Raw genomic sequence first — 54,967 nt, forward strand, 5'->3', positions numbered from 1 at the left:
GTCGTTGCGGTCGTTGCGGTCGTTGCGGTCCCGGTCGAACGGACGCCGGTCGTCACGACGCTCGAAACCACGGCCACCACGGTCGTCACGACGCTCGAAGGAACGGCCACCACGGTCGCCGCCCCGGTCGAAGCCCCGGTCACGGTCGTTGCGGTCGTTGCGGTCGTTGCGGTCCCGGTCGAACGGACGCCGGTCGTCACGACGCTCGAAACCACGGCCACCACGGTCGTCACGACGCTCGTCACGGTCCCGGTCGAAGCTGCGCCGCTCCCGGCGCTCGTACGGCGCCGAGGCCGCCGGGCGCTCCTCGCGCTCGGCCCGCTGCTCGGCGGCGGCAGCGGCCTGCGCCTCGGCGACCGCGAGCTCCTCCGCGGCCGTCGCCTGGGCCTCGGCCACCGCGGCCTCCGGGTCCTCGCCGCGCTCGCGGGCGACCCGGGCGACCAGTCGGTCGGACTCCTCGCGCAGCTCGGCCGCGCGGCGCTGGGCGCGCTCCAGCTGCTTGGTGAGCTGGGCGACCTCGCGCTCGGCCTGCTGCGCGGCGTTGTTCGCGGACTCGGCCTGGACCTCGGTCATGGAGCGGGCGCCGGTGATCTCGGCGACCTCCGGGTCGAAGGCGCCGGCCCCCTGGATGATGTGGCGCGCGGCGTCGACGCCGGCGTCCTCCATCAGCCGGAAGATCTGACGGCGCTGGTGCGGCAGGGACAGGGAGACGACCGTGCCCGTGCGGCCCGCGCGAGCGGTGCGGCCGGCGCGGTGCAGGTAGTCCTTGTGGTCGCCGGCCGGGTCCACGTTCAGGACCAGGTCGATGCCGTCGACGTGGATGCCGCGGGCGGCGACGTCGGTGGCGACCAGGACGTTGACGTAGCCGTCCTTGAAGTCGGCCAGGGTGCGGGTGCGCGCGCCCTGGGTCATGCCGCCGTGCAGCGCGTCGGCCTTCGCGCCCGCCTCGCGCAGCTGCTCGGCGACGCGGTCGGCGCCCAGCTGGGTGCGGACGAAGATGATCGTGCGGCCCTTGCGGGAGGCGATGGCGGCGGTGACCGGTGCCTTGTCCTTGGGCTTCACGATGAGGATGTGGTGGGACATGGTCGTCACCGCGCCCTGGGCCGCGTCCACCTCGTGGGAGACGGGGTTGTTCAGGTAGCGGTCGACGAGGGTCTGGATCTCGTTCTCCATCGTGGCGGAGAAGAGCATGCGCTGGCCGCCGGCCGGGACCTGGTCGAGCAGCTCGGTGACCTCGGGCAGGAAGCCCAGGTCGGACATCTGGTCGGCCTCGTCGAGGACGGCGATCTGGGTGTCCTCCAGCGAGCAGGCGCCGCGGTTGATGATGTCGCGCAGCCGGCCCGGGGTGGCGACGAGGATGTCGACGCCGCGCTCCAGGGCGTAGATCTGGTTGCCCATCGAGGTGCCGCCGCAGACGACCTTCATCTTCAGGCCGAGGACGTCGCCGTACGGCTGGAGGGCGTCGGCGACCTGCATGGCCAGCTCGCGGGTCGGGGTGAGGATGACCGCGCGGGGCTTGTGCTTCTGGGTGCGGCCGCCGGCCAGCGTGGCCAGGGTCGGCAGACCGAAGGAGAGGGTCTTGCCGGAGCCGGTGCGGCCACGGCCGAGGATGTCCTTGCCGGCCAGGGCGTCCGGGATGGTCGCGGCCTGGATCGGGAAGGGGGTCGTCACGCCGTTCTGCGCGAGCTTGCGCACGATGCCCTCGGGGAGGCCGAGGTCGGCGAAGGTGGTCTGGGGGGTGGTGTCAGCGGCCTCGTCGGCCTCGGTGATCTCGTTCGTCTCGTCGACGAGTTCGTTCTCAAGCTCGCTGAGCTCGTTCTCGGACACGACAAACTGATCAGTACTGGACACGGACATGCGAATGCGAAACCTTCCGGAGTCTCGTCGGCACGCGCCCGTCAACTCCGTGATTCGCTCACGACCGCCTCAATGCGGTCCGCCACGGCAAGGGAGAGTACGCGCCACACGGCGCGCTCTGTGATGGCGCCGGGCAAATGGGATCAAACGATCTACCACCATACGCACCCATCCCCCCTGAGGGCAAATCGAGCCTTGAAACCGCAGGTGGGACCCGGTCGCAGCCTCACGCCGGCACACCCGCCGTAGGGGCGGGCTCACGCTGGGCCAGCTGCGATCCGGTGCCCTCGTGCGCCGAGGAGGACGGCTCGGCCGTCGGGGGCTCGGAGGTGGCCGCGGGCGGGGTGGAGGCCGGGGGCTGGGGTGGTGCGGAAGTGACCGGCGGGGCCGGTGGGGCCTTGGTCGGCGCCGGGTCCCCGGGTGCGACCGTCTTCCCGGGCCTGGCGGGCTTGCCGGACGGTGCGGGGGTCGGGGACGCGCCCGCCGCGCCGGACGACGGGGTGGCCGAGGCGCTGGGCGACTCCCCCGGCTTCACCCCGCCGCCCTTGCCGTGCTTGCCGTCGGCCCGCGGGCCTCCGTGTCCCTGGCCGCCGACACCGTCCACCGGACCGCCGTCGGGCGCCTCACCGCCGTGCTGCCCGGCCGAGTGCGAGGGCCGGGCCCGGCCGGCGTCGTCACCCACGTTCACGCAGCCGGCCGCCGCCGCGCTGACGGCCAGCACGGTGACGGCGAGCCGGACGGGTACGTACAAGGGGCGCACGGCGGCCACCTCCGGGGGCAAGGGAAAGGAGTCAACCTCCCCAACTCCCGCCGCCCACAAGAGGACACGCGCCCCGCACGCGCGGCCCGCACTCAGCCGTAACCGAGGGCGTGCAGCCGCGCGTCGTCCATCCCGAAGTGATGGGCGATCTCGTGCACCACGGTCACCTCGGTCTCCGCGACGACGTCCTCGCGCGTCGCGCACATCCGCAGCGTCGGCCCCCGGTAGACCGTGATCCGGTCCGGCAGCACACCCGCGTACCACTCGCCCCGGTCGGTCAGCGGGGTGCCCTCGTACAGGCCGAGCAGCTCGGGGTCGCCGGCGGGCGGTTCGTCCTCCACGAACACCGCCACGTTGTCCATGAGCCGCGTCAGCTCCGGCGGGATCCGGTCGAGCGCCTCGGCGACCAGTTCCTCGAACTCCTCGCGCGTCATCTCCAGCACACGGTCATTGTCCGGTACGAGAGCTTCGTACGAGAGTGGCGCGGCGCCGCACATCCGCAGCCGCACGCCGCATATCCACATCCGTACATGGGCATACGGGACCAATGGCCCGCGTCCCCGTCGCAGCCCTCCGCACGCTGACGAACCGCGTACGCCCGCGCCCCGCCCGCAGGGGCACCCGCACGCTCCCCGCCCCGCGCCCGGACGCACGTCCGGGTCGCCCCTGGCTGAGCGCACTCGGGCTCACCGCCGTCGTGCTCTTCGGCGCCTGGCTGGGCCTGCTGGTCGTCGGCAACGTCCGGGCGCCGGTCGGCCCGATGAACACGACGATGGCGCTGCGCCCCTCGCTGAGCGGCGGCACGAAGATCAACATCTCTCCGCTGGGCGCACTCACCCTGGACAGCCATGTCGCCCCGGTCCGCCTCGACGTCAACGTCGACCAGCTCGACCCGCTGCGCTCCCAGGCCCTGGTCGACCACCCCGAGCGGATCTCCGGCCTCCAGCAGGAGGTCGCCCAGGACGTCGAGCACGGCACGCTGGACCTGGCCGTGCGCTCCTGCGTCGCCGTGGTCGCCGGGGCCACCGCCCTCGGCCTCGCCGTCTACCGCCGCCCGCGCCGGGCCCTCGCGGCCGGCGGACTGGCCCTGGCGCTGCTCGCCGCCTCGGGCGCGTCGGCGTACGCCACCTGGAACCCGAGGTCGGTGCTGGAGCCGAAGTACTCGGGCCTGCTGTCCTCGGCACCGTCCGTGGTCGGCAACGCGCGCAACATCGTCACCGAGTTCGACGTCTACCAGAAGGAACTGGCCCGCCTGGTGACGAACGTGACGAAGCTCTACGACGTCACCTCCACGCTCCCGGCCTACCAGCCGGACCCCTCCACGATCCGCGTCCTGCACGTGTCGGACATCCATCTCAACCCGGCGAGCTGGAAGATCATCGCCTCGCTGGTGGAGCAGTACGACGTGAACGTGATCGTCGACTCCGGCGACACGATGGACCACGGCATCGCGGCCGAGAACGGTTTCCTGGACCCGATCAGGGACCTGGGCGTGCCGTACGTCTGGGTGCGCGGCAACCACGACTCGCGGATCACCCAGCGCTACCTGGAGCGCATGAAGAACGTGCACGTCCTGGACGACGGGCACGCGCAGACGGTCGCGGGACTGCGTTTCGCGGGCATCGGCGATCCGCAGTTCACCCCGGACCGCTCGGCGGTGCCCGGCGGCGACGCGGCCGAGCAGCTGGCCGGCGACCGGCTGGCCGCCGACCTGCGCGACCAGAAGGCCCGGCACACCCCGGTCGACGTCGCCGTCGCCCACGAGCCGGCGGCGGCCCGCGAGACGGACGGCGAGGTGCCGCTGGTGCTGTGCGGCCATCTGCACCACGAGGGGGACGAGATCCTTCCCTACGGCACCCGGCTGCGGATGGAGGGCTCCACGGGCGGCAGCGGGCTGCGCGCGGTCGAGGGCGCGTACCCGGCCCCGATCGAGGCCTCGATCCTCTACTTCGACCGGGACAGCCGCCGTCTGCAGGCCTGGGACGCGATCAGGCTGGGCGGGCTGGGCGAGGCGACGGCCGAGGTCAGCCGCCATCTGGCCACCCCCGTCAAGCCCGGTGCCGCGCCTTCCGCCACGGGCACACCGTCGCCCTCCGCCCCGTCGCCGTAAACCGTTTTGGCGATAGCCCTCGGCATCCCATATGCTTCTCACGTCCCCGACGCGCTGAGAAGCGCCCAGGCGGGCCGATAGCCCTCATCGTCTAGCGGCCTAGGACGCCGCCCTTTCAAGGCGGTAGCACGGGTTCGAATCCCGTTGGGGGCACGCAAGATCGTGTGCGACACTGTTGCACGCACAAGCTTGGTCCTGTGGAGCAGTTTGGAGTGCTCGCCACCCTGTCAAGGTGGAGGCCGCGGGTTCAAATCCCGTCAGGACCGCTGGTGTTTCACGTGAAACACCGTGGCTGGGTAGCTCAGTTGGTACGAGCGATCGCCTGAAAAGCGATAGGTCGCCGGTTCGACCCCGGCCCCAGCCACAACCAGAAGGCCCCGTTCGAAGAACGGGGCCTTCGTCGTCAGGGGATCGGGGAGATGAGCCAGCACCAGTCCGTCGCCATGACCGCGGACAACCAGCTGGAGAGGATCCGGGCGCGGTACGGGCTGCTCGCGATCATCGCCAGCAATCTCGCCATCGTCGTCGTCGCGACCGTGGGTGTGTGGCGGCTCCACGGGGACAAGGCGGTGATCGTCGGCATCCTGACCGCCGCGTTCACCGCGGTGAGCAGCATGACCACGGCCTACCTGGGCATCAAGGCCATCTCCAACACGGCGAAGTCGCTCGCGCAGAGTGCCGCGCAGGCCTCGGCGCCGGCCGCCTCCGCGCCGCCGGCGCAGCGCGGCTCCTGAACAGCGCACGCAAATCATTCGCGTGATTTTCGGCCGGGGTGAGATCCTGGACCGCGTATGTCTACGCATCCCGCCCCCGCCCTCGGCACCCTCGCCCCCCGTCTGACCGAGCTGTCGCTGCGTGACGCGCACCGGCTCGGCCGGCGGCTCGAGGGCGCGCGCAAGATCCGTAAGCCGGAGGCCCGCGCCGCCGTCCTCGCCGAGATCGAGGCGGAGGTCGACAAGGCCGAGGCCCGGATCGGTGAACGGCGTGCCCGTGTGCCCGCCGTCACCTACCCCGAGCAGCTGCCCGTCAGCCAGAAGAAGGACGAGATCGCGGACGCCATCCGTGATCACCAGGTCGTCATCGTCGCCGGTGAGACCGGCTCCGGCAAGACCACGCAGATCCCGAAGATCTGTATGGAGCTGGGCCGGGGCGTCCGCGGCATGATCGGGCACACCCAGCCCCGCCGTATCGCCGCCCGGACCGTCGCCGAACGCGTGGCGGAGGAGCTGCGGACGCCCCTCGGCGAGGCCGTCGGCTGGAAGGTCCGCTTCACCGACCAGGTGAGCCCGGACGCCACCTTCGTCAAGCTGATGACGGACGGCATCCTGCTCGCCGAGATCCAGACCGACCGCGAGCTGCGCGCCTACGACACGATCATCATCGACGAGGCCCACGAGCGGTCCCTCAACATCGACTTCCTGCTCGGGTATCTGGCCCAGCTGCTGCCGAGGCGGCCGGATCTGAAGGTCGTCATCACCTCGGCCACCATCGACCCCGAGCGCTTCTCGCGGCACTTCGGCGACGCGCCGATCATCGAGGTCAGCGGGCGGACGTACCCGGTCGAGGTGCGCTACCGGCCGCTGCTGGAGGACGACTCCGAGGACGCCGACCGGGACCAGATCACCGCGATCTGCGACGCGGTCGAGGAACTCCAGGCCGAGGGCCGGGGCGACATCCTCGTCTTCCTCTCCGGCGAGCGCGAGATCCGGGACACGGCGGACGCGCTGGAGAAGAAGAAGTACAGATTCACGGAGATCCTGCCGCTGTACGCCCGGCTGTCGCACGCCGAGCAGCACCGGGTGTTCCAGCCGCACACCGGGCGCAGGATCGTTCTCGCGACCAACGTCGCCGAGACCTCGCTGACCGTCCCCGGCATCAAGTACGTCATCGACCCCGGCTTCGCCCGGATCAGCCGCTACAGCCATCGCACCAAGGTCCAGCGGCTGCCCATCGAGCCCGTCTCGCAGGCCAGCGCCAACCAGCGCAAGGGCCGCTGCGGCCGTACGTCCGACGGCATCTGCATCCGGCTCTACAGCGAGGACGACTTCCTCGCCCGGCCGGAGTTCACGGACGCCGAGATCCTGCGGACGAACCTGGCCTCCGTCATCCTCCAGATGACCGCCGCGGGCCTCGGCGACATCGAGAAGTTCCCCTTCATCGACCCGCCGGACCACCGCAACATCCGCGACGGCGTCCAGCTGCTCCAGGAGCTGCACGCGCTGGACCCGGCCCAGAAGGACCCCCGCAAGCGGCTCACCGACACCGGCCGCAAGCTGGCCCAGCTGCCGGTCGACCCGCGCCTGGCCCGCATGGTGCTGGAGGCCGACAAGAACGGCTGTGTCCGCGAGGTCATGGTCATCGCCGCCGCGCTGTCCATCCAGGACCCGCGCGAGCGCCCGGCCGACAAGCAGGCCCAGGCAGACCAGCAGCACGCCCGCTTCAAGGACGAGACCAGCGACTTCCTCGCCTATCTGAACCTGTGGCGGTACGTCCGCGAGCAGCAGAAGGAACGCGGCTCCAGCTCCTTCCGGCGCATGTGCAAGCAGGAGTACCTGAACTTCCTGCGCATCCGCGAGTGGCAGGACATCTACCTCCAGTTGCGGACGGTCGCCAAGCAGATGGGCATCCACCTCAACGAGGAGGACGCCCCCGGCGACCGCGTCCACATCTCCCTCCTCGCCGGCCTCCTCTCCCACGTCGGGATGAAGGACGTGAAGGACGGCAACAAGAACGAGTACCTGGGCGCCCGCAGCGCCAAGTTCGCGATCTTCCCGGGCTCGTCGCTGTTCAAGAAGCAGCCGAAGTTCATGATGTCGGCGGAGCTGGTGGAGACCTCCCGGCTCTGGGCCCGGGTCAACGCGAAGATCGAGCCCGAGTGGGTCGAACCGCTCGCGGAGCACCTGCTGAAGCGGACGTACAGCGAACCGCACTGGGAGAAGGACCAGGCGGCCGTGATGGCGTACGAGAAGGTCACGCTGTACGGCGTCCCGATCGTCGCCCAGCGGAAGGTGAACTACGGCCGGATCGACCCGGAGACGAGTCGCGAGCTGTTCATCCGCAACGCTCTCGTGGAGGGCGACTGGCGCACCCACCACAAGTTCTTCGCCGACAACCGCAGGCTCCTCAGCGAGGTCGCCGAGCTGGAGAACCGGGCGCGGCGCCGGGACATCGTGGTCGACGACGACACGCTCTTCGACTTCTACGACCAGCGCGTCCCCGAACACGTCGTGTCGGGCGCCCACTTCGACTCCTGGTGGAAGCACAAGCGGCACGAGCAGCCGGAGTTCCTGGACTTCGAGCGGGAGATGCTCATCCGGGAGTCGGCGGAGGCGGTGACGAAGGCCGACTATCCGGACTCCTGGCGGCAGGGACAACTGAAGTTCCGGGTGACGTACCAGTTCGAACCGGGCGCGGACGCCGACGGCGTCACGGTCCACGTCCCGCTCCAGGTGCTCAACCAGGTCACCGACGAGGGCTTCGACTGGCAGATCCCCGGCCTGCGCGAGGAGGTCGTGACGGAGCTGATCCGCTCCCTGCCGAAGCCGATCCGCCGCAACTACGTGCCCGCCCCGAACTACGCGAGGGCGTTCCTGGAGAGGGCCGTGCCCTTGCAGGAGCCGCTGACCGTGACGATGGCGCGCGAGCTGAAGCGCATGGTCGGCGTCCCCTTCGAGGCGGAGGACTTCGACTGGTCGAAGGTCCCCGAGCATCTGAAGATCACGTTCCGGATCGTCGACGAGCGGCGCCGCAAGCTCGCCGAGGACAAGGACCTGGAGACGCTGAGGCTCCAGCTGAAGCCGAAGGCACGCAAGGCCCTGTCGCAGGCGGCCGCGGCGACCGCGTCCCGCGAGGGCGGGGAGTCCCTGGAGCGCAAGGGGCTGACCGACTGGACGATCGGCACGCTGACCCGGGTCTTCGAGACCCGCCGGGCCGGCCAGCCGGTGAAGGCGTACCCGGCGCTGGTGGACGACGGCGACACGGTGTCCGTACGGCTCTTCGACACGGAGGCCGAGCAGGCGGAGGCCATGTGGCAGGGCACCCGGCGCCTGATCCTGCGGAACATCCCGGTGAACCCGGCGAAGTTCGCCTCGGACAAGCTGACGAACGCCCAGAAGCTCGCCCTGTCGGCGAACCCGCACGGCTCCGTCCAGGCCCTCTTCGACGACTGCGCGACGGCCGCGGCGGACAAGCTGATCGCGGACTTCGGCGGGCCGGTGTGGGACGAGGCGTCGTACCGGAAGCTGTACGACAAGGTCCGCGCGGAGATCGTGGACACGACGGTCCGTACGGTCGCGCAGGTGCAGCAGGTCCTCGCGGCCTGGCAGGCCACCGAACGCCGGCTGAAGGCCGTGCGGAGCACGGCGCTGCTCGCGAACCTGACGGACGTCCGCGGACAGCTGGACGCCCTCGTGAAGCCGGGCTTCGTGACCTGGGCCGGCATACGCCGCCTGCCCGACCTGGTGCGCTACCTGGTGGCCGCGGACCGGCGGCTCCAGCAGATGCCGACGGGCGCCCAGCGGGACACCACGCGCATGGAGAAGGTCCACGAGATGCAGGACGAGTACGCCTGGCTCCTGGAACAGCTCCCGAAGGGCCGCCCCGTCCCGCAGGCCGTCCTGGACATCCGCTGGATGCTGGAGGAGCTGAGGGTCAGCTATTTCGCCCACGCGCTCGGCACCGCGTACCCCGTCTCCGACAAGCGGATCGTGAAGGCGATCGACGCGATCGTGGCGTAGTCGCACGTGTACAGGGGGTGAGTTCGACCAGGCGGCCCCGCCTCCTGTACAGTCTCATCTCGCAGCGCAACGCACTGAGCAAGGCGCCGCGAAACCTGGTCCTGTGGAGCAGTTTGGAGTGCTCGCCACCCTGTCAAGGTGGAGGCCGCGGGTTCAAATCCCGTCAGGACCGCATCAAGGAAGGCCCCCGTCCCGCTCGGACGGGGGCCTTCGGCATGCGGGGGTCCGCGCCCGCGGCGGCAGTCGCGATCAGACGCAGCACATCCCATCAGGAGCGCGCCGCGAAGGGCCCGAGAGGGGCCCTGCTTCTGTTGCGGCCGCCGGTGTCCGTTCCGCCCGTTCCCTTGACGGCGTCACATTCCCTCGGTACCCAGAAGACAGGGCCTGCTTTCCCGCTGTGGCCCCTGGAGGTGGGTATGGGGGCATCGGCCAGGCACGAGACGCGGGCGCTGTTGAGGGCGCATCTGGCGGCCGCGTCGCCCTACCGGCACCTCACCCGCCACTGTCCCGTCTGCCATCACCTCCTGCGGCTGGCGATGGACGCCGGCTCGCGGGGACAGGAGGCCGAGGACGGGGACGTCGCCGACGAGGACATCGACGGTGCCGACGGTGTCGAGGATCTTGAGGGGGTCCGGGACGAAAGTCCTCGGCTCGCGTGACCGACGCCGGTCCCAACACCCCACCGCGCGTGGGACGCTGGAGCACGACGTTCCAATAGCGCACACACGCCATCGGCAACAACTACCCGGGCGTGTGACGGGAGTCACCGCATGAGTTTTCAAAAGGGCGGTACTTACCCCTGACCTACAACAGGTCAATTTAATATGTGCAATTGCACCTGTCCCCGAGGTCCTGCACAGCGGTTCCGACAGCCCTCCCCAGACTCCGACAAGGCCGCTCACAGGACCGCCCCCGGAGCTCCGGCCAGCGCACAAAAAAGATCGCGCTGGACCCGGCGGAGTCCAGCGCGATCTACGACGCACCCTGTGTCGCTGCCAACAACGGTCTGTTCGGCTTGGGCGTGGGGTCTGTTGGGGCAGATCCCGCGTCGCTTGGAGCTACTGTTCCGGGCGCCTCGGCATGTTGGGGGACCTGCCGTTCTGCCCGGTTATGCAGTTGTTCAGGCCTCGCTGCGCTGCTGCGGGATGCCCGCGAGCAGAGCGCGGACCTCGGCCTCGCGGTAGCGGCGGTGCCCGCCGAGCGTACGGATCGAAGTGAGCTTGCCGGCCTTCGCCCACCGCGTGACCGTCTTGGGGTCGACACGGAACATGGTGGCGACCTCAGCCGGGGTCAGCAGCGGCTCGGCATCAGGGGTGCGAGCGGTCATGAGCGGCCTCCTCGGGAGAACCGAACCTTCTCGGTTCTTTCCTCTAAATTCTGCACCTTGACCCGCGTTGCCCGAAATGGTGGACGCGAGTCGAGTCGGTTATAGGACGAACGGCTTGTCCTCGGCACTACAACTACACCATCTGTCCAGCCGCGTCGGCCAAACCGATGGAATTGCCCTCCCAGGTGTTCATCAGCGACGGAAGCCGATGGACCATGCCATAGCGGACAGTCACGCCACTGTGACGATCAGTCACAGGACGATCAGGAGTCACCAGACCCCCCAAAGCGTGCAATGCGGAGAATCCACCCATAATGGAGCACAGTTGGGCGGAAGGAGCCTTCCCCGGGCCCCTTGTCCTATTTTGGCATGAGGAGGGGCAAGAGACGCAAGGGCCCTGTACGTGCGGTCCATCACGCTTCAGTCATCCTTGACACAAACGCCCGGATCGGGACCAACATCCCGTCACCTGGTCAAGTTCGGTAGACCGTATGCCGTTCGGGGGTGTTGTGGAGCGTGACGTGCGTCACCCGTCCGGCTCCTCAGTTCGCGGAGCGCCGGTCCCGTACCGAGCGCCAGCGTTCCACGAGCCGCGCGTACGCCTCGCCGGCCGCCGTCCCGTCGCCCCGGCGCAGCGCCTCGATGCCGTCGGCCACGTCCGCCGCCGAGTGATCGCCCTCCAGCTCCCCCGCCGGCAGGACGTGCACGAGGCCGCCGTAGTCCAGCTCCACCACCGAGCGCGGGTGGAACTCCTCCAGCCAGCGGCCGACGTCCACCAGGCCGTCGATCAGCGGGCCCTCCTCGACGGTGTCCTTCAGCGTGCGCAGCGCCCGCGCCACCCGGCGCCGGGACTGCACCATCGGTGTGCGGTAGCGCAGTAGCGGGGGCACGTCGGCGGTGCCCTTCTCGTAGCGCCGCTCCTCGTCGGAGACCAGCACGAACCAGTTCAGCGGCACCTGCCAGGTCGCCGTGCGGATCCACGGCCGGGCGTCGGGGTTGCGGGCGAGCCAGCGCTCGTAGTCCTGGGCGGCCTGGTGGCGCACCAGGGGCGGCAGCACCGCGTCCAGCACCGGCGCGGGCAGTTCGTCCGCCAGCTCGCCGAGCGCCTGCCAGCCGCGCAGCCGGGTGCGCCAGGGACACACGCAGACCACCCCGTCGACCTCCAGCACGAAGGCGTCGCTGCTCTCGTGCACCGGCACCGCGACCGGCGGCGTGGGCAGCAAGTCGGCGAGGGAGCGCCGCAGTTCGTCCTGGTACGAGGGGCGGTCGGGGCGGCGGGCGTAGCGGGCCCAGTGGCCGCGCTCCGGCTCCGGGAAGGCGCCCAGCGGCTCGTACACGCGCAGGTACGCGGCATAGGGGACGACCACGGAGGACACCTTCGGCACGCCTGCTCCCTCCCCACCGGGCCCGGCTCGAAAACCGCTGCAAAACCACTGCAAATCGTCCCACGGACATGCGTGCACGAGAGGCCCGCGAGAGTGATCCTGAACACTGCGCAGATGGTGGTCGTACCGAAGCTCTACGCTCAGGGCACGGCGCCCCGCCACCTGTACGGGGTTCCGCCCCACTCGCCGCTATGTACACAGGAGTCACCACAGTGACCGACGTAACCGGCGCGTCTGCTGATGTCCTGCACACCCTGTTCCACTCGGACCAGGGCGGCCATGAGCAGGTCGTGCTCTGCCAGGACCGCGCCAGCGGCCTCAAGGCCGTGATCGCCATCCACTCCACCGCCCTGGGTCCGGCCCTCGGCGGGACGCGCTTCTACCCCTACGCCACCGAGGCCGAGGCCGTCGCCGACGCCCTCAACCTCGCGCGCGGCATGTCGTACAAGAACGCCATGGCCGGCCTCGACCACGGCGGGGGCAAGGCCGTGATCATCGGCCACCCGGAGCGCGACAAGACCGAGGAGCTGCTCCTCGCCTACGGCCGCATGGTCGCCTCGCTCGGCGGGCGCTACGTCACCGCGTGCGACGTCGGCACGTACGTCGCCGACATGGACGTCGTGGCCCGTGAGTGCGCCTGGACCACCGGCCGCTCCCCCGAGAACGGCGGCGCCGGCGACTCCTCCGTGCTCACCGCCTTCGGCGTCTACCAGGGCATGCGTGCCTCCGCGCAGCACCTGTGGGGCGACCCCTCGCTGCGCGGCCGCAAGGTCGGCGTCGCCGGCGTCGGCAAGGTCGGCCACCACCTGGTCCAGCACCTGCGGAACGAGGGCGCCGAGGTCGTGATCACGGACGTGCGCGCGGACGCCGTCCAGCGGATCCTCGACCAGTACCCCGAGGGCGTGTCGGCCGTCGCGGACACCGAGGAGCTGATCCGGGCGGAGGGGCTGGACGTCTACGCCCCCTGCGCGCTCGGCGGCGCCCTGAACGACGCCTCCGTCCCCGTGCTCACCGCGAAGGTGGTGTGCGGCGCGGCCAACAACCAGCTCGCGCACCCGGGTGTGGAGAAGGACCTCGCGGACCGCGGGATCCTCTACGCCCCGGACTACGTGGTGAACGCCGGCGGGGTCATCCAGGTCGCCGACGAACTGCACGGGTTCGACTTCGACCGGTGCAAGGCGAAGGCGTCGAAGATCTTCGACACCACGCTGGCCATATTCGCACGTGCGAAGGCTGATGGCATTCCGCCGGCCGCCGCGGCCGACCGTATCGCCGAGCACCGGATGGCCGAGGCCCGCGCGGGACACGTCGCACACTGACTCGTTCGCACACATGAGCGGTACCCGTCGGCGGGAACTTGGAGAGAACTCTCACTTCCCCCGGCGGGTCGTTCCCCGATAAGTGGTTAAAATCGCCACTGACCAGCGAGGACAGGGCGCCTCGAAGGTCCTGTGCACACGCGCGTGGTGCGGGCGACGTACCGTATGGGCGCGGGCTCAGGTACCGTGGAAGCCCTACGGACCGGCCTCTCTACTGAGAGTCCGTTCCAGATCATGAACGCGTGTCAGACTCTGGGGCCGTCGAGCCCCTGTCACCGAGGGGGTCGAGCCATGGGGCGCGGCCGGGCCAAGGCCAAGCAGACAAAGGTCGCCCGCCAGCTGAAGTACAACAGCGGTGGGACTGATCTGTCACGTCTGGCCAGTGAACTGGGCGCATCGACTTCGAGCCAGCCGCCGAACGGCGAGCCGTTCGAGGACGATGAGAACGACGAGGACGATCTCTACTCTCGTTACGCGGACCTCTACGAGGACGACGACGAGGAAGAGGACGACAAGGATCCTCACCAACAGCACCGTCGCGGCGCTTGACCTTGCAGTGACCAGTCCGGTCGGTGGCAGAGCCACCGACCGGTTTCTGTGCTGTCCGCACGGTCACCGCCCGCCGGATCCGGTCAGGATCAGGCGGAGTAGTCCCCGACCAGCTCGGCGCCGGCCGTCCTCGCGCCGCGCTCGGTGATCTCGCCGGCCACCCAGGCGTCGACCCCGCGGTCGGCCAGGGTCGCGAGGGCCACCTCGGTGGACTCCTGCGGGACGATCGCCATCATGCCGACGCCCATGTTGAGGGTCTTCTCCAGCTCCAGGCGTTCGACATTGCCGGTGCGCCCGACGAGGTCGAAGATCGCGCCCGGGGTCCAGGTGGAGCGGTCGACCGTGGCGTGCAGGTGGTCAGGGATCACGCGGGCCAGGTTGGCCGCGAGACCGCCGCCGGTGATGTGCGAGAACGCGTGCACCTCGGTGGTGCGCAGCAGGGCCAGGCAGTCCAGCGAGTAGATCTTCGTGGGCTCCAGCAGCTCCTCGCCGAGGGTGCGGCCGAGCTCGGCGACCTCCGCCTCCAGGGCGAGACCGGCGCGGTCCAGCAGAACGTGGCGGACCAGGGAGTACCCGTTCGAGTGAAGCCCGGAGGACGCCATGGCGATCACCGCGTCACCGGTACGGATGCGATCCGCGCCGAGCAGCCGGTCGGCCTCCACCACACCCGTACCGGCGCCGGCGACGTCGAAGTCGTCCGCGCCCAGCAGCCCCGGGTGTTCGGCCGTCTCGCCGCCCACCAGGGCGCACCCGGCGAGCACACAGCCCTCCGCGATGCCCTTCACGATGGCCGCGACGCGCTCGGGGTGGACCTTGCCGACGCAGATGTAGTCCGTCATGAACAGCGGCTCGGCACCGCACACCACGATGTCGTCCATGACCATGGCGACCAGGTCGTGGCCGATGGTGTCGTAGACGCCCAGCCGGCGCGCGATGTCGACCTTCGTGCCGACGCCGTCCGTGGCGGAGGCGAGCAGGGGGCGCTCGTAGCGCTTGAGGGCGGAGGCGTCGAAGAGGCCGGCGAAGCCGCCGAGGCCGCCGAGGACCTCGGGGCGCTGCGTCTTCTTCACCCACTCCTTCATCAGCTCGACGGCGCGGTCGCCCGCCTCGATGTCGACACCGGCAGCCGCGTAGGAAGCACCGGACTGGCTCTCAGACATTGCCTGGGATCTTTCGGGTTGATGACGGGGCTGATGACGGGCTTACGGACGACGGATCGCGTCGGCCGCGGCCGTGGCGGCGGGCCCGGCGGCCAGCTCGGTCTCCAGGAGCTGCTTGCCGAGCAGCTCGGGGTCCGGCAGCTCCATCGGGTACTCGCCGTCGAAGCAGGCGCGGCACAGGTTCGGCTTGGCGATGGTGGTCGCCTCGATCATGCCGTCGATGGAGATGTACGCGAGCGAGTCGGCGCCGAGGCTGGTGCCGATCTCCTCGATGGTCATCCCGTTGGCGATCAGCTCCGCGCGCGTGGCGAAGTCGATGCCGAAGAAGCAGGGCCACTTCACGGGCGGCGAGGAGATCCGGATGTGGACCTCGGCGGCGCCGGCCTCGCGGAGCATGCGGACCAGGGCGCGCTGGGTGTTGCCGCGCACGATCGAGTCGTCGACGACGACCAGCCGCTTGCCCTTGATGACTTCCTTCAGCGGGTTCAGCTTCAGGCGGATGCCCAGCTGGCGGATGGTCTGCGAGGGCTGGATGAAGGTCCGGCCGACGTAGGCGTTCTTCACCAGGCCGTTGCCGAAGGGGATGCCGGAGGCCTCCGCGTAGCCGACGGCGGCCGGGGTGCCGGACTCCGGGGTCGCTATGACGAGGTCGGCCTCGACGGGCGCTTCCTTGGCGAGCCGGCGTCCCATCTCCACGCGGGAGAGGTACACGTTCCGGCCGGCGATGTCCGTGTCCGGGCGGGCCAGGTACACGTACTCGAAGACACAGCCCTTGGGCTTTGCTTCCGCGAAGCGTGAGGCGCGCAGACCGTTCTCGTCGATGGCGACGAACTCGCCCGGCTCGATCTCCCGCACGAAGCTCGCGCCGGTGATGTCGAGGGCGGCGGTCTCCGAGGCGACCACCCAGCCGCGCTCCAGCCGGCCGAGGACCAGCGGGCGGATGCCCTGCGGGTCGCGGGCGGCGTAGAGGGTGCCCTCGTCCATGAAGACGAGGGAGAAGGCACCGCGCACCTTCGGGAGCACCGCGTGGGCGGCCTCCTCGATGGTCAGCGGCTTGCCGTCCTCGTCGACCTGGGCGGCGAGCAGCGCCGTCAGCAGGTCGGTGTCGTTGGTGGCCGCGACCCGGGTGGAGCGGCTGTTGTTGTCGTTCGGCAGCTCGGCGACCATCTCGGCGAGCTGCGCCGTGTTGACCAGGTTGCCGTTGTGGCCGAGCGCGATGGAGCCGTGCGCGGTGGCACGGAACGTCGGCTGGGCGTTCTCCCACACGGACGCGCCGGTGGTCGAGTAGCGGGCGTGTCCGACCGCGATATGACCCTGGAGCGAACCGAGCGAGGTTTCGTCGAAGACCTGGGAGACGAGGCCCATGTCCTTGAAGACGAGGATCTGGGAGCCGTTGCTGACCGCGATTCCCGCGGATTCCTGACCCCGGTGCTGGAGGGCGTAGAGCCCGAAGTACGTGAGCTTTGCGACCTCTTCGCCCGGAGCCCAGACACCGAAGACGCCGCAAGCGTCCTGGGGGCCCTTCTCGCCGGGAAGCAGATCGTGATTGAGTCGACCGTCACCACGTGGCACGGCACCGAGTGTAGGCGAGGTCGACCACTGGTCCGAATTGGGGATACGCGACCGTAACGGGTCACGGTGCACCTATCGCCTTGTCGGTTTTCTGATTTACGCAGGTCAGCGAGGGAACGTCGGCCGCTTTTGCCGTATGCGCGAGTGAGGTGTCGCACATCATCCGAGGGCGTGACGGCTGAGGCGGATGAGGTCGCCGTTGCCGTCGGTGAGCGTGAGGCTCCCGTCATCGGCCCTGGCGACGAGCGTGCCGGTGGTGAGGGCGCCGGCCAGGGCGCGCTCGAACTCCATGCGGTCCGGGGTGCAGGCCATCCGGGTCGTGCGCAGGCCGCCGAGGGTGATCCGGTCGCCCTGCACGGTGGCCCGGGCGCTGAACCGGTTGCAGCCGAGGTTGCCCGCGGCCCGGCCGTCCGCGTCGATGCGCAGCCGGGCGGCGGCGGGCGCGGACCGGGTCCTGCCGCCGACGGTGAGGGAGTCGACCCGCCAGTCGACCCCGGTGACCGGCTGCCGGGACATCGGCGGCCGAGACTGCCGGGACGTCGGCTGCCGGGAACTCGGCTGCTGAGGGCCCGGCTGCTGGGAACTCACCGCATCACTGTCCGCCTTTCCGGCGCCGCAGGCCACCGTGAGCGGGACGAGCGCGGCGGCGGCGGTCAGGATCATGCGCTGCTTGTACCGGTTCATGGTGATTCGACGCCGGACCGGTCGCGTCGGTTCCGCTACGACATCAGCGGCAGCAGACCCCCGATGTCCGCCCGCTCCCCGCTCGCGCTCACCACGGCCTCCGCCAGGGCGTCCCGCCAGCCCACGCGGCCGGTGGCGAGACGGATCCAGGTCAGTGGGTCGGTCTCCACGACGTTCGGCGGGGTGCCACGGGTGTGCCGCGGGCCCTCGACGCACTGCACGACGGCGTACGGCGGCACGCGCACCTCGGTGGAGGCGCCGGGCGCCTTCGCGGCGAGGGCGTCGGCGAGCAGCCGGGTGGCGGCGGCCAGGGCCTGGCGGTCGTACGGCACGTCCAGGCCGGGCACGGCGGCGTTGAGGTCGTCGGTGTGGACGACGAGTTCGACGGCGCGGGTGACGAGGTAGTCGTCCAGAGACAGCGCGCCCGCGTTGGTCGCGAGCAGCCGGCTGCCGGGGTGTTCGGCGAGCAGCGTGCGCAAGGACGCGTCGACATCGGCGAGATAGGCGTCGAGGTCGGGATGTTCGGCGGCGAGGCCCCTGGTGAACGCGTCGATGGCGGGGGCACTGGCCGCGGTGGCGAAGGGCCACTGCACGACCGTCACGTCCTGCCGGGGCGGGGCCGGGTGGTCGAGGGCGCGGTGCACGGCGGTGGCCGCCATGCCGATGTGCGCGATCAGGTCCCGTACGGTCCACCCGTCGAGCCGGGTGGGCAGGGCGAGTTGCCCGGGGGCGAGACCGCGGGCCGCCTCCCGCACGTGTCCGAGCTGGCCGAGGACGGCGGCGCGGGTCCTGGCGGAGTCGTAGGTGCGGGCGCGCTTCTGGGCGGGAGGCATGGCGGTGAGCCTATGCCGTGCCCGCCCACGATTCATTCACATTCTTTCTAGAGCGTTTTTCTAGAATGACATTTCAGTCGGCTCTAGGCTGGCCGCCATGACACCACGCTTCACCACCACGCCCCGGTTAGTCCGTCGGTCCGTGCTGAAGGCCGGACTGGGCATGGGCATCGCCCTGTCCGGCACGGGACTCGTCACCGCCGCTCCCGCCACGGCCGCTGCCGCCGGGCAGAACGGCACCCCACTGTGCGACAACCCCGGTGACTCGGCGAGCGGGCAGGGACTCGGCTCCGGTGACCTCTGCATCCCGTACCACCGGGAACACGACGACACCTGGGGCTACGTCTTCGGCGACTCGTGGCGCGGCATCCAGCAGACCGGCGAGTACATCGGCTCCCCGGTGATCCTGAACCAGGACCGCTTCGACGCCTCCGGCGCCGCCCCGGTCTCCTTCACCTGGGCCATGCCGACCGGCGGCCGGGCGGGCCAGCTGTTCGACTACACGCACCGCGCGGACAACGGGTACGGCTTCGAGATCAGCCGGATCCCCAACGACTGCATCGAGTTCGGCGGCCGCACCTACCTCCAGTACACCTCGGTCTACACCTGGGGCGGTCCGGACGACCCGCCGTGGGTGGACGGACACGACGGCTCCCTGATGTCGGGGGTCGCCTACTCCGACGACTACGGCGTGACCTGGACCGACTACGACTACCACTGGGACGGCGACCACCGGGGCGTCAACCAGAACATGTACGGCATGTGGTCGTTCGCGGGCGTCGCCCCCGACGGCTGGCTGTACATCTACTCCAAGCGCTGGAACGGCACGCACAGGAACTCGGCCGACGGCGGGGCGATCCAGCTGTTCCGGTACCGCCCCGACGACTTCCGCGCGGGCCGCTTCGACCTGCAGCAGAACTGGGCCTACGTGAACGGCTCCTGGACCTGGACCGACGCCTCGACCCCGCCCTCGGTGATCCTCTCCGGGAACAACACCGGTGAGTTCTCGGTCAAGCGGATCGGCGACACGTACTGCATGAGCTACTTCGACGTGGTCCTGGGCACGATCTTCACGCGCAACGCGTCCCGCCCGGACGCCCCGTGGAGCGTGCCGGTCCCTCGGATCACCGGCCTGCAGGTGCCGAACCTCTACGGCGGCTACATCCATCCCGGCAGCGCGGGCGCGAACTCGCTGACGCTGATCGTGTCGCAGTGGAACGGCACGCAGAACGCCCCGCCCTACTGGGTGCGGCAGTTCGACGGCATCCCCGCGTGAACACCCCCGCGTGAGCACGCCCGTCCGGGCCCGGTCGCAGGGGAGCCGGGCCCGGACGGGCGACGCGGGGTCTACGCCAGCAGCGCCGGGATCGTCTCCTCGTGCGCCGTGCGCAGTTCGGCCAGCGACAGCTCGAACTCGCCCTGGATCTCCACCGATTCCCCGTCCACGACACCGATGCGCGTGGCCGGCAGACCCCGGGCGCCGCACATGTCGTTGAAGCGGACCTCCTCCGAGCGCGGGACGGCCACGACGGCGCGGCCGGCCGACTCGGAGAACAGGAAGGTGAAGGCGTCCAGGCCGTCGGGTACGACCAGTCGCGCGCCCTTGCCGCCCAGCAGGGCGGACTCGACCACGGCCTGGACCAGACCGCCGTCGGACAGGTCGTGCGCGGAGTCGATCATGCCGTCGCGGGAGGCGGAGATCAGGATCTCGCCCAGCAGCCGCTCACGCTCCAGGTCGACCTGCGGGGGCAGACCGCCGAGGTGGTCGTGGACCACCTGGGACCAGGCAGAGCCGCCGAACTCCTCGCGGGTGTCGCCGAGGAGGTAGATCAGCTGGCCCTCCTCCTGGAAGGCGACCGGGGTGCGGCGGGCCACGTCGTCGATCACGCCGAGGACGGCGACGACCGGCGTCGGGTGGATGGCCGCCTCGCCCGTCTGGTTGTAGAGCGAGACGTTGCCGCCGGTCACGGGCGTGCCCAGCTGCTTGCAGCCGTCCGCCAGACCGCGCACGGCCTCCGCGAACTGCCACATCACCGCCGGGTCCTCGGGCGAGCCGAAGTTCAGGCAGTCGGAGACGGCCAGCGGCTTGGCACCCGTGGTGGCGACGTTCCGGTACGCCTCGGCCAGCGCCAGCTGCGCGCCCGTGTACGGGTCGAGCTTGGCGTAGCGGCCGTTGCCGTCGGTGGCGATGGCGACACCGAGGCCGCTCTCCTCGTCCACCCGGATCATGCCCGAGTCCTCGGGCTGGGCCAGCACCGTGTTGCCCTGCACGAAGTGGTCGTACTGCTGGGTGATCCACTTCTTGGAGGCCTGGTTCGGGGACGCGACCAGCTTCAGGACCTGGGCCTTCAGCTCGTCCGACGTGGCGGGCCGGGGCAGCTTGTTCGCGTCGTCGGCCTGAAGGGCGTCCTGCCAGTCCGGGCGGGCGTACGGGCGCTCGTAGACCGGGCCGTCGTGCGCGACCGTGCGCGGGTCGACGTCCACGATCTTGCCGCCGTGCCAGAAGATCTCCAGCCGGTCGCCGTCGGTCACCTCACCGATGACGGTGGCGATGACGTCCCACTTCTCGCAGATCTCCAGGAAGCGGTCGACCTTCTCCGGCTCGACCACTGCGCACATGCGTTCCTGCGACTCGCTCATGAGGATCTCCTCGGGCGAGAGCGTCGAGTCGCGCAGCGGTACGTCGTCCAGGGTGACGGTCATGCCGCCGGAGCCGTTGGAGGCCAGCTCGGACGTGGCGCAGGACAGGCCCGCCGCGCCGAGGTCCTGGATGCCGACGACCAGCTTCTCCCGGAAGGCCTCCAGGGTGCACTCGATGAGGAGCTTCTCCTGGAAGGGGTCGCCGACCTGGACGGCGGGACGCTTCGACGGCTTGGCGTCGTCGAAGGTCTCGGACGCGAGGATCGAGGCACCGCCGATGCCGTCACCACCCGTACGAGCCCCGTACAGGATGACCTTGTTGCCCGCGCCGGAGGCCTTGGCGAGGTGGATGTCCTCGTGCCGCATCACGCCGATGGCACCGGCGTTGACCAGCGGGTTTCCCTGGTAGCAGGCGTCGAAGACGACCTCGCCGCCGATGTTGGGCAGGCCCAGGCAGTTGCCGTAGCCGCCGATGCCGGCGACGACGCCCGGCAGGACGCGCTTGGTGTCGGGGTGGTCGGCCGCGCCGAAGCGCAGCGGGTCGACCACGGCGACCGGGCGGGCGCCCATCGCGATGATGTCGCGGACGATGCCGCCGACGCCCGTCGCCGCGCCCTGGTAGGGCTCGACGTAGGAGGGGTGGTTGTGCGACTCGACCTTGAAGGTGACCGCGTACCCCTGGCCGACGTCCACGACGCCCGCGTTCTCGCCGATGCCGACGAGCAGCGCGTCGCTCTCGGGCGCCTTCTCGCCGAACTGGCGCAGGTGGACCTTGGAGGACTTGTACGAGCAGTGCTCGGACCACATGACCGAGTACATGGCGAGCTCGGCGCCGGTCGGGCGGCGACCGAGGATCTCCACCACCCGCTCGTACTCGTCCTTCTTCAGGCCGAGTTCGGCCCAGGGCAGCTCGACGTCGGGGGTCGCGGCCGCGTGCTCGACCGTGTCCAGAGGCGTCCGGCTCATGCGTTGACCAGCTTCTTGAGGATCGAGGTGAAGAAGGGGAGGCCGTCGGTGCGGCCCGTGCCGATGAGCGGCTCGACGGCGTGCTCCGGGTGCGGCATCAGGCCGACGACGTTTCCGGCCTCGTTGGTGATGCCGGCGATGTCCCGCAGCGACCCGTTCGGATTGAAGTCCACGTAACGGAAGACGACCCGGCCCTCCGCCTCCAGCTTGTCGAGCGTGTACGCGTCGGCGACGTACCGGCCGTCCATGTTCTTCAGCGGGATGTGGATCTCCTGGCCCGCGCGGTAGTCACCGGTCCAGGCGGTCTCCGCGTTCTCCACCCGCAGCTTCTGGTCGCGGCAGATGAAGTGGAGGTGGTCGTTGCCGAGCATCGCGCCCGGAAGGAGGTGGGCCTCGGTGAGGACCTGGAAGCCGTTGCAGATGCCGAGGACCGGCAGGCCGGCCTTCGCCTGTTCGATGACGGACTCCATCACCGGCGAGAACCGGGAGATGGCACCGGCCCTCAGATAGTCGCCGTAGGAGAAGCCGCCGGGCAGCACCACGGCGTCGACCTGGTGCAGGTCCTTGTCCTTGTGCCACAGGGCGACCGGCTCGGCGCCGGCGAGGCGGATCGCGCGCTGGGTGTCCCGGTCGTCCAGGCTGCCGGGGAAAGTGACGACGCCAATACGAGCGGTCACTTCGCCGCCTCCCCGACTTCCGCGGCCTCTTCCACCTTGACGGTGAAGTCCTCGATCACGGTGTTGGCGAGGAAGGATTCCGCAAGATCGTGGATGCGGGCGAGCGCGGCCTCGTCGACCGGCCCGTCAACTTCCAGTTCGAAACGCTTTCCCTGACGTACGTCCGAGACCCCTTCGAAACCCAGGCGCGGCAGCGCACGCTGGACCGCCTGGCCCTGGGGGTCGAGGATCTCCGGCTTGAGCATGACGTCGACGACGACGCGTGCCACTGGCACTCCCGGTGTGTGGTGCTGAGCAGGTTCCTTCAGACTACCCGCACAAAATTTCTACGCGAGTAGAGTTGGAGGAAAGTACGTGAGGCGCATCACGATCGGGTGTCGAAGCCGTGCGGTCGCGAAAAGTTCTGGGAAAGTTCCACAGTCCGCCCGGTCCGCCTATTGCACTGGGACACGCAGACGGATTTAGTCGGGCTTCACTTTGCATTGCCGGGCACTGTACAAATGAATTGGCAATAGCCGATACTCGGCATGTCATCGGCGTTGAGCTGTTATGACGTGCCGCACGAAGGGACCGATATTCGTGGCGCAAAAGGTCGTGGTCACGCTCTTTGACGACATCGACGGCTCGGAAGCGGCGGAAACGATCGCCTTCGGACTCGACGGCAAGTCGTACGAGATCGACCTCAACGCATCCAACGCCAAGAAACTGCGCAAGGCGCTCGCGCCCTACGTCGAGGCCGGCCGCAAGCGGTCGCGGTCCGGCAAGGCGTACAAGCAGACGGAGGTCGCCCCCGACCCGGCGGCCGTCCGCGCCTGGGCCCAGGCCAACAAGATGGACGTACCGGCCCGCGGGCGCATCCCCAAGAAGGTGTACGAGGCCTTCAGCGCCGCGCAGTGAGCCCGCGAAGGGGCAGCCCCCAGGGTCCGTCAGCGGGCCCTGGGGGCTGTGCACTTGGGCGGCGGCGGGCCGCCATGGGGGCTCGGGGGAGCCGACTTGCGCAACCCCCCCATTGATCAGCTAATGTCTGGAGCACGCCGAGGGGCGAGGCCGAAAGGCCGGAACCCCGAGGATCTTGCGGGTGTAGTTCAGTAGTAGAACATCCCCCTTCCAGGGGGAAGGCGCAGTGTGCGATTCCTGTCACCCGCTCTGGCACCGGTCACGACCACTCTTGTGGATCAGGTAGGCTGGTGCTCGCACCGATCGGTGGGAGCCGGTCGGGGGCAGTGCGGACGTAGCTCAGTTGGTAGAGCGCAACCTTGCCAAGGTTGAGGTCGCGAGTTCGAGCCTCGTCGTCCGCTCGGGAATGAGACCCCGGTCCTTCTGGACCGGGGTCTTTTCGTTGCCCGCCGATCTGCCTTCTGACATTTGTCATGCGGGGTGATGACACCGCGCACTGCCGAACCGCTGCGGCCGCCGGGACGCTGAGGGCATGGACTACGACGAACACGAGCACGTGATTGAGGTCGCCGATCTCACACGCGTCTACGGGGGCGGGTTCGAGGCCGTACGCGGAATCTCCTTCTCCGTGGCACGCGGGGAGATCTTCGCCCTGCTGGGGACCAACGGCGCGGGCAAGACCTCGACGGTCGAACTGCTGGAAGGACTCGCGGCACCCGCCGCGGGCCGGATCCGGATCCTCGGCCACGATCCCTACCGCGAACGGGCCGCCGTACGTCCGCGCACCGGGGTGATGCTCCAGGAGGGCGGCTTCCCGGCCGAGCTGACCGTCGCCGAGACCGCCCGCATGTGGGCCGGGTGCACGAGCGGGGCCCGGCCGGAGGCCGAGGTGCTGGCGCTTGTCGGGCTCACCGACAAGCACGCGGTGCGGGTCAAGCAGCTCTCCGGCGGTGAGCGCAGGCGGCTGGACCTCGCGCTGGCGCTGCTCAACGACCCCGAGGTGCTCTTCCTCGACGAGCCGACGACCGGGCTCGACGCGGAAGGGCGCCGGGACACCTGGGAGTTGGTGCGCGCACTGCGCGACGCGGGCACGACCGTGCTGCTCACCACGCACTACCTGGAGGAGGCCGAGGGCCTCGCCGACCGGCTCGCGATCCTGCACGAGGGCCGGATAGCCGTCTCCGGGACCCCGGCCGAGGTGACCGCCGGCCGGCCCTCCCGGATGTCCTTCGAGCTGCCCCAGGGCTACTTCCTCGGCGACCTGCCGCCGCTCGCCGAACTCGGCGCCAGCGGCCATGAGGTGGAGGGCAGGGTCGTACGGCTGCAGACGGCCGAACTCCAGCTGACGGCGACCCGGGTGCTGACCTGGGCCGAGCGGGCCGGAGTCGAACTGCGGGCCCTGGACGTGCGCTCCGCCTCGCTGGAGGAGGCGTTCCTCGGGATCGCGCGCGAGCAGACACAGGGACGGGCGCAGGCACAGGGGGTGGCGGTATGAGCACGCTTCAGGTCACGGGCACACCGGCACGCGGGGCGTCCCGGACGACGGCCGTAGGGCGGCTGCGGGCGCTGGGCCGGGCGGAGCTGGCGCTGCTCGCCCGCAACCGGGGTGTCGTGTTCACGGCGCTGTCCGTGCCGCTGCTGCTGCCGTTCAGCGTGCGGCCGGCGCTCGACCACGTCGACCTGAAGAAGCAGGGTCTGACCCTCGGCACGACCATGCTGACGGCCGCGATCGGCTTCTCCTTCCTCTTCGCCGTCTACACCTCCCTGGTCAACGCCTACGTCGCCCGCCGCGAGGAACTGGTCCTCAAGCGGCTGCGCACCGGCGAGCTCTCCGACGCCGAGATCCTCGCCGGCACCGCGCTGCCCGCCGTCGGCATCGGGCTCGCCCAGGCGGTCGTGGTGTCCGCCGCGTGCGCCGCGCTGCTGCACACCGGCGTGCCCAAGGCGCCGTACCTGCTGCTGCCGGGCGTGCTGGCCGGGTTCGTGATCAGTGCCGGGCTCGCCGCGCTCACCGCGGCCTTCACCCGGACCGTGGAGAGCGGGCAGGTCACCGCGCTGCCGCTGATGTTCGTGTCGATGCTCGGTTCCGGGATCATGTTCCCTGCCGAGGTCATGCCGAGGCGGCTCGCCTCCGTCTGCGAGTTGCTCCCGCTGTCCGCGCCGATCCGGCTCGTCCGGGGCGGCTGGACCGGCCAGTTGAGCGGGTACGAGGCCCTCGGCGCCCTCGGGACCGCGCTGGCCTGGGCGATCGTGGCGGTGTTTGCTGGACGTCGGTGGTTCCGCTGGGAGCCGCGGCGGTGAGGTACGGGGCGTGACGGGGGGATCCGGGGATGAGAGGGCCACGCGGCTGGTGGCGGGGCAAGAGCCGACCGCAGCAGGTGGAGACGTACACCCGCTGGTCGTTCTACTTCTTCTCCGTCGTGGAGATCACCGGCATGAGCGGGCCCCTGAGCGGGAAGATCCCGCCGTGGCTCGCGGGCTGGCTGTTCGCCATGGTCGCCGGGCACGCGGTGGTGACCACGGTGACCTCCGCCAAGGCCCTGGACTGGACCCGCGGCCGTCGGACCCGGCCGGTGCGGGCCCTGTGGACGCTGGGCACCGTCACCGTCGTCCTGGCGGGGACCGTCCTCGCGGTGCACCAGTACGGGCCGGTCGGCCGGGGCACCGGACAGGCCGTCGGCACGGTCTACGGCGGCCTGATGTCCTGGGGCGGGGGCATGCTGACGCTCGGCGTCCGCGGCCGGCGGCAGATGCTCGCGATCGTCTCCGGCTTCGCCGTCGGCGCCGGTGTGCTGTCCCTGCCGCTGGGCGCCGCCTGGCCCATCGCGGTGGTCACGGCGTTCCTGGTGTTCCTGTCCGCCGGATTCCTCGCCGTCACCTGCCTGTTCTCCGTGTGGCTGCTCGACTCCGTGTACGAGCTGGACGAGGCCCGCGAGACCCGGGCCCGGCTCGCCGTCGCCGAGGAGCGGCTGCGGTTCGGGCGGGATCTGCACGACGTCCTCGGGCGGAACCTGTCCGTGATCTCGCTGAAGAGCGAGCTGGCCGTCCAGCTCGCCCGGCGCGGGCGGCCGGAGGCGGTGGAGCAGATGATCGAGGTGCAGCGCGTCGCGCAGGAGTCCCAGCGCGAGGTGCGGGCCGTCGTCCGCGGCTACCGCGAGGCCGACCTCGGCGCCGAACTGGTGGGCGCGCAGGGCGTGTTGGCGGCCGCCGGGATCGACTGCGAGGTCGGCGACCGGACCGCGGGGCTGCCCGCCGAGGTGCAGTCGGTGCTCGGCTGGGTGGTGCGCGAGGCGACCACCAACGTGCTGCGGCACGGCGACGCGGGCCACTGCGCTCTGCGGCTGGAGATGCAGGAGGGGCGTGTGGTGCTGACGGTGGAGAACGACGGCGTGGCCGGAACCCCCCACGGGGGTGGGGGTTCCGGCCTCGCCGGGCTGCGCGAGCGGCTGGCCGCCGTCGGCGGGACGCTCCGGGCCGGGCGCGTCGGCGAGGACCGGTTCCGGCTGGCGGCCGAGGTGCCGCTGACACAGGAGACGAGAGAAGTGAGCGGAGTCACGTTGTGAGCAGTCCGGTACGGCTGTTGCTCGCCGACGACGAGCATCTGATCCGGGGCGCCCTGGCCGCGCTGCTGTCGCTGGAGGACGATCTCCTCGTCGTCGCGGAGGCGGCGACCGGACCCGAGGCCCTCGCCATGGCCCGGGCCCACACGCCCGACGTGGCCGTACTGGATCTCCAGATGCCGGGCGCCGACGGTGTGAGGGTCGCCACAACCCTGCGCGCCGAACTGCCCGGCTGCCAGGTGCTGATCGTCACCGGCCACGGCCGCCCCGGCCATCTGAAACGGGCGCTCGCGGCCGGTGTGCGCGGGTTCGTCCCGAAGACCGTCAGCGCCCAGCGGCTCGCCGAGATCATCCGCACCGTGCACGCCGGAAACCGCTACGTGGACCCGGAGTTGGCCGCCGACGCGATCTCCGCCGGGGACTCCCCGCTGACCGCGCGGGAGGCCGAGGTGCTGGAGCTGGCGGCCGACGGGGCGCCGGTCGCGGAGATCGCCGAGCGGGCCGCGCTGTCCCCCGGGACCGTGCGGAACTACCTCTCCTCGGCCGTCACCAAGCTCGGCGCCGAGAACCGTCATGCGGCAGTGCGTCTCGCACGCGAACGAGGTTGGGTATAGTTGCTCTCGCGCCACGGCGCACTGCGGACGTAGCTCAGTTGGTAGAGCGCAACCTTGCCAAGGTTGAGGTCGCGAGTTCGAGCCTCGTCGTCCGCTCCATGAAGAAGGCCCCCGGTTCTCCGGGGGCCTTTTCGCGTGACGACCGTTACGACCAGGTGTGCCCCGTCAGCCGCTCGTACGCCTCCACGTACTTCTGCCGGGTCCGCTCGACGACCTCGGCCGGCAGCGGCGGCGGGGGCTGCTCGCTCCTGCGGTCCCAGCCGGACTCCGCCGAGGTCAGCCAGTCGCGCACGAACTGCTTGTCGTACGACGGCTGGGCGCGGCCCGGCTGCCAGGTGTCGGCCGGCCAGAAGCGGGAGGAGTCCGGGGTGAGGACCTCGTCGGCGAGGACCAGGGTGTCGCCGTCGAAGCCGAACTCGAATTTGGTGTCGGCCAGGATGATCCCGCGGTCGCGGGCGATGTCCCGGGCGCGGGAGTACACGGCGAGCGTGGCCTGGCGCAGCTGGGCCGCGGTCTCGGCGCCGACCTGGCGGGCGACCTCCTCGTAGGAGACGTTCTCGTCGTGCTCGCCGACCGCGGCCTTGGCGGCCGGGGTGAAGATCGGGGCGGGCAGTTCCGAGCCGTCGACGAGGCCCTCGGGCAGGGCGAGGCCGCAGACCGTACGGGACTCGTCGTACTCCAGCAGGCCCGAGCCGGTGAGGTAGCCGCGGGCCACGCACTCGACCGGGACCATCTTCAGCTGCTTGCAGACCAGCGTGCGGCCCGCCCAGTCCGCCGGGGCGCCCGCGGGCAGCTCGGTACTGAGGACGTGGTGGGGGGCGAGGTCGCGGAGCTGGTCGAACCACCACAGGGAGAGCTGGGTGAGGACGCGGCCCTTGTCGGGGATCTCGGTGGGCAGCACCCAGTCGTAGGCGGACAAGCGGTCACTGGCGACCATCACGAGGTCGCCCGCCTCGTTCTGGTACAGCTCGCGCACCTTGCCGGTGTGCAGGTGCACCAGGCCCGGAACCTGAATCGGCTCGGGCTTTTCTACGAATCCGGACACGGTTCCTCCCCGTGGTTCTGTCCAAGTGCCTCGATTCTCCCGTATGGGGTGGTCCACCGCGTTCGGGGGGTCGGTCACGGGGTCGGCATGCCGGTCGGCCGGGTCAGTCGCGTTTGCAGATGCGGTCCAGGAGGTTCGCCGTGGCGCGCTGGATGCGGGGGTCCACATGGCCGGGGCGGTCCAGGGCCGGGGACCAGGCGAAGGTGCCGGAGGCGAAGACCCAGGCACCGGAGGGGGCGCGGTACAGGGAGGTCTCCTGGTGGCGCAGGGCGCCGTCGTTGTCGGTGTAGGGGGAGTGGGCGAGCAGGATGCGCTCGTCGCACTCGGGCAGCGGGGTGCGCGGGAAGTACCGGTCGGCCTCGCCGGCCACCAGGCCGTCGATCTCGTCGCCCTCGTGCGCGCCGGTCGCCTCCCACAGCCAGTGCCCGGCGTTGCGGACGACCAGCGGGGCGGGCTCGGGCACCCGGCCCGCGTACTGGATGCCGACGAGCTGCTGCTCGGGCCGGTCGATCTCCCGCCACAGCACCGGTTTTCCGGGGCCCTTGCGCTTGCGGCAGGTCAGCAGCCGGTCCGGGTCGCCGGACGGGGACGGGCCCAACTCGACCTGCCAGTACATGGTGTTGGCGGACAGGAAGACCAGCGAGGTGCCCCGGTCCCGGGCGTCCTCGACGGCCCGGCGCATCGCCGCCGACCAGTACTCGTCGTGGCCCGGGAAGACCAGGCCCCGGTAACGGGTGGGGTCGACGCGGCCGGCGTGCAGATCGCGGGCGTCGGCGTAGGCGAGGTCGTAGCCGTAGCGCTCGGCCCAGCGGATGAAGTCGTAGGCGTGGCCGACGTGGAGCGGGAGACCGGCGCCCGCGAAGGGGCGGTCGAAGGAGACCGTGGTCGCCGCGTCGGCCTCGCCGAGGAGGCGGCCCTTCTCGTCCCAGGCGTGGTAGAGGCTCGCGCCGGTGTGACCGTCCTCCGGGTAGAGGTTGTACGCCTGCCAGGTGATGTCGGGCAGCAGCAGGAGCAGGTCGGCGGGATGGTCGTCGCGGACCGTGAACGGCACGTGGGAGCGGTAGCCGTCGGCGGTGGTCAGGACGGCCACGTAGGCGCCGATGTGCCAGTGGACGGGCACCTGGAGGCGCCAGGAGAGCCACCAGTGGTGACAGGAGACCGTGCGGTCGGCGGTCAGCGGGGCGGGCTGGACGATGCCGGACAGCCGGGGGCTGGTGGTGATCTTGGCGGCGCCGTCGCCGCCGTAGTGGCCGATCCGGTAGATGTCGACGCTGAACTCCTGGGGCGGGTCGACCGTGATGCGGAAGTCGATCGCCTCGCCGGGCGCGACCGCGCCGGTGGAGGTGAAGCCCTTGATCTGGCGGTGCACGTCGTCGGCGGAGCGCGGGCCGCCGGGGGAGGTGCGCGGCGCGGGGACGCGCGCGGCCCCCGTGGTGTGCTGCTGGGTGGTGGCGTCGACGTACCAGGGCACGACGTGACCGGTGTCGTCGAAGTACGTCTCACTGCCGCGCAGCCAGGGCACCGGACCCTGGCCGAACGGGTCCGTGACGGCGTGCGCGAGCGCTCCGGACTCCCAGCGACGAATATGGTCCGAGGCCATGATCGCTCCCCTCCCTCAGGTCCCCCGTGTCGGCCCTGTCTCGGTGGTGCTCGCTGTGCTCGGTGTGCTCGATCGTGCTCAGTGGAGCTCGCTGTGCTCGGCCGTGCTGTCGTATGTCGCACGCCTTTGCCAGGTGCGTGGTCGCTCCCAGCACATCACATAACGCACGCGCTCGGTCACCGGTCGTCGCGAATTGACCTGAAGTGGAAGTCAGCGCTCCCATTGGACGCCCCTCGGACGAGGTCCGTCAGACGAGCCGTACGGGCTTTTCCGGACGTATTCCGGTCGCGGCCAGCCAGTCGCGCAGCGGGCCCGGGTCCCCCTCCTCGATGAGGCTGAGCACCTTGGGCGTGAGATCGGCGGCCCGCTCGCCGTCCAGCAGCAGGGAGGGACCGTCCAGCCAGTCCAGGGCCGGGGCCGCGCCGGCGGTGTCGACGGCGGCGCAGCACACCATCGCCGTGACGTGGTCGGCGAGGAGGTCGCGGCCGCTGCGCGGGGGCTGGAGCGGAAAGAGCGGCAGAGCGCCGTCGTCCCACAGCGCGCTCTCCGGGCTGCCGCCCGCGGGGCTCTCCCCGCTCGGCGCGACGGCCTCCTCCCGGGCCAGCTCCGCGCTCAGCCGGGCGGCGAGGGCGGCGCTGCGCTCCGTGCCGGCCTCGGTGTCGTCGGCCTCCGGAAGCTCGTCGGGCGCTCGGGGAGCGGCCCGGTGGGGCAGCGCGTCGGCGGGCTCGGCGAGGTGGTCCAGAACGCGGGCCAGGGTGGGGCCGCAGGGGCCGGGGGCCGCGGGGTCGACCGGGGGACGCACGCCGAGCGAGTCCAGGACGCGGTGCAGCCGGGCCGCCTCGGCGCGCCAGGTGCGGTCCACGACCTCCTCCGGATACGCCTGCCAGTCCACCGGCGCCCAGTCGGGGCCGGGCTCGGCGGGACCGCCGTGGAAGAGACGGGCGGCGAGCAGCGAGGCGGCCTCGTCCACCGTGCCGGGCTCCTCCAGCAGGTCGCAGGCGGGGCGCTCGCCGAGCCGGGAGGCGAAGCCCTCGGCCAGCCGGTCGCGCCGGGACAGCTCGGTGAGCGCCGCGACCACGCCCGCGTCCAGCCGGGCGGGCCAGCGGCCCATGCGCCAGGCGGGCAGCGCGACCCGGGTCAGCAGCCGGTCCCAGCCCGCGTAGGCGAGGCCGACCTGCTCCTGGGCGACGATCCTGAGGCCGTAGTCGACCGCCTGGGCGCGCTCGGCCGCGGCTGCCGCGACCCCGCGCTCCATCTGCGTCGCGTGCTCCCGGCAGCCGCTCAGCAGCAGCCGGGCCACCCAGCCGAGCGCCGCGCACGCCGGCCGGGCCAGCGGGCCGCGGCCGGGCGCCGAGGCGACCGCGAGCGCCGCGTCGAGCCCGCGTACGAAGCGGCGGGCGGCCGCTATGTCGGGGTGCGCCGAAGGGCCCGTACCGGCGACGACCGGCGCGAGGACCGCGCGCAGCTCCCCGACGCGCATCCACCACAGGAACGGGGAGCCGATCACGAGGACCGGTGCGACCGGCGTACGGCGCTGGGGCGGGGAGCCGGGGGGTCCGCCTATCTCGTCGGGCGCGGAGCGGGCCGGCGGGCCGTGCGCCGCGTGCGTGCGGTCCTCCAGCCAGCTGTCGCAGTCCGGGGTGAGCGCGACGGCCGAGGGGGCCGGCACGTCCAGCCGGTCGGCGAGGTCGCGCACCAGCCGGTACAGATCCGGGGCGGACGTCTCCGGGATCGCCACCGTGGGCGTCATGGCGGGGCGGGCGCGGGCCACGACCAGGGCGATGCCGGCGGCGGCCACCAGCACCAGCAGGGCGAGCGCGCTCACCGCCACCCGGGCGGCGTCCCAGCCGGGGCCGACCAGGTGGCCCGTGGAGCCGCCGGTCAGCAGGATCACCGCGGCGCCCGCGGGCAGCAGGGCCGCGGCCAGTGCCCGGCCCCGGACCCGCAGGACCGCCAGGGCCCGGGAGCGCGCGGCCTGCGCGCCCACTTCCACACCGATTCCGCTCACGTGCCGACCTCACCCCCTCGCTGCCGTTGCCGTGCTTGCCTGGTGGTGCTCACTCCCCCACTGTGGCACCCGCCACTGACATCGCAATGCCGGTGGGCCAAGTGCCGGAACGCTTGCGCGGCACCCTAGTTGGGGCCCCGGCCCCCGTCAGCCGTATAGACGATTGCTCACTCGATGGAATGGCTTTGGTCAGAGGTGGGTGACAGACAGCAAAGATCAGGCCCCGGATCGTGGATCCGGGGCCCGGGTGCGGTCCTGCGGGTGAGCAGGCGGACGGCCGACCAGGTCAGGCGCGGGCCGCCGCGGCTTCGCGCGCCGCCTTCGCGGCGATGTCGGTGCGGTGCTGGGAGCCGTCGAGCCCGATGCGGCCCACCGCCCGGTACGCGCGCTCGCGCGCCTCGGACAGGTCCCCGCCGACGGCCGTGACGGACAGCACGCGCCCGCCCGCGCTCACCACGGCGTCGCCGTCCCGCCTGGTCCCGGCGTGCAGCACGTACGCGTGCGGGGCGTCCTCGGCGGCCACCTCGGCCAGGCCGGTGATCGGGTCGCCGGTGCGGGGCGTGCCCGGGTAGTTGTGCGAGGCGACGACGACGGTCACGGCGGCGTCCTCGCTCCAGCGCAGCGGCGCCAGATCGGCGAGCGTGCCGTTCGCGGCGGCGAGCAGGACACCGGCCAGCGGCGTCTTCAGCCGGGCCAGCACGACCTGGGTCTCCGGGTCGCCGAAACGGGCGTTGAACTCGATGACCCGGACGCCGCGGCTCGTGATCGCGAGCCCGGCGTAGAGCAGACCGGAGAACGGCGTGCCGCGGCGGCGCAGTTCGTCCACGGTCGGCTGCAGGACCGTCTCCAGCACCTCCTCGACCAGCTTCGGGTCGGCCCAGGGCAGCGGCGAGTACGCGCCCATGCCGCCGGTGTTGGGGCCCTCGTCGCCGTCGAGCGCGCGCTTGAAGTCCTGGGCGGGCTGGAGCGGTACGACGGTCTCTCCGTCGGTGATCGCGAAGAGGGAGACCTCGGGGCCGTCGAGGAACTCCTCGATGACGACCTGCTCGCAGCCGGCGGCGTGCGCCGTCGCCTGCTCGACGTCCTCGGTGACGACGACGCCCTTGCCGGCGGCCAGGCCGTCGTCCTTGACGACGTAGGGGGCGCCGAAGGCGTCGAGGGCCTCGGCGACCTCCTCGGCGGTCGTGCAGACGTAGGAGCGGGCGGTCGGCACCCCGGCCGCCGCCATGACGTCCTTGGCGAAGGCCTTGGACCCCTCCAGTCGCGCGGCCTCCTTCGAGGGACCGAAGACGGGGATGCCCGCCTCCCGGACGGCGTCGGCGACCCCGGCGACCAGCGGGGCCTCCGGGCCGACGACGACCAGCTCGGCGCCGAGGCCCGCGGCCAGCTCGGCCACCGCCTTGCCGTCGAGCGCGTCGACCGCGTGCAGCTCGGCGACCTCGGCGATGCCGGCGTTGCCGGGGGCGCAGTGCAGCGCGGTGACGTCGGGGTCGAGGGACAGGGAGTGGCACAGGGCGTGTTCGCGGGCGCCGCTGCCGATGACGAGGACCTTCACGGGGGTCAGCCTAATGGCAAGGTTGCCGAAGACCGGGGGCCGGGTTTGCTGGAGTTTCCTCCAAGCGACCCCGAAGAGACCCGGGGAACGATCCCCAGGACGCTCCCCGGGGCACTCCCGAGGACGCGCTACTCGAACGAGGTACGCCCGTGGGCCGGCCAGGGCTACTCGTTCGAGAACTCCTCCACCACCGTCGCCCCCAGCTCCCGCACGATCAGTTCGTGGCCGGAGAGGGCCGACTCGTCCAGGTCGGGGTCGTCGTCCTCCGGGATGTCGTCCTCGGGCGCGACGGGGGGCGGCTCGGGGGCGGGCGTGGGCCGCGAGGCCGGAGCGGGTGCCGCCGGAGCGGCCGCGGGGCCGGAGGGCGGGGACGCGGGGGCCTGCGGGGCGGGCCGGGGCGCCGCGGGGCGGGGCGCGGCCGAGGCGCCGTAGCCCCCGCCGGAGTCGCCCGGGGCCGGGGGCGCGGAGCCGCCGGAGGGGTCGATGACCGCGTCGATCTTCCACTGCACGTTGAACTGCTCGGCCAGCGCCTGCCGCAGCACATCCTCGCTGCCACTGCCGGAGAAGTTGTCCCGCGCGCCCGCGTTGACGAAGCCGAGCTGGAGCGTCGTGCCGTCGAAGCCGACCACCTGGGCGTTCTGGCTGAGCAGGATCCAGGTGAAGCGGCGGCGGTTCTTGACGGCCTCCAGGATGTTCGGCCACAGGACGCGGGGGTCGAGGCCGCCCGCGGCGGCGGGTGCGGGTGCGAGAGCCGGTGCTGCCGTGGCCGTCGGCGCGGGGGCCGGGGCCGCCTGGGGCTGCGGCTGCGCGGGCGCGCGGCCGGGGGCCGGGGCCTGCTGTCCCTGACCGCCGGCCGGGGCGGCCGTGGGCCAGCCACCGGGGCGCCGGCCGCCACCGGCCGGTGCTGCCGTGGGCCAGGCGCCGGCGGCGGGCGCAGGGGAGGCCGGGGGCTGCGCCGGGGCCGGGGCGACGGCAGGCTCGGAGGTGGGGGTGGGGGTGGGGGTGGGCTCCGGGGCTGGTGCGGGCTGGGAGGCGGTCGGGGTGGGAGCGGGGGCGGGGGCGGGAGCGGGAGCGGGAGCGGGAGCGGGAGCGGGGGCCGGTGCTGCCGGAGCCCCCGGCGCGCGGACGGCGGCACGGGCCGCGGCGGGACCGCCGCCCGGCGGGACCGGCGGCATCGGCGCGACCGGCGCACCGCCGCCCTGGCCGTGGGCCTCGGGGCCGGGGACGTACCCCATGACGGGCGCGCCGGCACCGCCCGAGAAGTTGACGCCGCGTTCGAGGCGGTCGAGGCGGGCCATCACCGAGCGCTCGTCGCCGTAGGCGGCGGGGAGCAGCACGCGCGCGCAGATCAGTTCCAGCTGGAGGCGGGGCGAGGTGGCGCCGCGCATCTCGGTCAGGCCCTCGTTGACCAGGTCGGCGGCGCGGCTCAGCTCGGCGGCGCCGAACGTGGACGCCTGCGCCTGCATCCGCTCCAGGACGTCGGCCGGGGCGTCGAAGAGCCCCTTGTCCACCGCGTCCGGAACGGCGGCGAGGATCACGAGATCCCGCAGCCGCTCCAGCAGGTCCGCGACGAAACGGCGCGGGTCGTTGCCGCCCTCGATGACGCGGTCGACGACCTCGAAGGCCGCGGACCCGTCCCCGGTGGCGAAGGCCTCGACGACGGAGTCGAGCAACGAGCCGTCGGTGTAGCCGAGGAGGGAGGTGGCCATGGCATACGTCACACCTTCCTCTCCCGCACCGGCGAGGAGCTGGTCCATGACGGACATGGAGTCACGCACGGACCCGGCGCCGGCGCGCACGACCAGCGGCAGCACGCCCTCCTCGACGGGGATGTCCTCCCGCCCGCACACCTCGCCGAGGTAGTCCCGCAGCGTGCCGGGCGGAACGAGCCGGAAGGGGTAGTGGTGCGTACGCGACCGGATGGTCCCGATGACCTTCTCGGGCTCGGTGGTCGCGAAGATGAACTTGAGGTGCTCCGGCGGCTCCTCGACGACCTTCAGCAGTGCGTTGAAGCCCGCCGACGTGACCATGTGGGCCTCGTCGATGATGTAGATCTTGTACCGGCTGCTCGCGGGCCCGAAGAAGGCCTTTTCCCGCAGCTCACGGGCGTCGTCCACACCGCCGTGGGACGCGGCGTCGATCTCGATGACGTCGATGGAGCCCGGGCCGTTGCGCGCGAGGTCCCGGCACGACTGGCACTCGCCGCACGGGGTGGGGGTGGGACCCTGCTCGCAGTTCAGGCAGCGGGCGAGGATGCGCGCGCTGGTGGTCTTCCCGCAACCGCGCGGCCCGCTGAACAGGTACGCGTGATTGACCCGGTTGTTCCGCAGCGCCTGCTGCAACGGGTCGGTGACATGCTCCTGCCCGATGACCTCGGCAAAGGTCTCCGGGCGATAGCGGCGGTACAGCGCGAGAGACGACACGCATACGAGGTTATAGGCGCCCACTGACAACCCGGGAAAACAAGGGCCCCCCACGCACCCGCCAGAGCCGACCTACCCTTGCTGCCTTCCGGCCCTGGGGGAGTTCAGTCAGATAGCGCCACGTGAGGGGCTGCGCCCCACAGTACCCGATCGCGGACCGCGTTCAGTACCCGATCACCGCCCGGGGTCACTCCCGATCCGGGCCTGCGGGAACGGGTTCGCGAGCACTCCCCTCGGTCATGTAATGTTTCCGGCGGAGGATTCGCCTAGAGGCCTAGGGCGCACGCTTGGAAAGCGTGTTGGGGGCAACCCCTCACGAGTTCGAATCTCGTATCCTCCGCCTCAGCCCGACAGGGCAGTCGAAGGCCCCGACCGGTTCGCCGGTCGGGGCCTTTCGCGTTTCCGGATCCGAGGTCCGACAGGGGCAGGAGCGGGCGTGAGCCGGTCGGGATGTGAGGTGGAGCACGGTGGTGTGCGGTTCGAGCGGCGGCCCGAGTTCCTGGGTGCTGTCTACCGCGCCACCCGCACCGGTGCCGACACCGTCACCTGGTCCACGTCCGAGACGCGCACCGTCGCCTTCATCGTCCAGGTGCCCGGGAGGGGGAGGGTGAAGGAGTCGGCCGCCCAGTAGCCGCCGCGGTCGGTCACCCTGGTGTCCAGGGGGCCGATGCGCCTGGCGGGGAGGGTGAGGGTGATGCGGAGCTCAGGGACGGTGGACAGGCCGCCGTCGGGGCCGTAGACGACCGCCTGGACGGAGCAGGTGCCGACCCGGCCGGGGTCCAGGGTGATCTGGACCTTGCCCCGGCCGCCCGGGGTGCCGACGTCGAAGGGGATCGTCGTCACCGATGCCGTCGGGATGCCCGCGTCCGCCGTACCGGTCCCCGTCGCCTGCGCCGCATCCGTCGCCGTGCGGCCGGGGACGGTGCTGGTCAGGAGGGTCGTCAGGGCCAGGACCACCGCGGCCACGGCTGCCTCCGCCAGTACCGAGCGGCGCAGGTGGTGGAGGGGGATGGGCGGGGGCGGAGCGGGGGTGGGGGTGGGAGGGGACGGTTGCTCGGGGAGTGGGGGGCCCGTCGCCGGTTCGGGGATGCGGGCCGGGGTTGCCGTCCGTACCTGCGGCCGGGTCCGGGCCCCTGCCGTGCGGGTCGTCCAGGCGCGGGAGCAGGCCGCCGCCAGGAGCAGGGCGGCCACCGCGGCCAGTTTGGCCAGCAGGGTGCGGCCGTACGCCGTGTCCGTCAGGGCCTGCCAGGAACCGAGGCCCCGCCAGGACTGGTACACGCCGGTCACCGCGAGGACCGTCACAGAGGCGAGGGCCAGGCGGGAGAAGCGGGCCGGGACCGAGAGCGGGAGCGCCGGGGTGCGGGACAGGGTGCGCAGCAGCGCGGCCAGGCCACCCAGCCAGGTGCCCATGGCCAGCAGATGGAGGGTGGCGGAGGTGATCGCCAGCGGGACCTGGATGCCCGCCGCGGCGTGTTCGGCCGCCGCCCAGGTCAGGGCCAGGGGGACGGACACGGCCGCGGCCACCGCCAGTGTCGCGCGGCGGGGCAGACGGGTGCGGCGGGCCCGCAGCACCAGCACCACCGTGGCGGCCAGCAGCAGCAACGCCAGCCGGGCGAGGAGGAGTTCGCCGGGGCGGGTGGTCGCCGTACGGGCGAGGGCGGTGAGGGAGAGTGCCTGCGTCGGGGGCGCCCCCTCCTCGTACGGTGCGCGCAGGACGAACAGGGCCGCCGTGGACGCGATGAGGGTCCAGGCCGCCGCCAGGACGGGGGTGCGCAGCGGGGCCGCCTTCGGCGGGCGGCAGTACGCCACGAACGCGGCCGTGCCGAGGAGGAGGGCCACGGAGAGGTAGGCGAGGTAGCGCGCGATGTTGTACAGGGCCGCCGTCGCCGGGTTCTCCGTGGTGTCGGGGGCCGTGCTCGCGGCCGTCGCCGTGCGTGTGCCGACCGAGAAGGTCAGCGCGCCGGACACCGGGTGGCTGTCCGCCGAGACCACCCGCCAGGCGACCGTGTAGGTGCCCTGGGCGAGCCTGGCGGGCAGCGGGACGCGGGCGGTGTCCGGGCGGCCGGGGGCGTGGCCGGCGGCGCCCGTGCGCACGCGGTGGTTGGCGGGGTCGTAGACCCGGAACGAGTCGGTGAGCAGGCCGACCGACTCGGTGAACGTCAGGGTCACCTGACGGGGGGCCGTAGGCAGGACGGTGCCGTCGGCGGGGTCCGTCGCGCGCACGGCCGCGTGGGCCGAGGCCGGGGCCGCCACGCCGAGGAGGAGCAGGAGCAGACCGGTGCAGAGCAGGGCCAGGCGGCGCGGCCAACGGCTCGGCCGGGCGCCGTTCGGCCGACGGTTCAGCCGTCCGCTCGGCCCTCGGTGTCGGTCGCGCAGCTGCACCTGGTCCCCTCCGTCGGCCCGCCGTGTTCCCCATGGGTCGTGTTCCCTATAGGTACGGAGGGTTCGGCTCCGTTGCTCACCACGTCGGGCGGGCCGAGACACCCCCGTCCACGACCAGGTCGTGCCCGGTGATCCAGCTCGCGAGCGGCGAGGCCAGGAACACACAGGCGTCGGCCACGTCCTCGGGGCGGCCCAGGCGGCCGGTGGGGGCGGCGGCGAGCCAGCGGCGCACGCCGTCCGGCCAGGCGTCGGCGAGTCCCTCGCGGTCGATGAGGCCGGGCGAGACCGTGTTGACGCGAATGCCGTCCGGACCGTACTCCAGGGCCGCCGCGCGGGCGTGCATGACCACCGCCGCCTTGGCCGCGCTGTAGTGGGCGTGGCCGGGGGCGGGGCGGTCGGCCTCGATGGAGGCGATGTGGGTGACGGTGCCGCCGCCGTGCGCGCGCATGTGGGCCGCGGCGGCCTGGGTGCAGGCGAAGACGCTGGTGAGGTCGGTGTCGACGACCGCACGCCAGTCGGCCGCCGTCATCCCGGGCAGGGGCTGCACGGGCTGGACGGCCGCGTTGTTGACGAGCGCGGTGAGGTGGCCGCCGGACCACCGCGTCGTCTCCCCGATCAGGCGGTGGCAGGCGTCCTCGTCCGTCAGGTCCGCCCGCAGGACGACGGCCTCGCCGCCCGACTCCCGGATGCGGTCGGCGACTTCACCGGCCGCCGCCACCGCCGTACGGCAGTGCAGGGCCACCGCCGCGCCCCGCTCGGCGAAGCGCAGGGCGATGGCGCGGCCGATGCCGCCGCCCGCGCCGGTCACCAGCGCCGTCTGTCCTTCGAGGAGGGTGTGCGTGTTCATGGGCGGGACAGTTCCGTGATGCGGGCCGCCTCGGCGGGGTAACGCGCCGTCAGGGCGGCCGCGTCGCCGTGTTCGTAGTCCGCCTCGGTGAATCCGGGGGCCATCGTGGTGCCGAAGAGCGTCCACGCGCCGCCCGGGGCGACCCGCCCGCCCATCCAGGTGCCGGCGGGCACGGTCAGCTGGACGTGTTGGCCGGACAGCGGGGCGGGGCCGAGGACGGCGGTGCGGGCGGTGCCGTCGGGGGCGAGGAGCAGGAGGCGGAGCGGGTCGCCGAGGTAGAAGTGCCAGATCTCGTCGGTGGGCAGGCGGTGCAGGGCGCTGTAGTCGTCCGCGGTGAGCAGGGCGACGATGGCGGAGCCCGCCGGGCGGCCGTCCGGTCGGGCGGGTCCCGCCCAGGTACGCCGGTACAGGCCGCCTTCGCGGGGGATGGGTTCGAGTCCGTAGTGGGCGATCAGCTCTCGGGGCGTCGTCACGGGGAGAAGGCTAGCCAGCCCGGAGGGCCCACCGTCCGTTCCGGGAAGGCGAGTTGGGCCCGCTCCGCCCGCCTCGTTCGCCTCGCCCATCTCGCCCATCTCGTTCATCTCGTTCGCCTCGCCCATCTCGTTCGCCTCGTTCAAGGAGGCGCGCTGCGCAGAGCCCTCACGGCGACTCCGGCGGCGACGGACGACTGCCGGGGCGGGGCACCCCCGGCTGCGGCCCGCGCGCGGCCGGGCGATCATCGAGCCATGGACGTCACCCTGCACCTCGCCCAGGACCCCGAGGCCGACGCGCTGCTCGGTCGCTCCCCGCTCGCCGCGCTGGTGGGCATGCTGCTCGACCAGCAGGTTCCGATGGAGTGGGCGTTCAAGGGCCCGCGCACCATCGCCGACCGGCTCGGCGCCGGAGGCGAGGGAGACCTCGACGCGCACGAGATCGCCGCGATGAACCCCGAGGACTTCGCCGCGCTGCTCTCCGACAAGCCGGCGGTGCACCGCTACCCCGGCTCGATGGCCAAGCGGATCCAGCAGCTGTGCCAGTACCTCGCCGAGCACTACGACGGGGACGCCGAGGCCGTCTGGCGGAACGTCCCGACCGGTGCCGAGCTGCTGAAACGGCTGGAGGCACTGCCCGGGTTCGGCAAGCAGAAGGCCCAGATCTTCCTCGCGCTGCTCGGCAAGCAGCTCGGCGTCACGCCCCCGGGTTGGCGGGAGGCGGCCGGCGCGTACGGCGAACCGAAGGCCTACCGCTCCGTCGCCGACATCACCGGCCCCGAGTCACTGGCCAAGGTGCGGGCGCACAAGCAGGAGATGAAGGCGGCGGCGAAGGCCTCCGGCACGTAGGCCCGTTCACCCGACCGGCCCTCCCTGATGGCACGCCCCGCCCCGCCGGTCACAGCATGAACCATGACCGAGGCACCGAGCAGTGGCTCCGACCAGGGCCCTGGGTACGACGACCGGAACGTCCACGCGGCCCGGCAGGCGGGCGGGGCGGCGGGCAGGCGGCACGAGCCCGAGCCGCCGTTCGAAGGCCCGCTGCACGCCCTGTCCCGGGCCGCCTGGCAGGTGGTCCTGGTCACCGGGATCGCCTCGCTGATCCTCGGGATCCTGGTCCTGGTCTGGCCCGGCCCCTCGCTGCGCGCGGCCGGCGTCCTCTTCGGCCTCTACCTCCTCATCAGCGGTATCTTCCAGCTGGGCGCCGCGTTCGGCACGCACACGGCGACCTCGCTGCGCGTGCTGGCCTTCATCAGCGGTGCCCTGTCGATCCTGCTCGGCCTGCTCAGCTTCCGCGGGCCCATGCAGTCGATCCTGCTGCTCGCCCTGTGGATCGGCATCGGCTGGCTGATCCGCGGCATCACCCAGACCCTGGCCGCCGCCTCCGACCCGCGCACCCCCGCCCGGGGCTGGCAGGTCTTCCTCGGGATCCTCACCTTCATCGCCGGCATCGTGCTCATCGACTCGCCGTTCCACTCGGTCGCCGTCCTGACCCTCGTCGGCGGCATCTGGCTGGTCGCGGTCGGGATCACGGAGATCATCACCGCGTTCCGCATCCGCGGCCGGGCCAAGCGGATCCCGAAGACCGCCTGAGCCGCAGACCGGCCTGAGCCGTCGTACCGACCCGTCGCCCCGTTTCGTCAACGCGATGTCCTTCTCCTCCTCCGACCGGGCGGATCTGCGGCCGTCTGTGCTGCACCCACCGCCCGCGCCGGGGAGAAACCCGTCGTGAGCAGGACCTCGCGCCGCCCGCGCAGCCGTACCTGGCTGCGGGTGCTCGTGCTGCTCCTCGCCCTGTGGGTGCCGGTCGCGCACGCGCAGGCCCACGCGGCCCCCGTCTGCGCCGTCTCGGCCGACACCTCCGAGCACCACGACGGCCACGACGTCACCGACGCCCTCGACGGCCTCGATCTCCTCCTGCGGCCGGCCGCCCGTGCCGTCCACCGGGCCGACGCTCCCGAGTGCCCCGCGCCCCTGCCCGGCCCGGCCGCGCCGGCGCGCCGCGCGTGCCTCCCCGCGCTCCGGGCGCCGTACGCGACACCCCTGCTGCGCACGGTGGTTCTGCGCTGCTGACAGACCCGCGTCCCCACACCACGCAAGGTCAGTCGGCTCGACGCAAGGAGCACAGCCATGCCCCAGGATCCGTACGCCGTCCTGCGCGCCCTGCTGCGCGCGGAGGCGAGGCGCGCCGCGGCGCGCAAGCCGGACGAGAACCGTCCGGAACCGCAGCGGAAGCCCGAGGAACGGGACCGCTGAACGCACCGGCCCGGCGGGGCCGCCGTCTCCGCCGGGCCGTGCCGAACGGGGAACGGGTGATCTCGCTGCCCGGCCGCGTGCCCACCGAGCGGGCCGGCGACCTCCCGGGGCACAGGCGCGGGCGGCGCCTCGGGCCGCGGCGGCGGTCGGCTTCTCGTACGCCGACTCGCGGTCCACAGCCTGTGCATAACGCTCGTGGAGCGCGCGGCGCTTCCGTGGACGGCGTGGTCTCGCGGTCACTCGACGCAGGCCCCGTTCCCAGTACCAGCCCATTTGCCCGTTTCGCTCCATCTTTTCAGGGCTTTCAAAAGGGCGCACTCAGCCGCCATGGCTGCGCCCGGAACGTCTGGGCCGGTAGGCTTTCCGTGTGATCTTCAAGCGCATCGGAAACGGCCGGCCGTACCCCGACCACGGCCGGGAAAGCACCCGGCAGTGGGCGGACGTCGCGCCGCGCCCGGTCCGCCTCGATCAGCTCGTGACCACCAAGCAGCAGCTCGATCTGGAGACCCTGCTGGCGGAGGACTCGACGTTCTACGGCGACCTCTTCGCACACGTCGTGAAGTGGCAGGGCGACCTCTATCTGGAGGACGGCCTGCACCGCGCGGTCCGCGCCGCCCTCCAGCAGCGCCAGGTGCTGCACGCACGCGTGCTCGAACTCGACTGACCCGGCCCGGCGCGGCCGTTGGCCCTTTCGGGTTCCGCTGAGCGGGATCGACTGATCATCTAATAGGCATCGCCGCTCGGGCGCACTACGCTGCGCCCATGAGCATGCTGACTCCCCCTGGCATGGGCGGCCAGTACCGGATCACGGGGGACAAATACCCTCGGATGCGTCCGCCGCGGCGCCGCGCCCGGCTCGTGGCCGCCGTGGTCGCGTCCGCCTGCGCGCTCGGCCTGATCGCCTGGGGCACCCTGCAGCTCATCGACGTCTTCTCCGGCGGCACCAAGAAGACCACGGCGACCGGTGCGAAGACCGCCTGCCGGCCCGGGGCCGCCGCCACGGCCACGCCGGCCGCACAGCCGAAGACGCTGCCCAAGCCGGGCCAGATCACCGTGAACGTCTACAACGCCACCGCCCGCGGCGGGCTCGCCAAGGCCACCGCCGACGAACTCAAGAAGCGCGGCTTCAAGATCGGTGACGTGGGCAACGCGAGCAAGGACTACGACAAGAAGGTCAAGGGCACCGGCGTACTCCTCGGCCCCGCCGCCGCCCAGGACAGCTCGCTGCCGGTGCTGGCCACCGAACTGGCCGGCGCCGAGCGCCGCACCGACGCCGGCCGCAAGGGCGCCGACCTGGACCTCATCCTGGGCGACGGCTTCACGGCACTGGCGAAGCCCGCGGACGCCCAGCAGGCGTTGACGGCCCTGACGGCGCCGCAGTCGGCGGCGACGTCGAAGAAGGGGTGCTGAAAAGCTCCCCGCAGGGGTGCCGGAGCTACTCCGCCGCGCCGTACAGCCGGTCTCCCGCGTCACCCAGCCCCGGCACGATGTAGCCGTGCTCGTTGAGGTGGTCGTCCACCGCCGCCGTCACGACCGTCACCGGCGTGCCCGCCAGCTCGCGCTCCATCACCGCTACGCCCTCGGGCGCGGCGAGCAGCACCACGGCGGTCACATCGTCCGCACCGCGCCTGATCAGCTCCTGGATCGCCGCGACGAGCGTGCCGCCCGTGGCCAGCATCGGGTCCAGGACGTACACCTGGCGGCCCGAGAGGTCCTCCGGCATGCGCGAGGCGTACGTGGAGGCCTGGAGGGTCTCCTCGTTGCGGATCATGCCCAGGAAGCCCACCTCGGCGGTCGGCAGCAGCCGGACCATGCCGTCCAGCATGCCGAGACCGGCGCGCAGGATCGGCACGACCAGCGGGCGCGGGCGGGCGAGCTTGACGCCCGTGGTCCGCGCGACCGGGGTGTCGATGTCGACGGCCTCGGTGCGCACGTCCCGCGTGGCCTCGTAGGCCAGCAGGGTGACCAGTTCATCGGCCAGCCGGCGGAAGGTCGCGGAGTCGGTGCGCCGGTCGCGCAGCGTGGTGAGCTTGTGAGCGACCAGGGGGTGGTCGACGACGTGGAGACGCATGCCCCTAACGGTACCTGCGACCGAACCCCCTCCGGCCCTGGCGTCGAAGGGGCCGTACGGGGGAAAGTGGGAGGGACGGAACCGGGGTGGTGCGACGTGCCTGACCTGCCTGACCTTCCTGAGGACGCGCCCGGGGACACCGGCGGCACCGGGGACTCCGGCGAGCCCCCGATACGCGCCGGCGGAGTCCCCGAGTCCGACGCCGAACGGCGCCGCCGACGCGCCGAGTTCCTGCGTGATCTCACCGAGGCCCGCGAGCTGCGCGCCCGGGTCCAGCCGCGGCGCGCCAAGGCCGCCCGCATGCGCCACGCGCAGCGCATGCGGACATTCCGCTGGTAGGCCGTCCGTGGTCCGCCGTACCCGCACAGGGTGGAACCGCCCGCGAGGAGGAGGCGTCAGGAGCGGGGCCCGGTGGGAAAGTTCTCGGTGAGGAAGATCCACGTCCACGGCGGTGTTTGCGTGGTGGGCGTGCGTGAGCGCTGGGAAAAGCCGCGTACGATCCGCAAGGCGGCTGCGAGACACAGGGAGCCGAAGACGTCCCCTGAACGTCTTGTTTCTGCCACGATTCCGAGTGGGTGGGGCTCGGAGCCCAGCTCTCTCCACCCACATACCTCCGCCGGGGGGACCCCCAACCGGCACACCTATGACCAGTGGGAGAGTCACGGTGTACTTCGCCGCACTGCTCGCGCGCACCGAAGACGGGTGGGAAGCGAGCGACACGGAGCTCGACAATGTGGAGACCCTGTCGGATCTGGCCGACCTGGCCCGGGAAGCCTCTCCCGACGACGACACGGTGCTCGTCCTGATCGAGCAGGAGGACGCCTGGTTCGGCGTCGTCCGCATCGACGGCGAGGACGACCCCCGCATCTACGTCTCGGACGCCGCCGCCGCCCAGCGCAGCGCGTACGGCGAGCTGCTGCTCACCGACGAACTGCTCGGCCGGGAGCCCGGCTCGGACGACGGCCCCGACCTGGACTCCCTGGACCTCGACGGCACGGAGGACGGCGAGTCGGAGGAGGAGGATGACGACGACGACGCTGCCGGCGGCGGCGCCGACGCCGTCCCGCACAGCCCGGTGGGCGACAGCCGGATCCTCGACGACCTGGGCATCGGCGAGAAGGAGCTGCGCGTCCTGGACGCCGAGGACGCGCTGGGCTCGATCGCCGAGGCCCTGGGCGCCGCCGAGGTCCTGGAGACCGTCCGCTGACCACCGGGAACTCCGAGAGTCCGGCAGCCGTGGCGGACCCGGTACGCGACCGCTGGCGGGCCGCGATGCGGCTCGCCCTGGACGAGGCCGAGCGGGCCGTCCGGGGCGGCGACGTCCCCGTCGGCGCCGTCGTCCTGTCCCCGGACGGTACGACGGTGCTCGGCGCCGGGCACAACGAGCGCGAGGCCACCGGTGATCCCACGGCCCACGCGGAGGTCCTCGCGATCCGGCGGGCCGCGGCACGGCTCGGGGAGTGGCGGCTGACCGGCTGCACGCTCGTGGTCACGCTGGAGCCGTGCACGATGTGCGCCGGCGCGCTCGTCCAGTCCCGCGTCGACCGGGTCGTCTACGGCGCCCGGGACGACAAGGCGGGCGCGGCGGGCTCGCTGTGGGACGTGGTCCGCGACCGGCGGCTCAACCACCGGCCCGAGGTGATCGAGGGCGTCCTCGCGGCGGAGTGCGCGCAGCTGCTCACGGAGTTTTTCCGGGACCGCTGAATACCGATTTCGAACCATGCCCCGCCGTGCTGTAGGGTCTCCCTCGGTAGCGTGTCCGAGCGGCCGAAGGAGCTCGCCTCGAAAGCGAGTGTGGCGCAAGTCACCGAGGGTTCAAATCCCTCCGCTACCGCTTCGAAGAAGGGTCCCGTCTCACGACGGGGCCCTTCTCGTCGTACGGATCCGGTCGTACGGACCCCGCACGTGCGCGCCGCTCACGCGGGCCGGCAAAGGGTCCCCGGCGGCGGGCCGTTGGTCCTCGAACGAGGCGTGAAGGTTACACTCGCGGCCGGCAACAGGGGCCCACAGGGACAGGCACAGGGGAGGCCGCGGTGGCGGTGAACGCCAAGAAGATCGCCGTGTACGCGCTCGTGGTCTTCGCGCTGTACGTGATCATCACTGACCCGCCCAAGGCGGCGCACTACGTCCAGATAGTCTTCGAGGGCATATCGGACGCCGCCAAGTCCGTGGGCGACTTCATGACGTGGCTCGCCAACGGGGGAAAGAGCTGAGGTACATCGCATGATCCGGCACCTGGTCCTCTTCAAGCTCAACGAGGGCGTCGAGCGCGACGATCCGCGGGTCGTCGCCGGTGTGGAGGCCTTCAGGGCCCTGGGCGACCAGATCGAGGAGCTGCGGTTCTGGGAGTGCGCCTGGAACATCACCGACCGGCCCATCGCCTACGACTTCGCGATCAACTCGGCCGTCGAGGACACCGACGCCCTCCGGCGCTACCTGGAGCACCCGGCCCATCAGGCGGGTGCCGCCCTGTGGCGCGAGTTCGCCACGTGGGTGATCGCCGACTACGCCTTCTGATCCCCGCTCCACCCGAGCCCTCCGCCGGACCGGCGGGGGGCTTTCGTGTGTCGCACGCCCCAACTTGTCGAAATTTGAACACAACACGGCGTTATGCGGTGCTTGCACACAGTGCACATGTCTTGTGATGCTATGACCGCTTTTGATCGATGATTGAGCGACGAAGAGGTGGCGTTGACCGTGTCGGCCAGTACTGCGCCACCCCAGGAGGAGGAGGCACCCCCTGCGCCCGATCCCGCGCCCGTACCCCCCGAGAAGCGGCGCAGCGCCGACACCCGAGCCCTCACCCAGGTGCTCTTCGCCGAACTGAAGCAGCTCGCTCCGGGCACGCCGGAGCACAACCGGGTGCGCGGGTCACTGATCGAGGCGAACCTCCCGCTCGTGCGCTACGCGGCCGCGCGCTTTCGCTCCCGCAACGAGCCGATGGAGGACGTCGTCCAGGTCGGCACCATCGGCCTGATCAACGCCATCGACCGCTTCGACCCGGACCGGGGCGTGCAGTTCCCGACCTTCGCGATGCCGACCGTCGTCGGCGAGATCAAACGGTACTTCCGGGACAACGTCCGCACGGTCCACGTACCGCGCCGGCTGCACGAGCTGTGGGTGCAGGTCAACAGCGCGACCGAGGACCTCACCACGCTCTTCGGCCGCTCCCCGTCCACCGCCGAGATCGCCGAGCGGCTGCGGATCAGCGAGGACGAGGTGCTGAGCTGCATCGAGGCGGGACGGTCGTACCACGCCACCTCGCTGGAGGCCGCGCAGGAGGGCGACGGACTGCCCGGTCTGCTGGACCGGATCGGCTACGAGGACCCGGCCCTCGACGGCGTGGAACACCGCGACCTGGTCCGGCATCTGCTCGTCCAACTCCCCGAGCGCGAGCAGCGCATCCTCCTCCTGCGCTACTACAGCAACCTCACCCAGTCGCAGATCAGCGCGGAGCTGGGCGTTTCCCAGATGCACGTCTCGCGGCTCCTCGCCCGCAGCTTCCAGCGGCTGCGCTCCGCGAATCGCATCGACGCCTAAGGGCTCCGCGCGTAAGGGCTCGCGCTTAAGGGCCCGCGCTTAAGGGGCTTGCGCCTAAGGGCACGATAAGAATCGGTACGGACCGAAGCGTGGGGGGCGTTCGGTCGATGCATAGCGGGCGCACGGAAGCACGCCTCAAGCGGTTCTGCATCGCATACCCGAGCGAGCGGTAACCGTCGCGGGCGAATCGCTCACCTGGGCCGATGACGGCAGTTGGGGCCCGAAATAGCGTCAGACCCCTTCTCTCCAGGGCCGATTCGGATCTCTCATGTCGACATGTCACTACAGCGTGTTGCCGACATGTGACATTCTGCGGGAGACGCGTTTGCCGGGCCCTCGGCTCCGGTATTCAGGTGAAGGCTGCGTTGCTCGAAAGACGGCGCCGCCACGACCGTCCCGCGACCCAAAGGGGGTGGCATGTCCGCAGACCAGAGCAGCTCGAAGGTGCTGACGCCCGCGCCGAGCGAGGCAGCGCCCAAGGAGCTCGACGCTCTCGACGTCCTCGACGGAATCGAGGCCGTCACGGCCCTCGACGCCGTGCCGTCCCCGCCTGCCCAGGAGGCCGCGCCCGTCCCGGTCCTGCCGGCCACCGGGGACATCGACACCCGCACCCTGTCCCGCTCGCTGTTCCTGCGGCTCGCCGCCCTCGGCGAGGACAGCCCCGAGCGGGCCTACGTCCGGGACACCCTGATCGAGCTGAACCTGCCGCTGGTCCGCTACGCGGCCGCGCGCTTCCGCTCCCGCAACGAGCCGATGGAGGACATCGTCCAGGTCGGCACCATCGGCCTGATCAAGGCGATCGACCGTTTCGACTGCGAACGGGGCGTGGAGTTCCCGACCTTCGCGATGCCGACGGTGGTCGGCGAGATCAAGCGGTTCTTCCGGGACACCTCGTGGTCGGTGCGCGTCCCGCGCCGCCTCCAGGAGCTGCGCCTCGCCCTCACCAAGGCGAGCGACGAACTCTCCCAGAAACTGGACCGCTCCCCGACGGTGACGGAACTGGCCGCCGTGCTCGGCGTCTCCGAGGAGGACGTCGTCGACGGCCTCGCGGTCGGCAACGCCTACACCGCCTCCTCCCTCGACTCCCCGGCCCCCGAGGACGACGGCGGCGAGGGCTCGCTGGCCGACCGCCTCGGCTACGAGGACACGGCCCTGGAGGGCGTGGAGTACCGCGAGTCCCTGAAGCCCCTGCTGGCCAAACTCCCGCCCCGCGAGCGCCGGATCATCATGCTCCGCTTCTTCGCCAACATGACGCAGTCCCAGATCGGCGAGGAGGTCGGCATCTCCCAGATGCACGTCTCCCGGCTGCTGACGCGGACGCTGGCGCAGTTGCGGGAAGGGCTGATCTCGGACTGAGAACCGACTGAGGGTTCATTTCTGACGGTTCGTCAGCGACACTGGCCCGATGCTGCGCGCGACAGGGCCGGACGACACCGCTCCAACAACCCGTGCGACATGGACGCGTGGCCGCCGAGGCGCCGTTACGGCAGCATCGGCGGTCGTCGTCGTCCTGGGCGGGGTGCTCGCCGCGTGCGCGGACCGGGGCCCGGGCGGCGGTTACGTCGCGGTCGGCACGGTGGGCGGTCCGGACCGGGCCGGTACGGCGGCGGCCACCCCGACGGGCTCGGTCTCGCTGACCCCGCTCGACAGCAACTCGCCGACGACCCCGTCCGGTTCACCGCGCCCGAGCGCCGCGTCAGCCACTGCCGTCGCTTCCGGCTCCCCCGGCAGCCCGGGGCTGAGCACACCGGCGCCGGCCACATCCGGTCCCTCCGGCGGCGCAGGCGGCCCGTCCGGCACGACGCCCACGCCTCCCGAACCGTCCGCCTCCGGCACCTCCCCCACCCCAACTCCCGGCGCCGGCACGGCCGTCGGCCCGGCGGAGCTCTCCTGGGGCAAGCCGGCGACGAAGGACACCGATCAACGCTGGTGCCAGAAGGTGACCGTCGAGTTCCGCAACTCGGGCGGTACGGCGGTGCGTTCGGGCTCGGTGACGTTCGGGACGCACGTCATCGGCGCGCTCGGCATCGACTGGGAGACGATCGACTCGGCGGCCGGCCTCCCGGTGCCGATCGCGCCGGGCGCGCGGGTGAAGCCCGTCTGGACGGTGTGCGTCGACGCCTGGCGCGTGCCGCTCGGCATGCACATCGAGACGCGGGACGTCTCCGTCCAGTGGAAGTGATCCCGGCGCGGGGGACTACTTGAGCGCCAGCCAGGCCACGCCCGCCACCACGGCGATCGCGACGATGACGCCGATGATCAGGCCGACGCGCGGACCGCCGGAGGAGGAGGTCGCGGCCGTCTGCGCCTGGCGCCCCTGGGGGGCCTCGTCGACGAACGCGCGGAACATCTGGGTGCTGCCGGCGGGGTCGTAGTTGCCCTCGGGGCCCTGGGTGTTAGCCATGGCCCGAGACCTTAGCGAAGACGGCCCCGGCCGCCCAAGTGGGGTCCACCACGGCCCCAACGGGACAGAGGGGGGCACGCCACCCACCCCCACCTGCATATTTACGTTTGCAATACGTGCCTTTGCCAAGTTTTTGCGTCGCCGGACCCCGATTTGTTTGCCTGCAGCAACCAAACACTCTATGGTTGCCCCAAGCAACGAATACGGGAGGTGTGATGGCCGAGCAGGCGCAGTTCGAAGAGCTGGCGCGTCAGCTCAGTGCCGTCGGAGCCGTGAAACGGGACCTGGGGCGGATCCTTCCGCCCGACTGCCCGAACGGCTCGGCCGCCGTGCTGACCCTGCTGGGGCGCCACGGCGACATGCGCATGAGCAAGCTCGCGGAGCTGCTCTCCGTGGACATGTCGGTCACCAGCCGGCATGTCGCGCACGTCGCGGCGCGCGGCTGGATCGAACGGCTGCCGGACCCCGCGGACAAGCGCTCGCGGATCCTGCGCCTGACGCCCGCGGGGCTGGCACAGCTCGACGAGCTGTCCCGGCGCACCACGCACCTGCTCGCGGAGCGGCTCGCCGACTGGACCGACGAAGAGGTCGCCCAGCTCATCCGGCTGATGACCCGCCTGCGCGACTCGTTCGGCGACTGCCGGTCCGCCTCCTCGGCGTGCCGCATCCCCGCCCCCGTACTCGAAAAGACCACCCGTACACCCGCAAGCACGTAAGAAAAGGAAGCCCATGGCAACGACCACACCAGCCGGTGTGCGGGCTCATGCCAAGCACGGGGGAGGCTCCTCGGCAGAGCACGCCCCGATGACGCACCGGCAGATCATGGAGGCGCTGTCCGGCCTGCTCCTGGGCCTGTTCGCCGCCATCCTCTCCTCGACGATCGTCACCAACGCACTGCCGACGATCATCAAGAGCATCGGCGGCGGCCAGTCCGCCTACACCTGGGTCGTCACGGCGGCACTGCTCGCCATGACCGCCTCCGTGCCGCTGTGGGGCAAGCTCGCCGACCTGGTCAGCAAGAAGGCCCTCGTCCAGATATCCCTTGTCATCTACGTCATAGGCTCGGTCGTCGCCGGTCTCGCGCAGAACCCGGCGATGCTGATCAGCGCGCGTGTCATCCAGGGCCTCGGCGCCGGCGGTCTGTCCGCCCTGGTGCAGGTCATCATGGCCGCGATGATCTCCCCGCGCGAGCGCGGCCGGTACTCCGGCTACACCGGCGCCACCTTCGCCCTCGCGACCGTCGGCGGCCCGCTGCTCGGCGGCGTCATCACCGACACCTCGTGGCTCGGCTGGCGCTACTGCCTGTTCGTCGGCATCCCCTTCGCTCTGATCGCGCTGGTCGTGCTGCAGAAGACGCTGCACCTGCCGGTCGCCAAGCGGAAGGTCAAGGTCGACTGGACCGGCGCCTTCTTCATCACCGCGGCCGCCTCGCTGCTGCTGGTCTGGGTCACCTTCGCCAACGACAAGTACGCCTGGCTGTCCTGGCAGACGTACACGATGGTGGGCGGCACGATCGTGCTCGCGCTGCTGTTCGTGTTCACCGAGACCAGGGCCGCCGAGCCGATCATCCCGCTGCGCTTCTTCCGCAACCGCACGATCACGCTGGCCTCGCTGGCCTCCCTGTTCGTCGGTATCGGCATGTACGCGGGCACCGTGTTCTTCTCGCAGTACTTCCAGCTGGCCCGCGACAAGTCGCCGACGATGTCCGGCGTCATGACCATCCCGATGATCGGCGGCCTGTTCGTCGCGTCCATGGTCTCCGGCCGCTTCATCACCAGCACCGGCCGCTGGAAGGGCTGGCTGGTCGGCGGCGGTGTCTCCCTCACCGCGGGCCTCGCCCTGCTCGGTCTGATGCGCTACGACACCCCGTACTGGGAGCTGTCGATCTACATGGCGCTGCTCGGCATCGGCGTCGGCACGATGATGCAGAACCTGGTGCTGTCCACGCAGAACCAGGTCGCCCCGCACGAGCTGGGCGCCGCCTCCTCCGTGGTGAGCTTCTTCCGCTCCCTCGGCGGTGCGGTCGGCGTCGGCGTGCTCGGCTCGGTCATGTCCGAGCGGATCACCCACCACGCCAAGGACACCATCACCGAGCTGAGCCCGAAGGCGCAGGAGGCCGCGGCCAAGGCCGTCGGCAGCGGCAAGCTGCCCGACATGAACGCGCTGCCGGCCCCGGTGCGCACCTGGCTGGAGGGCGCCTACGGCCACGGCATCGCGGACGTCTTCCTCTACGCGGCCCCGTTCGCGCTGATCGCGCTCATCACGGTGCTGTTCATCAAGGAGGTCCCGCTGCGGACGTCCGGCGCGCTGGCCCAGGCCGCGCAGGAGAAGAGCGGGGCGGCCGCGGAAGCCGCCGCCCCCGTGGAGAGCGTTGTGACCACTGTGGAGAACACCGTGCAGGAGCCCGCACAGCAGAAGGTGCCCAGCTGGGCCGCGCCCGTCGTGTCGGACACCTCCGCCGCGTCCCCGGCCGCGGCCGCCGCGCCGGCGGCGACCGCCGTCGCGCTCGCCGAGCCCGCCTCGGGCGGCAGCGGCGGCACCCCGGTGCACGGCTTCGTCCGCGGCGCCGAGAGCGCCCCGGTCCCGCAGGCCGCGGTCACCCTGATCTCGCTGACCGGCCGCCAGCTGGGCCGCGCGGTCGCCCAGGGCGACGGCTCCTACTCCGTCGACGCCCCCGGCACGGGTTCGTACGTCCTCATCGCCTCCGCCGACGGCTACCAGCCGCAGGCCTCCACCATCGTGGTGGGCGGCGAGCCGCTGTCGTACGACATCCTGCTCAGCGGCACCAGCGGGCTGACCGGTGTGGTCCGGGCCGCGGGCAGCGCGCTGCCGGTCAAGGACGCGATGGTGATCGTCACCGACGTCCGCGGTGACCTGCTGGCCACCGCCGCCACCGGCGAGCAGGGCCAGTTCGCCTTCACCGACCTGGTGCCGGGCACGGTCACCCTGGCCGTCAACGCGAGCGGCTTCCGGCCGCGCGCCCTGCCGGTCGAGGTCGGCACCACCGGACTCACCCGGATCGAGATCGACCTGGACGCCGGTGCCCGGCTCCAGGGTGTCGTCCGGGCCCCGCACGGCCCGCTGGCCGACGCCCGGGTGACCCTGGTCGACCAGGCCGGCAACGTGGTCGGCACCTCCACCACCGGTACGGACGGGGCGTACGCCTTCACCGACCTGGACAGCGGCGAGTACACCGTCATCGCGACGGGCTACCCGCCGGTGGCGACGGCCCTGACCGTGGCCGGCTCCGGGGTCGACGGGCACCAGATCGAACTCGCTCACCCCGGCGAGTAGTTCCACCCCGGCCCGTGGCGCACGTACGGTCGTACCCGTCGTGCGTGTGCCACGGGCCGGTTCGCTTGAGACCGATGAGCAAGGCTTTGCAGGGAGAAAACGGGATGGGACTGACCGCGAAGATCCGTACGCGGGACGGGTGGGCCGTGTCGCACGCGGTCGTCACGGTGACCGACATGACCGGTTCGCAGGTGCTGCGCGCCGAGACGGATACCGAGGGAGCCGTGCGGGACACCACCGAGCTGGCGCCGGGGGCGTACACCGTGATCGTGACCGCCGTGGGCTACGCGCCCGCGGCCTCCTCGGCGATCGTCACCGCGAGCGGCCGCGCCGAGGTCGGCACGGTCACACTGGCCCGGCAGGGCGGCACCGAGCTGCCGCCGCCCGGCCCCTGGACGATCGACCCGGTGCACTCCTCCGTCGCCGCGGTCGCCCAGCACCTGGGCATCTCCAGCGTGCACGGCCGGTTCGCGGAGTTCGGCGGCACGATCGAGATCGCGCCCGACGACATCGCCAAGTCCCGGGTGGAGGCCGTGATCAAGGCCGCGTCCGTCGACACCGGCAACGGCATGCGCGACACGCACCTGAAGTCCGCGGACTTCCTGGACGTGGAGCAGCACCCGGAGATCACCTACCGCTCCACCGGCCTGTCACCGGCCGGCTCCGACCGCTGGACGGTGCACGGCGAGCTGTCCATGCACGGCATCGTGCGGCCGGTCGACCTGGACCTGGCCTACCTCGGCACCGGCGCCGACCCCTGGGGCGGCACACGCGCCGCGTTCCGCGCGACGGCGGAGCTGCGCCGCGAGGACTTCGCCATGAACTACAACCAGGTCCTCCAGGCCGGCATCGCCGCGATCGGCACGACGCTGAAGGTCGAGCTGGACATCCAGGCGGTCCAGGGGGATTCACTGCCCCAGGCGTAGGCACAGCAGGGTCAGCCACAGCGGCCGTTGCTGCCTCTAGGCTGGCTTGCCATGGCACCGAACATCGCGACCAACACCCGTGTATCGCTCGCCGAGCTGCTGGACTTCGTACGCCCCCGCCATCGCGCGCTGCTCATCACGCGCCGCGCCGACGGCGGGCCGCAGGCCTCCCCGCTGACCTGTGGGGTCGACGACGCGGGCCGGATCGTCGTCTCCACCTATCCCGAGCGCGCCAAGACCCGCAACGCCAAGCGCGACCACCGGGTCAGCCTGCTCGTCCTGAGCGACGAGTGGAACGGCCCCTGGGTCCAGATCGACGGCACCGCCGAGGTCCTCGACGCCCCCGACTCCGTGGAACCGCTCGTCGAGTACTACCGCAACATCGCCGGCGAACACCCCGACTGGGACGAATACCGCGAGGCGATGCTGAAACAGGGCAAGTCCCTCATCCGCGTCACCCCCGACCGCTGGGGCCCGGTGGCGACCGGGGGGTTTCCGGC

52 protein-coding genes, 9 tRNA genes and 1 other RNA gene are annotated in these 54,967 nt (G+C 71.6%); 39 read left to right on the forward strand and 23 right to left on the reverse strand.

All coding sequences use genetic code 11. From position 1 onward, the window contains the following. From ACZ4MF_RS03900 to ACZ4MF_RS03910, 3 genes are all read right to left on the reverse strand, one after another. On the reverse strand, positions 1-1,857 hold a 1,857-nt coding region (locus tag ACZ4MF_RS03900; RefSeq protein WP_467489542.1), incomplete at its 3' end, for a DEAD/DEAH box helicase. A gap of 226 nt (positions 1,858-2,083) precedes the next feature. Then, positions 2,084-2,617, reverse strand: a complete 534-nt coding sequence (locus ACZ4MF_RS03905) for a hypothetical protein (protein WP_467489544.1) — start codon at positions 2,615-2,617, stop codon at positions 2,084-2,086. A 92-nt stretch (positions 2,618-2,709) separates the two neighbouring features. Beyond that, the gene (locus ACZ4MF_RS03910; RefSeq protein ID WP_071374788.1) at positions 2,710-3,060 is read right to left on the reverse strand and encodes a metallopeptidase family protein; all 351 of its coding nucleotides are present in this window, start codon (positions 3,058-3,060) and stop codon (positions 2,710-2,712) included. 104 nt (positions 3,061-3,164) lie between these two features. Between ACZ4MF_RS03910 and ACZ4MF_RS03915 the strand changes: the two genes are divergently transcribed. From ACZ4MF_RS03915 to ACZ4MF_RS03950, 8 genes are all read left to right on the forward strand, one after another. Then, positions 3,165-4,727: a metallophosphoesterase family protein gene (locus ACZ4MF_RS03915; RefSeq protein ID WP_467489547.1), complete on the forward strand. Its 1,563-nt coding sequence runs from the start codon at positions 3,165-3,167 to the stop codon at positions 4,725-4,727. A gap of 80 nt (positions 4,728-4,807) precedes the next feature. Next, a tRNA-Glu gene (locus ACZ4MF_RS03920) sits at positions 4,808-4,880 on the forward strand. 38 nt (positions 4,881-4,918) lie between these two features. After that, positions 4,919-4,993 (forward strand) — tRNA-Asp (locus tag ACZ4MF_RS03925). A gap of 24 nt (positions 4,994-5,017) precedes the next feature. After that, a tRNA-Phe gene (locus ACZ4MF_RS03930) sits at positions 5,018-5,091 on the forward strand. A 55-nt stretch (positions 5,092-5,146) separates the two neighbouring features. Then, positions 5,147-5,461 carry a hypothetical protein gene (locus tag ACZ4MF_RS03935; RefSeq protein WP_467489549.1) on the forward strand — a complete coding sequence of 105 codons (315 nt, stop codon included), beginning with the start codon at positions 5,147-5,149 and terminating at the stop codon, positions 5,459-5,461. 57 nt (positions 5,462-5,518) lie between these two features. Continuing rightward, positions 5,519-9,463, forward strand: a complete 3,945-nt coding sequence (gene hrpA, locus ACZ4MF_RS03940; RefSeq protein WP_467489551.1) for an ATP-dependent RNA helicase HrpA — start codon at positions 5,519-5,521, stop codon at positions 9,461-9,463. Positions 9,464-9,560: 97 nt separating this feature from the next. Further along, a tRNA-Asp gene (locus ACZ4MF_RS03945) sits at positions 9,561-9,635 on the forward strand. A 244-nt stretch (positions 9,636-9,879) separates the two neighbouring features. Continuing rightward, on the forward strand, positions 9,880-10,122 hold the full coding sequence (locus tag ACZ4MF_RS03950; protein WP_467489553.1) for a DUF6274 family protein: 243 nt from the start codon (positions 9,880-9,882) through the stop codon (positions 10,120-10,122). 461 nt (positions 10,123-10,583) lie between these two features. Here ACZ4MF_RS03950 and bldC read toward each other — a convergent pair whose 3' ends face one another. Next, positions 10,584-10,790, reverse strand: coding sequence for a developmental transcriptional regulator BldC (bldC, locus tag ACZ4MF_RS03955; protein WP_003949541.1), 207 nt, complete (start codon positions 10,788-10,790; stop codon positions 10,584-10,586). A 542-nt stretch (positions 10,791-11,332) separates the two neighbouring features. After that, positions 11,333-12,175 (reverse strand): DUF8083 family protein, encoded by an 843-nt coding sequence (locus ACZ4MF_RS03960; protein WP_467489555.1) that lies wholly within the window; start codon positions 12,173-12,175, stop codon positions 11,333-11,335. Between the two features lie 191 nt (positions 12,176-12,366). Here ACZ4MF_RS03960 and ACZ4MF_RS03965 point away from each other — a divergent pair, with 191 nt between their 5' ends. After that, positions 12,367-13,494, forward strand: coding sequence for a Leu/Phe/Val dehydrogenase (locus ACZ4MF_RS03965; protein ID WP_467489557.1), 1,128 nt, complete (start codon positions 12,367-12,369; stop codon positions 13,492-13,494). Between the two features lie 291 nt (positions 13,495-13,785). After that, the gene (locus ACZ4MF_RS03970) at positions 13,786-14,043 is read left to right on the forward strand and encodes a DUF3073 domain-containing protein (protein WP_023548946.1); all 258 of its coding nucleotides are present in this window, start codon (positions 13,786-13,788) and stop codon (positions 14,041-14,043) included. 89 nt (positions 14,044-14,132) lie between these two features. Here ACZ4MF_RS03970 and purM read toward each other — a convergent pair whose 3' ends face one another. The 4 genes from purM to ACZ4MF_RS03990 all read right to left on the reverse strand — a co-directional run bounded on the left by purM (position 14,133) and on the right by ACZ4MF_RS03990 (position 18,292). Further along, a complete protein-coding gene (gene purM / locus ACZ4MF_RS03975) occupies positions 14,133-15,203 on the reverse strand; it encodes a phosphoribosylformylglycinamidine cyclo-ligase (RefSeq protein ID WP_467489559.1) in 1,071 nt (356 codons plus the stop codon). Positions 15,204-15,245: 42 nt separating this feature from the next. Further along, positions 15,246-16,775: an amidophosphoribosyltransferase gene (gene purF, locus ACZ4MF_RS03980; protein WP_467489561.1), complete on the reverse strand. Its 1,530-nt coding sequence runs from the start codon at positions 16,773-16,775 to the stop codon at positions 15,246-15,248. Positions 16,776-16,934: 159 nt separating this feature from the next. After that, the gene (locus ACZ4MF_RS03985; protein ID WP_467489563.1) at positions 16,935-17,438 is read right to left on the reverse strand and encodes an META domain-containing protein; all 504 of its coding nucleotides are present in this window, start codon (positions 17,436-17,438) and stop codon (positions 16,935-16,937) included. A gap of 56 nt (positions 17,439-17,494) precedes the next feature. Beyond that, positions 17,495-18,292, reverse strand: coding sequence for a maleylpyruvate isomerase family mycothiol-dependent enzyme (locus ACZ4MF_RS03990; RefSeq protein ID WP_467489565.1), 798 nt, complete (start codon positions 18,290-18,292; stop codon positions 17,495-17,497). 142 nt (positions 18,293-18,434) lie between these two features. On the opposite strand from ACZ4MF_RS03990, the gene ACZ4MF_RS03995 reads away from it, so the two are divergent. Beyond that, the gene (locus tag ACZ4MF_RS03995; RefSeq protein ID WP_467489567.1) at positions 18,435-19,568 is read left to right on the forward strand and encodes a DUF4185 domain-containing protein; all 1,134 of its coding nucleotides are present in this window, start codon (positions 18,435-18,437) and stop codon (positions 19,566-19,568) included. A gap of 71 nt (positions 19,569-19,639) precedes the next feature. On the opposite strand, the gene purL is transcribed toward ACZ4MF_RS03995, so the two are convergent. The 3 genes from purL to purS are packed head-to-tail and all read right to left on the reverse strand — an operon-like array spanning position 19,640 to position 22,844. Further along, positions 19,640-21,898, reverse strand: a complete 2,259-nt coding sequence (gene purL / locus ACZ4MF_RS04000; RefSeq protein WP_356029926.1) for a phosphoribosylformylglycinamidine synthase subunit PurL — start codon at positions 21,896-21,898, stop codon at positions 19,640-19,642. Continuing rightward, positions 21,895-22,575 carry a phosphoribosylformylglycinamidine synthase subunit PurQ gene (purQ, locus tag ACZ4MF_RS04005; RefSeq protein WP_467489569.1) on the reverse strand — a complete coding sequence of 227 codons (681 nt, stop codon included), beginning with the start codon at positions 22,573-22,575 and terminating at the stop codon, positions 21,895-21,897. Before purQ ends, purL begins: the two co-directional genes overlap by 4 nt. Next, positions 22,572-22,844 (reverse strand): phosphoribosylformylglycinamidine synthase subunit PurS, encoded by a 273-nt coding sequence (gene purS / locus ACZ4MF_RS04010; protein ID WP_467489571.1) that lies wholly within the window; start codon positions 22,842-22,844, stop codon positions 22,572-22,574. Before purS ends, purQ begins: the two co-directional genes overlap by 4 nt. Before the next feature lie 310 nt (positions 22,845-23,154). Between purS and ACZ4MF_RS04015 the strand changes: the two genes are divergently transcribed. From ACZ4MF_RS04015 to ACZ4MF_RS04050, 8 genes are all read left to right on the forward strand, one after another. Further along, positions 23,155-23,472: a histone-like nucleoid-structuring protein Lsr2 gene (locus ACZ4MF_RS04015; RefSeq protein WP_067056255.1), complete on the forward strand. Its 318-nt coding sequence runs from the start codon at positions 23,155-23,157 to the stop codon at positions 23,470-23,472. A gap of 177 nt (positions 23,473-23,649) precedes the next feature. Continuing rightward, positions 23,650-23,721, forward strand: a tRNA-Gly gene (locus ACZ4MF_RS04020). Positions 23,722-23,800: 79 nt separating this feature from the next. Continuing rightward, a tRNA-Gly gene (locus ACZ4MF_RS04025) sits at positions 23,801-23,873 on the forward strand. Between the two features lie 131 nt (positions 23,874-24,004). Further along, the gene (locus ACZ4MF_RS04030) at positions 24,005-24,967 is read left to right on the forward strand and encodes an ABC transporter ATP-binding protein (RefSeq protein WP_467489574.1); all 963 of its coding nucleotides are present in this window, start codon (positions 24,005-24,007) and stop codon (positions 24,965-24,967) included. Further along, positions 24,964-25,773 carry an ABC transporter permease gene (locus ACZ4MF_RS04035; RefSeq protein ID WP_467489576.1) on the forward strand — a complete coding sequence of 270 codons (810 nt, stop codon included), beginning with the start codon at positions 24,964-24,966 and terminating at the stop codon, positions 25,771-25,773. The genes ACZ4MF_RS04030 and ACZ4MF_RS04035 overlap by 4 nt, the downstream gene beginning before the upstream one ends. A 29-nt stretch (positions 25,774-25,802) precedes the next feature. Further along, a complete protein-coding gene (locus ACZ4MF_RS04040) occupies positions 25,803-27,035 on the forward strand; it encodes a sensor histidine kinase (RefSeq protein ID WP_467489578.1) in 1,233 nt (410 codons plus the stop codon). After that, positions 27,032-27,646 (forward strand): response regulator, encoded by a 615-nt coding sequence (locus ACZ4MF_RS04045; RefSeq protein WP_467489580.1) that lies wholly within the window; start codon positions 27,032-27,034, stop codon positions 27,644-27,646. Before ACZ4MF_RS04040 ends, ACZ4MF_RS04045 begins: the two co-directional genes overlap by 4 nt. 23 nt (positions 27,647-27,669) lie before the next feature. Continuing rightward, positions 27,670-27,745 (forward strand) — tRNA-Gly (locus tag ACZ4MF_RS04050). 46 nt (positions 27,746-27,791) lie between these two features. On the opposite strand, the gene ACZ4MF_RS04055 is transcribed toward ACZ4MF_RS04050, so the two are convergent. The 6 genes from ACZ4MF_RS04055 to ffs all read right to left on the reverse strand — a co-directional run bounded on the left by ACZ4MF_RS04055 (position 27,792) and on the right by ffs (position 36,412). Further along, on the reverse strand, positions 27,792-28,691 hold the full coding sequence (locus ACZ4MF_RS04055; protein WP_467489582.1) for a phosphoribosylaminoimidazolesuccinocarboxamide synthase: 900 nt from the start codon (positions 28,689-28,691) through the stop codon (positions 27,792-27,794). Between the two features lie 103 nt (positions 28,692-28,794). Further along, positions 28,795-30,291, reverse strand: a complete 1,497-nt coding sequence (locus ACZ4MF_RS04060; protein WP_356029919.1) for a N,N-dimethylformamidase beta subunit family domain-containing protein — start codon at positions 30,289-30,291, stop codon at positions 28,795-28,797. Positions 30,292-30,538: 247 nt separating this feature from the next. Then, positions 30,539-32,299: a M48 family metalloprotease gene (locus ACZ4MF_RS04065; protein ID WP_467489584.1), complete on the reverse strand. Its 1,761-nt coding sequence runs from the start codon at positions 32,297-32,299 to the stop codon at positions 30,539-30,541. Between the two features lie 286 nt (positions 32,300-32,585). After that, positions 32,586-33,854 carry a phosphoribosylamine--glycine ligase gene (gene purD, locus ACZ4MF_RS04070; protein WP_467489586.1) on the reverse strand — a complete coding sequence of 423 codons (1,269 nt, stop codon included), beginning with the start codon at positions 33,852-33,854 and terminating at the stop codon, positions 32,586-32,588. A 164-nt stretch (positions 33,855-34,018) separates the two neighbouring features. Continuing rightward, the gene (locus ACZ4MF_RS04075; protein ID WP_467489588.1) at positions 34,019-36,277 is read right to left on the reverse strand and encodes a DNA polymerase III subunit gamma and tau; all 2,259 of its coding nucleotides are present in this window, start codon (positions 36,275-36,277) and stop codon (positions 34,019-34,021) included. Between the two features lie 38 nt (positions 36,278-36,315). Further along, positions 36,316-36,412: signal recognition particle sRNA small type (gene ffs, locus ACZ4MF_RS04080), an RNA gene on the reverse strand. A 120-nt stretch (positions 36,413-36,532) separates the two neighbouring features. Between ffs and ACZ4MF_RS04085 the strand changes: the two genes are divergently transcribed. Then, a tRNA-Ser gene (locus tag ACZ4MF_RS04085) sits at positions 36,533-36,617 on the forward strand. A 170-nt stretch (positions 36,618-36,787) separates the two neighbouring features. Here ACZ4MF_RS04085 and ACZ4MF_RS04090 read toward each other — a convergent pair. The 3 genes from ACZ4MF_RS04090 to ACZ4MF_RS04100 form a co-directional block, all read right to left on the reverse strand. Continuing rightward, complete coding sequence (locus ACZ4MF_RS04090) at positions 36,788-38,566, reverse strand: copper resistance CopC/CopD family protein (RefSeq protein WP_467490637.1); 1,779 nt, start codon at positions 38,564-38,566, stop codon at positions 36,788-36,790. A gap of 169 nt (positions 38,567-38,735) precedes the next feature. Further along, positions 38,736-39,506 (reverse strand): SDR family NAD(P)-dependent oxidoreductase, encoded by a 771-nt coding sequence (locus tag ACZ4MF_RS04095; protein WP_467489590.1) that lies wholly within the window; start codon positions 39,504-39,506, stop codon positions 38,736-38,738. Next, the gene (locus ACZ4MF_RS04100; protein ID WP_467489592.1) at positions 39,503-39,979 is read right to left on the reverse strand and encodes a cupin domain-containing protein; all 477 of its coding nucleotides are present in this window, start codon (positions 39,977-39,979) and stop codon (positions 39,503-39,505) included. Before ACZ4MF_RS04100 ends, ACZ4MF_RS04095 begins: the two co-directional genes overlap by 4 nt. Positions 39,980-40,231: 252 nt before the next feature. On the opposite strand from ACZ4MF_RS04100, the gene ACZ4MF_RS04105 reads away from it, so the two are divergent. The 6 genes from ACZ4MF_RS04105 to ACZ4MF_RS04130 all read left to right on the forward strand — a co-directional run bounded on the left by ACZ4MF_RS04105 (position 40,232) and on the right by ACZ4MF_RS04130 (position 43,642). Next, the gene (locus tag ACZ4MF_RS04105; RefSeq protein ID WP_467489594.1) at positions 40,232-40,825 is read left to right on the forward strand and encodes an HhH-GPD-type base excision DNA repair protein; all 594 of its coding nucleotides are present in this window, start codon (positions 40,232-40,234) and stop codon (positions 40,823-40,825) included. A gap of 63 nt (positions 40,826-40,888) precedes the next feature. Then, positions 40,889-41,569 carry an HdeD family acid-resistance protein gene (locus tag ACZ4MF_RS04110; RefSeq protein ID WP_467489596.1) on the forward strand — a complete coding sequence of 227 codons (681 nt, stop codon included), beginning with the start codon at positions 40,889-40,891 and terminating at the stop codon, positions 41,567-41,569. 135 nt (positions 41,570-41,704) lie between these two features. Continuing rightward, on the forward strand, positions 41,705-42,049 hold the full coding sequence (locus ACZ4MF_RS04115) for a hypothetical protein (protein ID WP_467489598.1): 345 nt from the start codon (positions 41,705-41,707) through the stop codon (positions 42,047-42,049). 57 nt (positions 42,050-42,106) lie between these two features. Next, positions 42,107-42,232, forward strand: a complete 126-nt coding sequence (locus ACZ4MF_RS04120; protein ID WP_356029907.1) for a hypothetical protein — start codon at positions 42,107-42,109, stop codon at positions 42,230-42,232. Between the two features lie 367 nt (positions 42,233-42,599). Then, positions 42,600-42,896, forward strand: a complete 297-nt coding sequence (locus tag ACZ4MF_RS04125) for a type II toxin-antitoxin system VapB family antitoxin (protein WP_004943146.1) — start codon at positions 42,600-42,602, stop codon at positions 42,894-42,896. A 98-nt stretch (positions 42,897-42,994) separates the two neighbouring features. Beyond that, positions 42,995-43,642: a LytR C-terminal domain-containing protein gene (locus tag ACZ4MF_RS04130; protein ID WP_376287824.1), complete on the forward strand. Its 648-nt coding sequence runs from the start codon at positions 42,995-42,997 to the stop codon at positions 43,640-43,642. 25 nt (positions 43,643-43,667) lie between these two features. On the opposite strand, the gene upp is transcribed toward ACZ4MF_RS04130, so the two are convergent. Next, positions 43,668-44,303 carry a uracil phosphoribosyltransferase gene (upp, locus tag ACZ4MF_RS04135; protein ID WP_467489600.1) on the reverse strand — a complete coding sequence of 212 codons (636 nt, stop codon included), beginning with the start codon at positions 44,301-44,303 and terminating at the stop codon, positions 43,668-43,670. Between the two features lie 96 nt (positions 44,304-44,399). Between upp and ACZ4MF_RS04140 the strand changes: the two genes are divergently transcribed. From ACZ4MF_RS04140 to ACZ4MF_RS04180, 9 genes are all read left to right on the forward strand, one after another. Continuing rightward, positions 44,400-44,642 (forward strand): hypothetical protein, encoded by a 243-nt coding sequence (locus ACZ4MF_RS04140; RefSeq protein WP_467489602.1) that lies wholly within the window; start codon positions 44,400-44,402, stop codon positions 44,640-44,642. A gap of 325 nt (positions 44,643-44,967) precedes the next feature. Next, complete coding sequence (locus ACZ4MF_RS04145) at positions 44,968-45,510, forward strand: tRNA adenosine deaminase-associated protein (RefSeq protein ID WP_467490638.1); 543 nt, start codon at positions 44,968-44,970, stop codon at positions 45,508-45,510. Positions 45,511-45,575: 65 nt separating this feature from the next. Then, on the forward strand, positions 45,576-46,007 hold the full coding sequence (gene tadA / locus ACZ4MF_RS04150; protein WP_467490640.1) for a tRNA adenosine(34) deaminase TadA: 432 nt from the start codon (positions 45,576-45,578) through the stop codon (positions 46,005-46,007). A gap of 45 nt (positions 46,008-46,052) precedes the next feature. Continuing rightward, a tRNA-Ser gene (locus tag ACZ4MF_RS04155) sits at positions 46,053-46,137 on the forward strand. Between the two features lie 199 nt (positions 46,138-46,336). After that, a complete protein-coding gene (locus ACZ4MF_RS04160; protein ID WP_071377271.1) occupies positions 46,337-46,516 on the forward strand; it encodes a hypothetical protein in 180 nt (59 codons plus the stop codon). A gap of 10 nt (positions 46,517-46,526) precedes the next feature. After that, the gene (locus ACZ4MF_RS04165; protein ID WP_467489604.1) at positions 46,527-46,820 is read left to right on the forward strand and encodes a Dabb family protein; all 294 of its coding nucleotides are present in this window, start codon (positions 46,527-46,529) and stop codon (positions 46,818-46,820) included. 174 nt (positions 46,821-46,994) lie between these two features. Then, entirely contained in the window at positions 46,995-47,843 is an 849-nt protein-coding gene (locus ACZ4MF_RS04170; protein ID WP_467490642.1) for an RNA polymerase sigma factor SigF, read from the forward strand. 417 nt (positions 47,844-48,260) lie between these two features. Further along, positions 48,261-49,199, forward strand: coding sequence for an RNA polymerase sigma factor SigF (locus ACZ4MF_RS04175; RefSeq protein WP_467489606.1), 939 nt, complete (start codon positions 48,261-48,263; stop codon positions 49,197-49,199). 49 nt (positions 49,200-49,248) lie between these two features. Then, the gene (locus tag ACZ4MF_RS04180; protein ID WP_467489608.1) at positions 49,249-50,025 is read left to right on the forward strand and encodes a hypothetical protein; all 777 of its coding nucleotides are present in this window, start codon (positions 49,249-49,251) and stop codon (positions 50,023-50,025) included. 15 nt (positions 50,026-50,040) lie between these two features. Here the strand turns inward: ACZ4MF_RS04180 and ACZ4MF_RS04185 are convergent, their stop codons facing one another. Then, a complete protein-coding gene (locus ACZ4MF_RS04185) occupies positions 50,041-50,247 on the reverse strand; it encodes a hypothetical protein (protein WP_356029900.1) in 207 nt (68 codons plus the stop codon). Positions 50,248-50,462: 215 nt separating this feature from the next. Here ACZ4MF_RS04185 and ACZ4MF_RS04190 point away from each other — a divergent pair, with 215 nt between their 5' ends. The 4 genes from ACZ4MF_RS04190 to ACZ4MF_RS04205 form a co-directional block, all read left to right on the forward strand. Continuing rightward, a complete protein-coding gene (locus ACZ4MF_RS04190; protein WP_467489610.1) occupies positions 50,463-50,963 on the forward strand; it encodes a MarR family winged helix-turn-helix transcriptional regulator in 501 nt (166 codons plus the stop codon). A gap of 88 nt (positions 50,964-51,051) precedes the next feature. Next, positions 51,052-53,541 (forward strand): MFS transporter, encoded by a 2,490-nt coding sequence (locus ACZ4MF_RS04195; RefSeq protein ID WP_467489612.1) that lies wholly within the window; start codon positions 51,052-51,054, stop codon positions 53,539-53,541. Between the two features lie 104 nt (positions 53,542-53,645). Further along, positions 53,646-54,467 (forward strand): YceI family protein, encoded by an 822-nt coding sequence (locus ACZ4MF_RS04200; protein WP_467489614.1) that lies wholly within the window; start codon positions 53,646-53,648, stop codon positions 54,465-54,467. A gap of 51 nt (positions 54,468-54,518) precedes the next feature. Then, the coding region (locus tag ACZ4MF_RS04205; protein WP_467489616.1) for a PPOX class F420-dependent oxidoreductase at positions 54,519-54,967 on the forward strand (449 nt) is incomplete at its 3' end.

The organism is Streptomyces sp. NPDC025793, from assembly GCF_055558375.1.

Coding starts and splice junctions, on each gene's coding strand:
- ACZ4MF_RS04130 (WP_376287824.1), top strand. CDS start 42,995: ATGAGCATGCTGACTCCCCCTGGCATGGGCGGCCAGTACCGGATCACG.
- ACZ4MF_RS04175 (WP_467489606.1), top strand. CDS start 48,261: ATGTCCGCAGACCAGAGCAGCTCGAAGGTGCTGACGCCCGCGCCGAGC.
- purL (WP_356029926.1), bottom strand. CDS start 21,898: ATGAGCCGGACGCCTCTGGACACGGTCGAGCACGCGGCCGCGACCCCC.
- ACZ4MF_RS03950 (WP_467489553.1), top strand. CDS start 9,880: ATGGGGGCATCGGCCAGGCACGAGACGCGGGCGCTGTTGAGGGCGCAT.
- ACZ4MF_RS03990 (WP_467489565.1), bottom strand. CDS start 18,292: ATGCCTCCCGCCCAGAAGCGCGCCCGCACCTACGACTCCGCCAGGACC.
- ACZ4MF_RS04110 (WP_467489596.1), top strand. CDS start 40,889: ATGACCGAGGCACCGAGCAGTGGCTCCGACCAGGGCCCTGGGTACGAC.
- ACZ4MF_RS03965 (WP_467489557.1), top strand. CDS start 12,367: ATGTACACAGGAGTCACCACAGTGACCGACGTAACCGGCGCGTCTGCT.
- ACZ4MF_RS04185 (WP_356029900.1), bottom strand. CDS start 50,247: ATGGCTAACACCCAGGGCCCCGAGGGCAACTACGACCCCGCCGGCAGC.
- ACZ4MF_RS04060 (WP_356029919.1), bottom strand. CDS start 30,291: ATGGCCTCGGACCATATTCGTCGCTGGGAGTCCGGAGCGCTCGCGCAC.
- ACZ4MF_RS04200 (WP_467489614.1), top strand. CDS start 53,646: ATGGGACTGACCGCGAAGATCCGTACGCGGGACGGGTGGGCCGTGTCG.
- ACZ4MF_RS03985 (WP_467489563.1), bottom strand. CDS start 17,438: ATGATCCTGACCGCCGCCGCCGCGCTCGTCCCGCTCACGGTGGCCTGC.
- ACZ4MF_RS03915 (WP_467489547.1), top strand. CDS start 3,165: ATGGCCCGCGTCCCCGTCGCAGCCCTCCGCACGCTGACGAACCGCGTA.
- ACZ4MF_RS04040 (WP_467489578.1), top strand. CDS start 25,803: ATGAGAGGGCCACGCGGCTGGTGGCGGGGCAAGAGCCGACCGCAGCAG.
- hrpA (WP_467489551.1), top strand. CDS start 5,519: ATGTCTACGCATCCCGCCCCCGCCCTCGGCACCCTCGCCCCCCGTCTG.
- upp (WP_467489600.1), bottom strand. CDS start 44,303: ATGCGTCTCCACGTCGTCGACCACCCCCTGGTCGCTCACAAGCTCACC.
- ACZ4MF_RS04165 (WP_467489604.1), top strand. CDS start 46,527: ATGATCCGGCACCTGGTCCTCTTCAAGCTCAACGAGGGCGTCGAGCGC.
- ACZ4MF_RS04095 (WP_467489590.1), bottom strand. CDS start 39,506: ATGAACACGCACACCCTCCTCGAAGGACAGACGGCGCTGGTGACCGGC.
- ACZ4MF_RS04190 (WP_467489610.1), top strand. CDS start 50,463: ATGGCCGAGCAGGCGCAGTTCGAAGAGCTGGCGCGTCAGCTCAGTGCC.
- ACZ4MF_RS04105 (WP_467489594.1), top strand. CDS start 40,232: ATGGACGTCACCCTGCACCTCGCCCAGGACCCCGAGGCCGACGCGCTG.
- ACZ4MF_RS04195 (WP_467489612.1), top strand. CDS start 51,052: ATGACGCACCGGCAGATCATGGAGGCGCTGTCCGGCCTGCTCCTGGGC.
- ACZ4MF_RS04120 (WP_356029907.1), top strand. CDS start 42,107: ATGCCCCAGGATCCGTACGCCGTCCTGCGCGCCCTGCTGCGCGCGGAG.
- ACZ4MF_RS04180 (WP_467489608.1), top strand. CDS start 49,249: ATGCTGCGCGCGACAGGGCCGGACGACACCGCTCCAACAACCCGTGCG.
- ACZ4MF_RS03935 (WP_467489549.1), top strand. CDS start 5,147: ATGAGCCAGCACCAGTCCGTCGCCATGACCGCGGACAACCAGCTGGAG.
- bldC (WP_003949541.1), bottom strand. CDS start 10,790: ATGACCGCTCGCACCCCTGATGCCGAGCCGCTGCTGACCCCGGCTGAG.
- purM (WP_467489559.1), bottom strand. CDS start 15,203: ATGTCTGAGAGCCAGTCCGGTGCTTCCTACGCGGCTGCCGGTGTCGAC.
- ACZ4MF_RS03970 (WP_023548946.1), top strand. CDS start 13,786: ATGGGGCGCGGCCGGGCCAAGGCCAAGCAGACAAAGGTCGCCCGCCAG.
- tadA (WP_467490640.1), top strand. CDS start 45,576: ATGCGGCTCGCCCTGGACGAGGCCGAGCGGGCCGTCCGGGGCGGCGAC.
- ACZ4MF_RS04030 (WP_467489574.1), top strand. CDS start 24,005: ATGGACTACGACGAACACGAGCACGTGATTGAGGTCGCCGATCTCACA.
- ACZ4MF_RS04035 (WP_467489576.1), top strand. CDS start 24,964: ATGAGCACGCTTCAGGTCACGGGCACACCGGCACGCGGGGCGTCCCGG.